This window comes from Pedobacter aquatilis, assembly GCF_032678425.1.
Lineage (GTDB): Bacteria > Bacteroidota > Bacteroidia > Sphingobacteriales > Sphingobacteriaceae > Pedobacter > Pedobacter aquatilis_B.
In genome coordinates, this window is sequence record NZ_JAVTSG010000002.1 from 461,371 (window position 1) to 519,041 (window position 57,671).

The 57,671-nt window shown below is 35.8% G+C and carries 49 protein-coding genes and 5 tRNA genes (1 of these 54 running past the window's edge); 35 read left to right on the top strand and 19 right to left on the bottom strand.

The window, feature by feature from the left end:
* Positions 1–137 precede the first annotated feature (137 nt).
* Positions 138–1,289, top strand: a complete 1,152-nt coding sequence (locus R2Q16_RS08025; RefSeq protein WP_316736317.1) for an acyl-CoA dehydrogenase family protein — start codon at positions 138–140, stop codon at positions 1,287–1,289.
* 173 nt (positions 1,290–1,462) lie between these two features.
* Here R2Q16_RS08025 and R2Q16_RS08030 read toward each other — a convergent pair whose 3' ends face one another.
* Entirely contained in the window at positions 1,463–1,849 is a 387-nt protein-coding gene (locus tag R2Q16_RS08030; protein WP_316736319.1) for a hypothetical protein, read from the bottom strand.
* Positions 1,850–2,342: 493 nt separating this feature from the next.
* On the opposite strand from R2Q16_RS08030, the gene R2Q16_RS08035 reads away from it, so the two are divergent.
* The 24 genes from R2Q16_RS08035 (at position 2,343) to R2Q16_RS08150 (ending at position 28,143) form a co-directional block, all read left to right on the top strand.
* Positions 2,343–5,516 (top strand): SusC/RagA family TonB-linked outer membrane protein, encoded by a 3,174-nt coding sequence (locus R2Q16_RS08035; RefSeq protein ID WP_316736321.1) that lies wholly within the window; start codon positions 2,343–2,345, stop codon positions 5,514–5,516.
* Between the two features lie 17 nt (positions 5,517–5,533).
* Entirely contained in the window at positions 5,534–6,982 is a 1,449-nt protein-coding gene (locus R2Q16_RS08040) for a RagB/SusD family nutrient uptake outer membrane protein (protein WP_316736323.1), read from the top strand.
* A gap of 142 nt (positions 6,983–7,124) precedes the next feature.
* Positions 7,125–7,319 (top strand): 30S ribosomal protein S21, encoded by a 195-nt coding sequence (rpsU, locus tag R2Q16_RS08045; RefSeq protein ID WP_231462547.1) that lies wholly within the window; start codon positions 7,125–7,127, stop codon positions 7,317–7,319.
* A 135-nt stretch (positions 7,320–7,454) separates the two neighbouring features.
* Positions 7,455–8,339 (top strand): tyrosine-type recombinase/integrase, encoded by an 885-nt coding sequence (locus R2Q16_RS08050; protein ID WP_316736326.1) that lies wholly within the window; start codon positions 7,455–7,457, stop codon positions 8,337–8,339.
* A gap of 14 nt (positions 8,340–8,353) precedes the next feature.
* Entirely contained in the window at positions 8,354–8,701 is a 348-nt protein-coding gene (gene hpf / locus R2Q16_RS08055) for a ribosome hibernation-promoting factor, HPF/YfiA family (protein WP_316736328.1), read from the top strand.
* A gap of 228 nt (positions 8,702–8,929) precedes the next feature.
* Positions 8,930–9,002 (top strand) — tRNA-Thr (locus R2Q16_RS08060).
* A gap of 80 nt (positions 9,003–9,082) precedes the next feature.
* A tRNA-Tyr gene (locus R2Q16_RS08065) sits at positions 9,083–9,165 on the top strand.
* 81 nt (positions 9,166–9,246) lie between these two features.
* Positions 9,247–9,319: transfer RNA gene (locus R2Q16_RS08070), tRNA-Gly, on the top strand.
* Between the two features lie 80 nt (positions 9,320–9,399).
* Positions 9,400–9,471 (top strand) — tRNA-Thr (locus tag R2Q16_RS08075).
* 121 nt (positions 9,472–9,592) lie between these two features.
* Positions 9,593–10,780 carry an elongation factor Tu gene (tuf, locus tag R2Q16_RS08080; protein WP_290240117.1) on the top strand — a complete coding sequence of 396 codons (1,188 nt, stop codon included), beginning with the start codon at positions 9,593–9,595 and terminating at the stop codon, positions 10,778–10,780.
* 56 nt (positions 10,781–10,836) lie between these two features.
* A tRNA-Trp gene (locus R2Q16_RS08085) sits at positions 10,837–10,910 on the top strand.
* Positions 10,911–11,006: 96 nt separating this feature from the next.
* A complete protein-coding gene (gene secE, locus R2Q16_RS08090) occupies positions 11,007–11,204 on the top strand; it encodes a preprotein translocase subunit SecE (RefSeq protein WP_056092816.1) in 198 nt (65 codons plus the stop codon).
* Positions 11,205–11,213: 9 nt separating this feature from the next.
* Entirely contained in the window at positions 11,214–11,753 is a 540-nt protein-coding gene (nusG, locus tag R2Q16_RS08095; RefSeq protein ID WP_316736330.1) for a transcription termination/antitermination protein NusG, read from the top strand.
* Between the two features lie 190 nt (positions 11,754–11,943).
* Positions 11,944–13,557, top strand: coding sequence for a hypothetical protein (locus tag R2Q16_RS08100; RefSeq protein ID WP_316736331.1), 1,614 nt, complete (start codon positions 11,944–11,946; stop codon positions 13,555–13,557).
* A complete protein-coding gene (locus R2Q16_RS08105) occupies positions 13,558–14,442 on the top strand; it encodes a hypothetical protein (protein WP_316736333.1) in 885 nt (294 codons plus the stop codon).
* Between the two features lie 198 nt (positions 14,443–14,640).
* Positions 14,641–15,084 (top strand): 50S ribosomal protein L11, encoded by a 444-nt coding sequence (gene rplK / locus R2Q16_RS08110; protein WP_010601094.1) that lies wholly within the window; start codon positions 14,641–14,643, stop codon positions 15,082–15,084.
* Between the two features lie 19 nt (positions 15,085–15,103).
* Positions 15,104–15,802, top strand: a complete 699-nt coding sequence (gene rplA / locus R2Q16_RS08115; RefSeq protein WP_316736350.1) for a 50S ribosomal protein L1 — start codon at positions 15,104–15,106, stop codon at positions 15,800–15,802.
* A gap of 2 nt (positions 15,803–15,804) precedes the next feature.
* Positions 15,805–16,326: a 50S ribosomal protein L10 gene (gene rplJ, locus R2Q16_RS08120; RefSeq protein ID WP_231462586.1), complete on the top strand. Its 522-nt coding sequence runs from the start codon at positions 15,805–15,807 to the stop codon at positions 16,324–16,326.
* A gap of 64 nt (positions 16,327–16,390) precedes the next feature.
* Positions 16,391–16,768, top strand: coding sequence for a 50S ribosomal protein L7/L12 (gene rplL, locus R2Q16_RS08125; RefSeq protein WP_025143257.1), 378 nt, complete (start codon positions 16,391–16,393; stop codon positions 16,766–16,768).
* Between the two features lie 155 nt (positions 16,769–16,923).
* On the top strand, positions 16,924–20,727 hold the full coding sequence (gene rpoB, locus R2Q16_RS08130; protein ID WP_316736352.1) for a DNA-directed RNA polymerase subunit beta: 3,804 nt from the start codon (positions 16,924–16,926) through the stop codon (positions 20,725–20,727).
* An 86-nt stretch (positions 20,728–20,813) separates the two neighbouring features.
* Positions 20,814–25,100 (top strand): DNA-directed RNA polymerase subunit beta', encoded by a 4,287-nt coding sequence (rpoC, locus tag R2Q16_RS08135; RefSeq protein WP_316736355.1) that lies wholly within the window; start codon positions 20,814–20,816, stop codon positions 25,098–25,100.
* A 130-nt stretch (positions 25,101–25,230) separates the two neighbouring features.
* Positions 25,231–25,542, top strand: coding sequence for a DUF3467 domain-containing protein (locus R2Q16_RS08140; protein ID WP_316736356.1), 312 nt, complete (start codon positions 25,231–25,233; stop codon positions 25,540–25,542).
* A gap of 79 nt (positions 25,543–25,621) precedes the next feature.
* Entirely contained in the window at positions 25,622–26,845 is a 1,224-nt protein-coding gene (locus R2Q16_RS08145; RefSeq protein WP_316736358.1) for an OmpP1/FadL family transporter, read from the top strand.
* Between the two features lie 11 nt (positions 26,846–26,856).
* Positions 26,857–28,143, top strand: a complete 1,287-nt coding sequence (locus R2Q16_RS08150; RefSeq protein ID WP_316736360.1) for an SGNH/GDSL hydrolase family protein — start codon at positions 26,857–26,859, stop codon at positions 28,141–28,143.
* Between the two features lie 50 nt (positions 28,144–28,193).
* On the opposite strand, the gene miaA is transcribed toward R2Q16_RS08150, so the two are convergent.
* The 4 genes from miaA to R2Q16_RS08170 form a co-directional block, all read right to left on the bottom strand.
* Positions 28,194–29,108, bottom strand: a complete 915-nt coding sequence (gene miaA / locus R2Q16_RS08155) for a tRNA (adenosine(37)-N6)-dimethylallyltransferase MiaA (protein ID WP_316736362.1) — start codon at positions 29,106–29,108, stop codon at positions 28,194–28,196.
* A gap of 69 nt (positions 29,109–29,177) precedes the next feature.
* Positions 29,178–29,825 carry an IS1096 element passenger TnpR family protein gene (locus tag R2Q16_RS08160; protein WP_316736363.1) on the bottom strand — a complete coding sequence of 216 codons (648 nt, stop codon included), beginning with the start codon at positions 29,823–29,825 and terminating at the stop codon, positions 29,178–29,180.
* 99 nt (positions 29,826–29,924) lie between these two features.
* Positions 29,925–31,331 (bottom strand): CCA tRNA nucleotidyltransferase, encoded by a 1,407-nt coding sequence (locus R2Q16_RS08165; RefSeq protein WP_316736364.1) that lies wholly within the window; start codon positions 31,329–31,331, stop codon positions 29,925–29,927.
* A gap of 100 nt (positions 31,332–31,431) precedes the next feature.
* A complete protein-coding gene (locus tag R2Q16_RS08170) occupies positions 31,432–31,998 on the bottom strand; it encodes an L-threonylcarbamoyladenylate synthase (RefSeq protein WP_316736365.1) in 567 nt (188 codons plus the stop codon).
* Between the two features lie 188 nt (positions 31,999–32,186).
* On the opposite strand from R2Q16_RS08170, the gene R2Q16_RS08175 reads away from it, so the two are divergent.
* A complete protein-coding gene (locus R2Q16_RS08175; protein WP_316736366.1) occupies positions 32,187–32,741 on the top strand; it encodes a DUF4136 domain-containing protein in 555 nt (184 codons plus the stop codon).
* A gap of 1 nt (position 32,742) precedes the next feature.
* Here the strand turns inward: R2Q16_RS08175 and R2Q16_RS08180 are convergent, their stop codons facing one another.
* Both R2Q16_RS08180 and R2Q16_RS08185 read right to left on the bottom strand, forming a co-directional pair.
* Entirely contained in the window at positions 32,743–33,948 is a 1,206-nt protein-coding gene (locus R2Q16_RS08180) for a glycosyltransferase family 1 protein (RefSeq protein WP_316736367.1), read from the bottom strand.
* Positions 33,949–33,963: 15 nt separating this feature from the next.
* Positions 33,964–34,782, bottom strand: a complete 819-nt coding sequence (locus R2Q16_RS08185; RefSeq protein ID WP_316736369.1) for a 2,3,4,5-tetrahydropyridine-2,6-dicarboxylate N-succinyltransferase — start codon at positions 34,780–34,782, stop codon at positions 33,964–33,966.
* A gap of 161 nt (positions 34,783–34,943) precedes the next feature.
* Here R2Q16_RS08185 and R2Q16_RS08190 point away from each other — a divergent pair, with 161 nt between their 5' ends.
* Positions 34,944–35,345 (top strand): RNA-binding S4 domain-containing protein, encoded by a 402-nt coding sequence (locus tag R2Q16_RS08190; protein ID WP_316736370.1) that lies wholly within the window; start codon positions 34,944–34,946, stop codon positions 35,343–35,345.
* Here the strand turns inward: R2Q16_RS08190 and R2Q16_RS08195 are convergent, their stop codons facing one another.
* Complete coding sequence (locus tag R2Q16_RS08195; RefSeq protein ID WP_316736372.1) at positions 35,346–36,119, bottom strand: EcsC family protein; 774 nt, start codon at positions 36,117–36,119, stop codon at positions 35,346–35,348.
* A gap of 109 nt (positions 36,120–36,228) precedes the next feature.
* Between R2Q16_RS08195 and R2Q16_RS08200 the strand changes: the two genes are divergently transcribed.
* Positions 36,229–38,151, top strand: coding sequence for a TlpA disulfide reductase family protein (locus R2Q16_RS08200; RefSeq protein WP_316736374.1), 1,923 nt, complete (start codon positions 36,229–36,231; stop codon positions 38,149–38,151).
* A gap of 36 nt (positions 38,152–38,187) precedes the next feature.
* Here R2Q16_RS08200 and R2Q16_RS08205 read toward each other — a convergent pair whose 3' ends face one another.
* Entirely contained in the window at positions 38,188–38,670 is a 483-nt protein-coding gene (locus R2Q16_RS08205) for a nucleoside deaminase (RefSeq protein ID WP_316736376.1), read from the bottom strand.
* A 67-nt stretch (positions 38,671–38,737) separates the two neighbouring features.
* Positions 38,738–39,337 (bottom strand): OmpH family outer membrane protein, encoded by a 600-nt coding sequence (locus R2Q16_RS08210; protein ID WP_316736377.1) that lies wholly within the window; start codon positions 39,335–39,337, stop codon positions 38,738–38,740.
* Positions 39,338–39,847: 510 nt separating this feature from the next.
* Between R2Q16_RS08210 and gyrB the strand changes: the two genes are divergently transcribed.
* Complete coding sequence (gyrB, locus tag R2Q16_RS08215; RefSeq protein WP_316736379.1) at positions 39,848–41,806, top strand: DNA topoisomerase (ATP-hydrolyzing) subunit B; 1,959 nt, start codon at positions 39,848–39,850, stop codon at positions 41,804–41,806.
* Positions 41,807–42,012: 206 nt separating this feature from the next.
* Here the strand turns inward: gyrB and R2Q16_RS08220 are convergent, their stop codons facing one another.
* From R2Q16_RS08220 to mdh, 8 genes are all read right to left on the bottom strand, one after another.
* On the bottom strand, positions 42,013–42,939 hold the full coding sequence (locus tag R2Q16_RS08220; RefSeq protein WP_316736381.1) for a bestrophin family protein: 927 nt from the start codon (positions 42,937–42,939) through the stop codon (positions 42,013–42,015).
* A 26-nt stretch (positions 42,940–42,965) separates the two neighbouring features.
* Positions 42,966–43,463, bottom strand: a complete 498-nt coding sequence (locus R2Q16_RS08225; protein ID WP_316736383.1) for a hypothetical protein — start codon at positions 43,461–43,463, stop codon at positions 42,966–42,968.
* Between the two features lie 158 nt (positions 43,464–43,621).
* Entirely contained in the window at positions 43,622–44,980 is a 1,359-nt protein-coding gene (locus R2Q16_RS08230; RefSeq protein ID WP_316736384.1) for a HAMP domain-containing sensor histidine kinase, read from the bottom strand.
* Complete coding sequence (locus R2Q16_RS08235; RefSeq protein ID WP_316736385.1) at positions 44,980–45,657, bottom strand: response regulator transcription factor; 678 nt, start codon at positions 45,655–45,657, stop codon at positions 44,980–44,982. Before R2Q16_RS08235 ends, R2Q16_RS08230 begins: the two co-directional genes overlap by 1 nt.
* Before the next feature lie 153 nt (positions 45,658–45,810).
* On the bottom strand, positions 45,811–46,350 hold the full coding sequence (locus tag R2Q16_RS08240) for an SRPBCC family protein (protein WP_316736386.1): 540 nt from the start codon (positions 46,348–46,350) through the stop codon (positions 45,811–45,813).
* 55 nt (positions 46,351–46,405) lie between these two features.
* Positions 46,406–46,804 carry a group III truncated hemoglobin gene (locus tag R2Q16_RS08245; protein ID WP_316736387.1) on the bottom strand — a complete coding sequence of 133 codons (399 nt, stop codon included), beginning with the start codon at positions 46,802–46,804 and terminating at the stop codon, positions 46,406–46,408.
* 80 nt (positions 46,805–46,884) lie between these two features.
* Positions 46,885–47,310, bottom strand: a complete 426-nt coding sequence (locus tag R2Q16_RS08250; protein ID WP_316736389.1) for an aspartyl protease family protein — start codon at positions 47,308–47,310, stop codon at positions 46,885–46,887.
* 68 nt (positions 47,311–47,378) lie between these two features.
* Positions 47,379–48,317: a malate dehydrogenase gene (gene mdh, locus R2Q16_RS08255; RefSeq protein ID WP_316736390.1), complete on the bottom strand. Its 939-nt coding sequence runs from the start codon at positions 48,315–48,317 to the stop codon at positions 47,379–47,381.
* A 151-nt stretch (positions 48,318–48,468) separates the two neighbouring features.
* Between mdh and R2Q16_RS08260 the strand changes: the two genes are divergently transcribed.
* From R2Q16_RS08260 to R2Q16_RS08275, 4 genes are all read left to right on the top strand, one after another.
* Complete coding sequence (locus R2Q16_RS08260) at positions 48,469–48,921, top strand: lipocalin family protein (RefSeq protein ID WP_316736391.1); 453 nt, start codon at positions 48,469–48,471, stop codon at positions 48,919–48,921.
* Positions 48,922–49,496: 575 nt separating this feature from the next.
* Entirely contained in the window at positions 49,497–53,930 is a 4,434-nt protein-coding gene (dnaE, locus tag R2Q16_RS08265; protein WP_316736393.1) for a DNA polymerase III subunit alpha, read from the top strand.
* 167 nt (positions 53,931–54,097) lie between these two features.
* Entirely contained in the window at positions 54,098–54,418 is a 321-nt protein-coding gene (gene trxA, locus R2Q16_RS08270; RefSeq protein ID WP_290240218.1) for a thioredoxin, read from the top strand.
* Positions 54,419–54,528: 110 nt separating this feature from the next.
* Positions 54,529–55,740, top strand: a complete 1,212-nt coding sequence (locus R2Q16_RS08275; RefSeq protein ID WP_316736394.1) for a PQQ-dependent sugar dehydrogenase — start codon at positions 54,529–54,531, stop codon at positions 55,738–55,740.
* Between the two features lie 40 nt (positions 55,741–55,780).
* On the opposite strand, the gene R2Q16_RS08280 is transcribed toward R2Q16_RS08275, so the two are convergent.
* Positions 55,781–56,464 (bottom strand): hypothetical protein, encoded by a 684-nt coding sequence (locus tag R2Q16_RS08280; protein ID WP_316736395.1) that lies wholly within the window; start codon positions 56,462–56,464, stop codon positions 55,781–55,783.
* Between the two features lie 85 nt (positions 56,465–56,549).
* Between R2Q16_RS08280 and R2Q16_RS08285 the strand changes: the two genes are divergently transcribed.
* Both R2Q16_RS08285 and R2Q16_RS08290 read left to right on the top strand, forming a co-directional pair.
* Positions 56,550–57,467: a DUF58 domain-containing protein gene (locus R2Q16_RS08285; RefSeq protein ID WP_316736396.1), complete on the top strand. Its 918-nt coding sequence runs from the start codon at positions 56,550–56,552 to the stop codon at positions 57,465–57,467.
* 86 nt (positions 57,468–57,553) lie between these two features.
* A protein-coding gene (locus tag R2Q16_RS08290; protein ID WP_316736397.1) for a redoxin domain-containing protein crosses the window boundary here: on the top strand, positions 57,554–57,671 show its beginning. The gene runs 344 nt beyond the window's last position; 118 of the gene's 462 nt are visible here — the first part of the coding sequence; it begins with the start codon at positions 57,554–57,556; the stop codon falls past the right edge of the window.

Consider the following 57,671-nt stretch of genomic DNA (forward strand, 5'->3'; position numbering starts at 1 on the left):
CAATGTTTAAAATTAACGGCTATGTTAATTGAACTAAATACCATTTCATTCTACACCTGCGCAAATATTTAGTGGTAAATAACTCAAAAATAATTGTTTATCATTGCCGCATCTAACCACGTAAAAAATATAAATTAATGAGCGTAAGCTACAATTTTTCAGAAACTGAAACGCAGTTAAACGTTAAGGCGATGGTTCGGGAATTTGCCGAAAAACACATTCGTCCGAATGTTATGCAATGGGATGAGGAGCAAATTTTTCCTTTAGAATTGTTTAAGCAATTGGGGGAAATGGGCTTAATGGGTGTTCTAGTTCCCGAAGAATACGGTGGCTCAGGTTTGGGTTATCAAGAATATGTTGATGTAATAGTTGAAGTTGCAAGAGTTTGTGGCTCAATTGGATTATCATTAGCAGCACATAATTCGCTGTGTACTGGTCATATTTTAGCCTTTGGTAATGATGAACAGAAACAAAGATGGTTGCCAAAGTTAGCCACTGCAGAATGGATTGGTGCCTGGGGCTTAACAGAAGCAAATACAGGTTCGGATGCTTTGAGAATGATGACAACAGCTGTTGAAGATGGCGATAATTATATTATTAACGGCTCAAAAAACTGGATTACGCATGGCAAAAGCGGCGACATTGCAGTTGTTATGGTTAGGACAGGGGAGCAAGGAAGTTCAAAAGGAATTTCGGCATTGGTTGTAGAGCGTGGAACACCAGGTTTTGCGGCTGGTAAAAAGGAAAATAAATTGGGTATGCGGGCATCAGAAACCACGGAGATGATTTTTGATAATTGCCGTGTACCAAAAGCCAATTTGCTTGGCAATGTTGGTGAAGGTTTTAAACAGGCGATGAAAGTTTTGGACGGTGGAAGAATATCAATTGCTGCATTGGGCTTAGGTATTGCGAAAGGTGCTTTTGATGCCGCAGTTAGTTATTCGAAACAACGCCAGCAATTTGGGCAACCAATTTCGAGCTATCAGGCAATTAGTTTTAAGCTTGCCGACATGGCAACGGAAATTGAAGCTTCAGAATTGTTAATTCGCCAGGCAGCAGATTTAAAAAACAGGCATTTGCCAATGACAAAAGAATCGGCAATGGCAAAATATTTTTCTTCGGAAGTAGCGGTAAAGGTTGCGACTGACGCGGTGCAAATTTTTGGCGGTTATGGTTATACCAAGGATTTTCCGGTTGAGAAATTTTATCGCGATAGTAAATTGTGTACAATAGGTGAGGGGACTTCTGAGATTCAGAAGATAGTGATTGCGAGGGAAATATTAAGCTAAAAGCTTGAAAACTTAAAGTATAGAAACAACAAACCAAATATATTATGAGTAAATCCGGATGGTGAAAGCCTCCGGATTTTTTTTGTAATTTTTGAAACCTTTTTTTAATCAATAATCAATTAACAATAACCAATTAATCAATTAACCAAATTCAACAGGTAACCAATGATCAACTACTGCGGTAAATCTTTGACTGATATTATGCTATCGACAACGTAAACAGAGAAGCCTCTCCAGGGTAAAGTGTTTTTGTATTCTTTATAACGCAGTTCATAAAACTTGCCACTATTTGCCATCATTTTTTCGGCGATGGCTTTGTTGCCGATTGAAAATTCAAATTCATTATTCTGTAATGTTCCAGTTGCTCTCGATTTTATTCCGCTTTGAATTAATTTTCCTTCGTAGGTTTTAAATAAATATCCTTTTTTAACAACAAAATTAAGTTCTCCGGCTTTAACACCTTCGCCGAAAACGAAAAAATATCTATAGTATGCAATTCCGGCTAATATTAATAGGACTACGATAGAGATTATTACGATAATTTTTTTTCCTGAGCTCATTTTATAGATTTTATATAGATAAATGTAATAAAACTATTTATGAATAGCATGGATTTTTAGTGATGTGATTTTTAAGGTGTTTTTTGTGGTGAAATGTTTATTTAATGTTGTGTAATTTGGTTTTTTAGATTTTAATTTGTCGTTTTTGGTGTTTTTGTTTGATTATTTTTTGTTTTTAGCATGTTTTATAAAATAAATATGTTAAAAATTTTATTTTATTTTTTGTTTTTGATTTTTTTTCTTTCTTTTATGAAATCAAAACCTAAAACAAACTAATCTTTTAACCAAATATCACTTTTTAGTGTAAATCTTTTCGATTTACGTTTAATTATGTGGTGTTTTTTTATTTATTGTGTTTTTTAATCGTATCCGAATGGATTAATGTGATGTTTTTTAAGCTTTTTAGGCTTATTGATCGATTATGTTAGGTTGATTTTGTAAAATGAATACAATTTTTCTCTAAATAATTAATCAATAACCTAAAATTACAAGTATGAAAGAAAAACTACTCGTTTTATTCCTTCTCGCCTTTATGAGCTTTTCGGTTCAGGCGCAACAAAAGAAGATTACCGGAAAGGTAACTTCTGTTTCGGATGGTTTACCGCTCCCAGGTGTTTCAGTTAGTGTTCCCGGTGTTAGGATTGCTGCCCAAACCGGTGCTGATGGTATGTACTCTATTTCAGTTCCGAATAACACCACTTCATTAATTTTTCGCTTTGTTGGATACGAAGCTAAAACCGTAAGTATTAAATCGGGCGTAGTTAATGCGGCTTTAGCTGAAGAAAGTAATTCTTTGTCTGATGTGGTTATCGCAGGTTATTCAACTGTAAGAAAAGCAGATAATATTGGCTCTATTGCCACAATTACTGGTAAATCCTTGGAAAATAAACCCGTTCAAAGTTTCGATCAGGCATTAGGTGGTCGAGCTGCCGGTGTTCAGGTTACCATTCCAAACGGTGTTTTAAATAATCCTCCGGTAATTCGTATTCGTGGTACAAGTTCTATCTCGTTAAGTTCTTACCCATTAATTATTGTGGATGGTGTGGCAACTTACACAGGCGACGTGAGTGGTTCCAGTGCGCCAGGTAATGCGCTTTCTAGTATCAATCCAAATGATATCGAACGTGTTGAGGTTTTGAAAGATGCAGCAGCCTCTGCAATTTATGGCAGTAGGGGTGCTAATGGTGTAATTGTGATCACAACTAAAAAAGGTAAGCCTGGAAAAGCAGTAGTTTCTTACGATGCTTGGGTAGGTTCTACAAAAGCAAGAGGTTTACCAGAGCTTTTAGATGCATATCAATATACTGATTTGAAAAATGAGGGCTTAAGAAATGCTGGAACTTTTGATAATACAAATACTAATGTTGCGGCGAGAAGATATTTCGCTTTGCAAAATGATGCTGCCGGAAATGTAATTAACACTAACTGGTACGATTACATATATAGAACAGGCTATTCGCATAGTAATTCATTAAGCATATCAGGTGGCTCCGAATCAACAAGCTATTATCTATCTGGAAGTTATACGAAGCAGCAAGGTATTGTAATGAATAATAACTATAATAGAAAAGCCGGTTTATTTAAGGTTGATCATAAAGAAGGAAAAATATTTGTAGTTGGCGGAAAAATCTCTTACTCGAATGAAGAAAATTTATCAGCAACTTCTACAGGTTCTTTGGCTGGTGAGGCTTTTGGTACAGGTGGTTTAGGTAGGTTGGCAATTGTTACCGCACCTAACGTATCGCCATATAATGCAGATGGTAGTTATAATGTTTTCAATGCAACAACAATAGGCAGAGGTGCCAATGTAGGTTCTGATGTTGGTTTTTATAATCCGGCAGCGGTTTTAAATTTAGATAGATCGAATAATGAAATTAACCACATACAATCAAATATTTATTTACAAGCAAATATTACGCCGTGGTTAAATGCAAAATCGGTTTATGGTATCGATTATATTTTTTCAGATAATGATTCTTTTTCGAATCCTATAAATGGTGGAGCCGCTGCTTCAGGAGGTTCGGCATCTGAAAGTCTTAATAAAAATAAACGCTGGGTTTTAACAAATACAATTCAGGCCGATAAAACTTTTGGTGAGAAACATAATTTCTCTTTATTATTAGGTAACGAGCAACAAAGAAGTACATCTTTAGGGTTTGGTGCTTCCCGCACAACCTTATCCGATCCGGCATTTAACGTTTTTGCCGCCGGTTATGCTACGCCTGCTATTAACGTGGCAAACATGGGTGAAAACTATTTAGTTTCATTTTTTAGCGCACTTACCTACAATTACGATAAGAAATATTACATAAACGCTAATATTCGTCAGGATGAATATTCTGCTTTCGGTGCTGATAACAAAAAAGGTGTTTTCTATGGTGTTGCTTTAGGTTGGGAGATTGCTAATGAAAAATTCTGGTCTAAAATCGGGCTTGATAAAACATTCTCAAGTTTTAAAATTAGAGGTTCATACGGAACTGTTGGTAATACTAGTGGTTTAGGTAACCTTGCATCTTATTCATTTTATTCTACTGGATTATACAATGGAGCTGCTACATTGGTGCCTAGCCAAACAGGAAATGATCAGATTGGTTGGGAAGAAAGTAAAAAATTAGATCTTGGTTTTAATTTTGGAATCTTAAACGATAGGGTTACTGTTGAGGCAGCATATTATAAAAATAAATTAGATGGATTAATTTATAATGTTCCGCAAGTACCTTCTGCTGGTTTGCCAAGTACGCCACAATTAAATATTGCATCAATGTATAATAAAGGCTTTGAGTTTGCGATCACGGGCGATGCTGTTCGAAATGAAAACTTCAACTGGAGCCCATCATTCAACATCTCTTACAATACAAATAAAATACTTTCCCTATCAGATGGTTTAACACAATTTATTCAAGCAACCTCATCTTTGGAATCTGCCAGCATTTCACGAGTTGGCGGTCCGCTTGGGATGATATATGCGGTTCAAACTGCCGGTGTTGATCCGGCTACAGGTAGAAGAATTTTTATTGAAAGAGCTACAGGAAGAAAAGTTTTGTATCAACAAGTTGCGCCTGCTGGTCAATTCCGTTATTCGTATGAAGATGGAACGGAAGCGAGAAATGGTATTTCTTTAAATAATGATGGTATTCCGTATAAAAATACACAACCAAAGTTTTCTGGTGGTTTCGATAATACTTTCAGGTATAAACAATTCGATTTAGGATTAACATTTACTTATCAGCTTGGTTTCTACATTTATTATGGTACAAATTCAGGTTTAAGGGATCAGCGTTTCTGGAACAATTCTACTGATATGTTAGCCAGATGGACCACTCCAGGGCAAATTACTGATATTCCAAAGATAATTAATGGTGATAATGTTTCCAATGGTTCTTCCTTTCCAATTGATGTTAACGTATTTAAAGGCGACTTTTTAAAGCTTAGAAGTGCAAGTTTAGGTTACACATTACCCAAAACAATAACATCTAAACTAAAATTAGCAAATGCCAGGCTTTATGTAAGCGGTAATAACTTATTTATATTGACAAAGTATCCTGGTTCCGATCCTGAAGTATCATCAAACGGAAATTCAATAGGAGGTAATGCATCACAAGGTGTTGAAAGAAACTCTGTAGGTAATGGTCGTGCATTTACCGCAGGTTTATCAGTTAGGTTTTAGTGTAATCATTTATAAATATGAAAAAGAAATTAATATATATAACTTTTATTGCAATTGGATTATTTGCAAGTTGTAAGAAAGAATTGCTAACGCCTGAATCGCAAACAGCAGTAGCAACTTTAGATTATGCGCAATTTTCTACAGTTGGAAGAATTCAAGGCCAGGTATTAGGTTTGTATGCTGGCTTAAGAGCGGGCGATTTTTATGGCAGTCGTTACCTTATCTATAATGAGCTGCGAGCTGATAATTTTTTAGCTCAAAGTAGCAATTCAGTAACCGCCTATCAAACCTATAATTATACACTTGGAAATGGCGCTCAAGAAGTTACCGATTTTTGGGCATCAGCTTACAGTACAATAAATAGATGTAATTTATTTATTGAAGGGATGGCGGCGAGAGGTGCTTCAATTGTTGGAGCTGATGTTGCAAGAAATTATGTGGCAGAGGCAAAGCTTGTTAGGGCAATAAGTTATTATAGTCTGTTGCAACTATACGCCAGGCCATATTATGATGGGCAGGGAAGTAAACCGGGATTGCCATTGCGTTTAACAGGAAATTCGGTTGCCGGAAATTACGATTTGGCAAGAAGTACTGTTGCTCAGGTTTATACTCAAATTTTAAAAGATTTAAATGAGGCAGAGACTGAATTGCCTTTAACTTATGGAGTAGCCGTAACAAATGTTACAAGGGCTCACCGTAATAGTGCCATCGCTTTTAAAACAAGAGTATATTTAACTATGCAGAGATATGCTGATGTAATAACTGAGGCTAATAAAATTGTAAGTACAACTGCGCCATACACTGCAACATCAGGTGTAACATTGGCTTTGCAGAGCGATATTACAAATGTTTTCAAGACTCCTTACACAACCAGCGAATCTATCTTGTCAATGCCGTTTGTAACAGGTACAGAAGTTGGAGGCGGTCAAAGTGCATTAGGTTCGTATTTTTTTGGGGTTAAGCTTTATTCATTAAATCCTACAGGTATAATTGGTGATGCTGGTTATAAAGCCACCGATAGAAGAAGAAGTTTTATTACTTTATCTGGGGGATTGCCATATATGTCTAAGTTTCCAACGCTAGCTGCAGCTGGTTATGCGGATTATGTACCAGTAATTAGGTATGCAGAAGTATTGTTGAATTTAGGTGAGGCCAGAGCAAGAAGTTCTAATACGCTTGATGCGCAAAGCATTGCTTTATTAAATTCGGTAAGGGGCAGATCTGACGCAACTACAGTTTTTACTGCAGCAAATTTTGCAAATCCTCAAGCCTTGTTTGATGCTTTCATGACAGAGCGTAACATAGAATTTTTAGGAGAAGGTTTACGTAGCCCGGATTTGTTGCGTTTAGGTTTAACGATTCCTGGTAAAGGAAACGTTGCGGCCGTTCCAGCAACATCATCACAATACATTTGGCCAATATCTGGAACAGAATTATTATATAATAAATTGATGACTGATAACTAATTAGTTTTTTGATTAATTGAAGCAGTTTAAGGCGGAGGCCTTAGCTGCTTTTATTATTTTATCGCTTTGCTAAAAAAGTTTTTTCATTTCGGATAAAATTCTTATGTTTGCAGTCCCAAATGAGAGGAGGTATTTCAGCGTTATGATCATCATTAATATTAAAGACGGCGAATCATTAGATAAAGCCCTTAAACGTTTCAAAAAGAAATTTGAGAAAACTGGAGTTTTAAGAGAACTACGTAGCCGTCAGGCATACGAGAAAAAATCTGTAGCTCGTCGTACTGAAATTAAACATGCTGTTTATATTCAAAACATGAATCAAGATACAACTATCTAGTTGTTAACGATATAAGATTAATTATGCCTTCAAGATATTTCTTGAAGGCATTTTTTTTGTAAAAAAATCCTTAATAATTTCTTAATATTAAAACAATTAGTAACTTCATTCTAGTGCAGAACTAATATCAATTGTATGTTGCTGAACAGTTTTCTTACATATCTACAACACGAAAAACGTTATTCTCAACATACGGTTACTGCCTATAAAAAAGATTTGGAAAGTTTTGAGGCCTATCTTAAAACTGAGTATGAAATTCAATTTGAAGAAGTAACCGCCATTCATGTTCGGGGTTTCATGGTTTCACTGATGGAAACTAAATCTTCAGAAACCACCATCAATCGTAAAATATCTACTTTACGCAGCTTTTATAAATTTTCACTTCGTGAAGAAAAGATAACTAAAAACCCGATGCAAGTTATCCGGGCTCCAAAAATGCCAAAGCGTTTGCCTGTCTTTATAGAAACCGAAAAGATAAATCAACTTTTAGATAAAGATGGCATTTTTGACGAAAGCTTTGCGTCTACTAGAGATAATCTGGTTATCGAATTGCTCTTCGGTGCCGGTATTCGTTTGTCAGAATTAATACAATTAAAGGAAACTGATATTGATTTTTACGGCGAAACCTTAAAAGTTTTAGGTAAAAGGAATAAAGAACGAATCATACCTATAAATAAACAGCTTATAAATCAGTTAAATAGTTATTTGCAGTTAAAAAAGTTGCAGAAATTTAATAACAATTTGTTTAACTTAATCGTTACCAATACAGGTGCGGTGGCATATCCAAAGTTAATATACCGTATTGTGAGTTCTTATTTAGCGTTGGTATCCACAAGTAATAAAAGAAGTCCGCATGTTTTGCGCCATAGTTACGCAACAAGTTTGCTTAATGCTGGTGCAGATTTGAATGCGATTAAAGAGCTTTTAGGGCATGCAAGTTTGGCTGCTACACAGGTTTACACACACAATTCAATCGAAAGATTAAAGACAATTTATAAACAAGCCCATCCAAAGGCATAAAAAAAGGAGGAAAAATGAAAATCGGAGTTCAATCAATCCACTTCAATGCAGACAGTAAGTTGTTAGATTTTATACAGAAAAAGGCAAATAAGCTGGATCAGTTTTTCGACCAGATTATTAGCGGTGAAGTGTATTTAAAATTAGAGAATGTAGAAGACGAAGCCAATAAGATAAGCGAGATAAAGCTGATTGTGCCAGGTGGAACTTTATTCGCTAAAGAACAATGTAAATCATTTGAGGAAGCCACAGATTTGGCAATTGAATCGTTAAGAAAGCAAATAACCAAGCATAAAGAAAAAACAAGGAAAAAAAATAGTGAACAAAAAAATGCTTTAATCGAAAGCGAAATATCTGATTATTAAGCAACTATTTTGCTGAAAAATGTAATATGAAATAGCAGGCATTTAAACCTGCTATTTTTTTTTAAATTTTATTTTGAAGTGAAATATAAGTGTGTATATTTGCATTCCATTTCGGAGAGGGGGTTACCTCAAAAAGAAATGGTTAGTTCTTTAAAAAGATAAAATTTTAAAAATATACGTTTTGATGTGATAAATGAAGATTTTTCGTATCATTGCACAAAATTAAAAGCCTCCTTAGCTCAGCTGGTAGAGCAACTGACTTGTAATCAGTAGGTCATTGGTTCGATTCCGATAGGAGGCTCTTTTTTATTTTAGATTGACGATTTTAGATTAACGATTGCAAGATCGGATTCATAAATCGAAGGTTGTAGATAAAAAGATGGGGAGATTCCAGAGCGGCCAAATGGGACAGACTGTAACTCTGTTATCGCAAGATTTCGAAGGTTCGAATCCTTCTCTCCCCACAAATTAATTTTAGATTTAAAGATTTTAGATTGACGATTGAAAAATCGTAATTTGTAAATCTCAGAATCGTAAATTGAAAAGCGGAAGTAGCTCAGTTGGTAGAGCGATAGCCTTCCAAGCTATAGGTCGCGAGTTCGAACCTCGTCTTCCGCTCTTGGAAGTTCATTAGCGAATTGATTCATTATTAAATAAGATGAATTAATAATAATTGAACTAATGAGCTTTTAAAATAAGCCGACTTAGCTCAGCGGTAGAGCACTTCCTTGGTAAGGAAGAGGTCGTGGGTTCAATTCCCATAGTTGGCTCAAGTAAATAGCTTTGTTAAATCTGTTTTAAAAACAGAAGAGGCAAGGTTTTTTGTGTTGCATTGCAAAAACAATAAATAAAATTAATAAAAAGTTAACCTACTAATTAGTTATAAATAAAATGGCAAAAGAAAAATTTGACCGCAGTAAACCGCACTTAAACATCGGTACAATCGGTCACGTCGATCACGGTAAAACAACTTTAACAGCAGCTATTACAAAATGTTTAGCTGATGCAGGTTTATCTGAGGCACGTTCATTCGAATCTATTGACTCTGCTCCAGAGGAAAAAGAAAGAGGTATTACAATCAATACAGCTCACGTTGAGTATTCAACAGCTAACCGTCACTATGCACACGTTGACTGTCCAGGTCACGCGGATTATGTGAAGAACATGGTAACTGGTGCTGCTCAAATGGACGGTGCAATTATCGTTGTTGCTGCTACTGATGGTCCAATGCCACAAACTAGAGAGCACATCTTATTGGCTCGTCAGGTAGGTGTACCTTCATTAGTTGTATTCATGAACAAAGTGGATATGGTTGATGACCCTGAGTTATTAGAATTAGTTGAAATGGAAGTTCGTGAATTATTATCATTCTATGAATTCCCAGGTGATGATATTCCAGTAATCCAAGGTTCTGCATTAGGTGGATTAAACGGTGATGCTAAATGGGTTGGTAAAATCATGGAATTAATGGAAGCTGTAGATAACTACATTCCAATCCCTCCACGTTTAACTGATTTACCTTTCTTAATGCCTGTTGAAGATGTATTCTCAATCACTGGTCGTGGTACTGTTGCTACAGGTCGTATTGAGCGTGGTGTAATCAACTCAGGTGATCCAGTTGAAATCTTAGGTATGGGTGCTGAGAACTTAAAATCTACAGTAACTGGTGTTGAGATGTTCCGTAAAATCTTAGATTACGGTGAAGCTGGTGATAACGTAGGTTTATTATTACGTGGTATTGAGAAAACTGATATCCGTCGTGGTATGGTAATCTGTAAACCAGGTTCAGTAACTCCTCACACAGATTTCAAAGGTGAGATTTACGTATTGTCAAAAGCAGAAGGTGGTCGTCACACTCCATTCTTCAACAAATATCGTCCTCAATTCTATTTCCGTACTACAGACGTAACTGGTGAAATTTCATTAGCTGAAGGTACTGAAATGGTAATGCCAGGTGATAACGTTACAATCACTGTTAAATTAATTAACGCGATTGCAATGGAAAAAGGTCTACGTTTCGCTATCCGTGAAGGTGGTAGAACAGTAGGTGCTGGTCAGGTAACTGAAATCTTAGCTTAATTTTAAGCTTTCATAATACAAAAAGAGCTAGTTTAGGCTAGCTCTTTTTTATACACACGGGAATAGTTCAACGGTAGAATAGAGGTCTCCAAAACCTTTGATCAGGGTTCGAATCCTTGTTCCCGTGCCAAAAATATAATGATTGAATTGGTGAATGTTTTAATGATTGGATGTTTTAATATTCTCTCACGCTCACTAACTCAATCATTTAATCATTAAAAGAAATATGGCTAAAGTAGTTCAGTTTATAAAAGAATCGTACGATGAAATGACCCAAAAGGTAACTTGGCCTACATGGGGAGAACTTCAAAACTCTGCAGTTCTTGTTTTAGTAGCCTCTTTAATTATTGCATTAATTATTTTTGCAATGGATAAAGGTTCTGTTTTTGTGTTAGATACTTTTTACAAATCACTTTCTAATTAATATACTATAATGAGCGAATTAAAGTGGTATGTTGTAAGAGCAGTAAGCGGTAAAGAGAAAAAGGTAAAACAGTATATTGATGCTGAGATTAGTCGTTTAGGATTTACTCATTTGGTTCCGCAGGTTTTAATCCCGATGGAAAAATATTACCAAATGAAAGATGGTAAGAAAATTGCCAAAGAACGTAACTTTTATCCTGGTTATGTTTTAATAGAAGCCACTTTAGATGGAGAGTTAGAGCATATCATTAAAGGCATTAACAGTGTTATTGGTTTCTTGGGTGATAAAGCTGGCAATCCAATTCCAATGCGTCAGGCCGAAGTTAACCGTATTTTAGGTGTGGTTGATGAAATGAGTGAGCAAGGCGAAACAATGAATGTTCCATATTATGTTGGTGAAAACATCAAAGTTATGGACGGACCATTCAACGGTTTCTCTGGCGTTATCGAAGAAGTTAACGAAGAGAAGAAAAAATTAAAAGTTATGGTTAAGATTTTCGGTCGTAAAACACCACTTGAACTTAACTATATGCAAGTAGAAAAAGAGTAATTAGATTTACGGTTGTAGATTTACGAATTACGATTTAAAATATTAAAAAGCTTTCCTCAAAAGGGAAAGCTTTTTTCGTTTACATGACATTGTTAATTTTATTCTTAATAGCTATATTCGTTTAACTCATCTCTCAAAAAAGCTATTAACTTCTTAAATGTAAATTAACAAAATGAGGAAAAATTACGCCTTGTTAAAGCAGTACGTCTTTGCTTTAACCCTATTATTTGCGATTACAATTATTATTTATTCTTGTAAGAAAGAAAATAACAAGAATGTAGAAACGGCCGAACTAAGCAATTGGTATAATAATCAAACTAGACAGGTAAGAAGTATATTTTCTGAAATGAAACCAAATTGGAACAAAACCTACTTGATTGAAAATGATAGTTTGCGTATATACGAGTTGGAATTGGACAACCCAAAAAATATTTTTCAGGTTAAGGGTACTTTGGAAAAGAATACTGAAGATAAAGTAAGAACATTTAATAAAATTAAATTATTGATCTTTAAAGATAAGCGGAATAACAACATCTACTCAGCGTACATGTCAATAACCAATGATGTTTCTCAACAAGAGTTTGATAATATACATTATACCCAAGTAAAGAATTTAAGTGGAGAAGTTTTATTTTTTAATTTAAAAGGCTCATTTGTTAATGGTTGGCAATATAATTCGGGCAAAATTGTGAAGAAAATATCTTCAGGTACACAAAACAAAAAAATTGATATTGCAAACCTAAAGCTTAATCAGTTAAATACTTTACCAGGCGCTAAGGGGTTAGGTAGGGAAAGACTTCAATTAGGTGGAGGGCAAAGATGCTATGAATACTTGATAGCAGTGTATGGGCAATCATGTGTTGGCGCAGGTAATTACACGCAATGCGAATACTATGTAAGGGGTTGGCTGCCAGTGGTATATTGTGACCCTGATCCTTATGCAGAATACCAAGATCCTGAAACAGGAGAATGCCACTGGAATTCTCCTCCAAGCACCACTGATATGGGTGCTTTCTATGATTGTAATGGGGATTTAAATGGTGGTGCCTATATGGCAGAGTGTGGCTGTGTTAGCGGAAATACGGGGATACAAAGTTGTGCTCAAAAAGTCGATGTTGATCCTGACGCTCGAGAATGTTTGAAAAATATTAAAGCAGCGCTCGAAAGTTTGGGTATGAAAAATACTAGTAAGAGTGCTGGATTGATTTCAAACATTTTAAATAAACTAAACTTAAGTACTGGCTCCGACTTTAATGCGATAATTACAGAAGGAAATTTAAATAGTGGAATTGCTTCAACTACATTTATAACTAATCCAAACTCATGGGGTAGCCAAGGTTATGTATCAAAAATTAATTTTAATTCATCATTCTTGAATACTGCATCCGAACTTAGTACTGTAAGAACTATGATACACGAATACTTACACTCATATTTCGATTGGAATTTATACTTGATAAGAAGCGGACAAAAGAATGCTGATCCAGACTTTGAAAAAGTTTATACACTTTTGTTTGACGAAGGTGGAACACCGATTCCAGATGCGTATGGAAATGCAGCGCAACATGAGCAAATTGCCAGAAGTTTTACATCTGAGATTTCTGGAATGCTAAAGCAATATGCAATTATTCAGAATATATCTATGCCGGCTGATCCACTTTATTTTGATAAAATGGCTTGGGGTGGCCTTCAATATACATCTTTATATAAATTTGCTCCAACAGGAACGACTTATACTAACAGTGCGGAACAAGGAAATAGTTCGGCAACCATAACTACTGCTTTAAAATGTAAAACAAATTAAATGAGACATTTCATAATATTGATTCTTTTACTATGTAAGGTACCTACCTTTGCACAAAACATTTATAATAGTATAAAAGAAGTCGTTGTAATAAATATTGATAGTAATTCGAGATCTTTTTTTAGTGCCAAAAGTAATAATGGGAAAGAAATTTATGTTTTAAATTATCGATTAAAACTAGACAAGGAGTATCATAGCCGAATTGGTGATGATGCGGATATGATGTTTACTTTCTACATTGCTCCAAAAAATAAGCTTCAACTGAAAATGATCACAAATCCAGATGAAGTGTTTAAAAACAAAATCGTTAACCCTGTAGATGCTGAAAATAAATTCACAGATGGAGATTATATCGATAATTTTGATTTCGAGCCGATTTTAAAAATTAAGACTAATTATTATGCATTCAGTAACGCAACTATTCTAGGACAGGGTTTTTTAATCGAAGAAGACCCACAATATTTTCCAAAGTTTGGCGCTAAATCATCTAAATTTAAAATAAATCTGCTTTCAAAGCCTTATTCATCTAAAGCCATCGATTCTCTACGTCAGATTATTTCAAAGGATTCTTCAGCATTCAAACCTTTTGGAACTTGGGTAGATGATTTCTATGATAAATGGTTGATTAAATCAATTAATCGTAATAACAAAGAAATTGATTTTTGGATAAGTCTAAAGCCAGTCCACGATATGGATTTCACATTCGGCCGAGTAACATCAGAAATTAAATATAAGATCGGGGTAGGAGTAACCGAGTTTTCAATTATTCCATTTGAATCTGAATTTAGTAAAGATTATTTTGGTGATGTAAAGAATCCTGTAAAGTTTTATTTTAAAGAATTTATCAACTTAAAGGAACTAATTAACGCTTATTCTAAAAATTAGCTATTTTCTGCGAAATGCTAGAATGCAATGCTCCAAATCAAATTCCTATTGGTAAATATATTTTTGCTAATGTATTGTAGGACTGCAAGATTATTCATATCTTTGCAGTCCTTTTAGTTTTATAGGAATTGAAAGGAAAATAAATGTTACATGCTTCCAATATTTAACATTGAGTTTTAAATAAACAAAAAACACAAAATGGCAAAAGAAGTCAGTGCAATGATCAAATTACAGATCAAAGGCGGAGCGGCAAATCCATCGCCACCAGTAGGACCTGCATTAGGTGCTAAAGGTGTTAACATTATGGAGTTTTGCAAACAGTACAACGCTCGTACCCAAGATAAAGCAGGTAAAGTATTGCCAGTTGTAATTACTGTTTATGCTGATAAGTCATTCGATTTCATCATCAAAACCCCTCCGGTAGCTATCCAATTAAAAGATGCTACTAAATTACAGAGTGGTTCTGCTGAGCCTAACCGTAAAAAAGTTGGGTCGGTGACCTGGGACCAGATTAAAGTTATTGCTGAGGATAAAATGCCTGATTTAAATGCATTTACAATCGAATCTGCAATGAGTATGGTTGCTGGAACAGCACGCAGTATGGGAATCACCGTTTCTGGTGACGCACCCTGGAACAATTAATTAAACAAAGTTTACAACAGTGGCGAAATTAACTAAAAATCAAAAAAAGGCACATGCTAAAATAGAAGCTGGCAAAGCTTATACTTTGAAGGATGCTGCTGCTTTGGTAAAAGAAATCACTACAACTAAATTTGATGCATCAGTAGATATTGATGTTTCATTAGGTGTAGATCCGCGTAAAGCCAATCAAATGGTACGTGGTATTGCTACTTTACCACATGGAACAGGTAAAACTGTACGTGTTTTAGCTTTAGTAACTCCTGATAAGGAAGAAGAAGCAAAAGCAGCTGGCGCAGACTTCGTTGGTTTAGACGAGTATGTTGCTAAAATTGAAGGTGGTTGGACCGATGTAGACATTATTATCACAACACCGGCTTGTATGGCTAAGGTAGGTAAGTTAGGACGTGTTTTAGGACCGCGTAACTTAATGCCAAATCCAAAATCTGGTACAGTAACCAACGAAGTTGGTAAAGCTGTAACTGATGTTAAAGGCGGTAAAATTGATTTTAAGGTAGACAAAACCGGTATCATACATGCCTCGATAGGAAAAGTATCATTCCCGGCAGAAAAAATTTATGAAAATGCTTTAGAAGTAATTCAAGTAATTTCTAAATTAAAACCATCTGCTGCAAAAGGAACTTATTTTAAAAGCATTCACGTGTCTTCTACAATGAGTCCTGGGATTGCAATTGAAACTAAATCAGTAGCGGGGATTTAATCATGAACAGAGAAGAAAAAAACGAAGTAGTTTTAGAACTACAAGGACAAATGCAAGAGTTTGGCAATTTTTATATTGCTGATACTTCTAGCCTTTCTGTTGAGCAGATTAATAATATCCGTCGCAAATGTTTTGAAGGTGATATCGTAATGAAGGTTGCTAAAAATTCTTTAATCCGCAAAGCGATTGAAGGTTTAGATGGCGATGCTTCTGAGATATACGAAGCCCTTAAAGGTTCATCATCTTTATTATTCTCAAAAACAGCTAATGCTCCGGCTAAGTTGATTAAAACTTTGAGAAAGACATCTGATAAACCAGTGCTTAAAGCGGCATACATAGATTCATCAGTATACGTTGGCGATGACCAATTGAATAACTTAGTAAGCTTAAAATCAAGAGAAGAGCTTATTGGCGATATCATTGGGTTATTACAATCACCAGCTAAAAATGTTGTTTCTGCCCTTAAATCAAGCGGTGGCAAAATTGCAGGAATTGTTAAAACTCTTCAAGAAAGAGAAGGTTAACGAACACCTTAAGTTCGCAAATTAAACAAAATTATTACACGTAAATTTTTAAAATCTTAATAAAATGGCAGATTTAAAAGCGTTTGCTGAGCAATTAGTAAACTTAACAGTAAAAGAAGTTAATGAATTAGCTCAAATCTTAAAAGATGAGTATGGTATTGAGCCTGCAGCTGCTGCTGTAGTTGCTGGTCCTGCTGCTGGTGGTGATGCACCTGCTGCTGCTGCAGAAAAAACATCTTTTGATGTAATCTTAAAAGAAGCTGGTGGTCAGAAATTAGCAGTTGTAAAACTTGTTAAAGACTTAACTGGTTTAGGTTTGAAAGAAGCTAAAGACTTAGTTGACGGTGCACCAAAAGAATTAAAAACTGGTGTTGCTAAAGACGAAGCAGAAGCTCTTAAAAAACAATTAGAAGAGGCTGGAGCAGTAGTTGAAATTAAGTAATCACTTAATTTAGCTAAGCTAAAAATGTATTAGACACCGACTGAAAATGTCGGTGTCTTTACCTGTTTATAATCATCTCATTTTGCTTGGTTGATGAGATGCTTGAACCAAAACCAAACAAATAGTTTATTCTTAAACTAAAATCTTTTAGTCCATTGGCAAAGACAGTCGAACAAAGAGTAAATTTTGCAACTAGTAAGCACATTATAGACTATCCGGATTTTCTGGATGTGCAATTGCAATCATTCAGAGAATTTTTCCAGATAGATACAACGTCAGACGATCGCTCGAGCGAAGGTTTGTTTAAGGTATTTGCTGAAAACTTTCCAATCACAGATTCAAGAAATATCTTCGTATTAGAGTTTCTTGATTATTTTGTTGATCCACCGCGTTATGATATTCATGAGTGTATCGAGCGTGGTTTAACCTACAATGTTCCATTAAAAGCAAAGCTAAAGCTTTCTTGTAACGATGTTGAACATGAAGATTTTGAAACCATTATTCAGGATGTGTATTTAGGTACAATCCCGTATATGACACCAAAAGGTACATTTGTTATCAACGGTGCAGAACGTGTTATCGTTTCGCAATTACACCGTTCTCCGGGTGTGTTCTTCGGCCAAAGCCGTCACACTAACGGAACCAAATTGTATTCTGCTCGTGTTATTCCTTTCAAAGGTTCATGGATCGAGTTTGCTACAGACGTTAATAACGTAATGTATGCTTACATCGATCGTAAGAAAAAATTCCCGGTTACCACTTTATTACGTGCTATTGGTTACGATTCTGATAAAGACATTCTTGAATTATTTGACTTAGCTGACGAAGTAAAAGTTAGTAAATCAGGTTTAAAGAAATATATCGGCCGTAAACTTGCAGCAAGAGTTTTAAAGAAATGGGTTGAAGATTTTGTAGATGAAGATACAGGTGAGGTAGTTTCTATCGACCGTAATGAAGTGATTCTTGAAAGAGAAACCGTTTTAGAAGACGAACACATTGATATGGTAATTGAAGCTGGTGTTAAAACCATTATTCTTTCTAAAGAAGATGGTGCTAGCCAAGCCGATTATACCATTATTTATAATACATTACAAAAAGATACATCAAACTCAGAAAAAGAGGCTGTTGAAAACATCTATCGTGCTTTGCGTAACGCAGAACCACCTGATGAGGAAACTGCCCGTGGTATTATTGATCGTTTATTCTTCTCAGATAAACGTTACGATTTAGGAGATGTTGGTCGTTACCGCATCAACCGTAAATTGAAAATGGATACTCCGGATGATGTAAAAGTTTTAACTAAAGCAGATATTATCGCTATTGTTAAATACTTAATTAAATTAATTAACTCTAAAGAAGAAGTTGATGATATTGACCACTTATCAAACCGTCGTGTACGTACAGTAGGTGAGCAATTATACGCACAGTTCGGTGTTGGTTTGGCACGTATGGCCAGAACAATCCGTGAGCGTATGAACATTCGCGATAACGAGGTGTTTACACCAACTGATTTGATTAACGCTCGTACGTTATCATCAGTAATTAACTCTTTCTTTGGTACAAATCAGTTGTCTCAGTTTATGGATCAAACGAATCCATTGGCAGAGATTACACACAAACGCCGTTTATCAGCTTTAGGTCCAGGTGGTTTATCACGTGAAAGAGCTGGTTTCGAGGTACGTGACGTTCACTACACTCACTACGGTCGTTTATGTACAATTGAAACACCAGAGGGACCAAATATTGGTTTGATTTCATCACTTTGTGTGCATGCAAAAATCAATAATTTAGGTTTCATTGAAACACCATACAAACGTGTTGAAGATGGTAAAGTTGTAGTTGATTCAGATGTTATCTATTTATCAGCAGAAGATGAGGATGGTAAAACTATCGCTCAAGCTAATGCAGAATACGATGATAAAGGTGTTTTCGTAACACCGCGTGTTAAAGCACGTTACGAGGGTGACTTTCCGATTATTGAGCCTGAGAAATTAGACTTAATGGACGTTGCACCTAACCAGATTACTTCAATTGCAGCTTCGTTAATTCCGTTCTTAGAACATGATGATGCGAACAGGGCTTTGATGGGTTCAAACATGCAACGCCAGGCCGTACCATTGTTACGTCCTGAAGCGCCAATTGTTGGTACAGGTTTGGAAGGTCGCGTTGCTCGTGACTCAAGAACACTTATCAATGCAGAAGGTAATGGTGTTGTAGAATATGTAGACGCTAACGAAATCACTATTAAATACGAACGTAACGAAGATGACCGTTTAGTTTCTTTTGAAGGTGATAGCAAAACTTATCGTTTAACAAAGTTCAAAAAAACCAACCAAAATACTTGTATCAACTTAAAACCTATCGTTAAGAAAGGTCAAAAAGTTACTAAAGGACAAGTGCTTTGCGAAGGTTATGCAACTCAGGACGGTGAATTAGCATTAGGTAGAAACTTGAAAGTGGCTTTCATGCCTTGGCAAGGTTTCAACTTTGAGGATGCGATTGTTATTAACGAGCGTATTGTTCGTGATGATGTTTTCACTTCATTGCATATTGAAGAATTCGAGTTAGAAGTACGTGATACAAAACGCGGTGAAGAGGAGTTAACTCCAGATATCCCTAACGTTTCTGAAGAAGCGACTAAAGACTTAGATGAGAACGGTATTATCCGTATCGGTGCTGATGTAAAAGAAGGCGATATTTTAATTGGTAAGATTACACCAAAAGGTGAGTCTGACCCATCGCCAGAAGAGAAATTACTACGTGCAATTTTCGGTGATAAGGCTGGTGATGTTAAAGATGCGTCTTTAAAAACTCCTCCTTCAATCCAAGGTGTAGTAATTGATACTAAATTATTCAGCCGTGCTAAGAAAACTACAAAAGCTGAAGAAAAATCGGCAATTGAGAAATTAGACAAAGACTATAACAAAGTAACTGAAAAATTAAAAGCAGAATTAGTTGATAAATTATTCACCATTGTAAATGGCAAAACATCTCAGGGTGTATTTAACATCTACAAAGAATTATTAGTAGCTAAAGGTGCTAAGTTTACTCAGAAAATTTTAGCAGAACTTGATTATAATCACATTAATCCAAACAAATGGACTACTGATGATGATAAAAACGAGATGATTAAAATGTTGCTTCATAACTATGGTATCCGTGTTAATGAAGAACTTGGTGCTTACAAACGCGATAAATTTGCGATTAGTGTAGGTGATGAGCTTCCATCGGGTATTGTACAAATGGCAAAAGTTTATGTTGCTAAAAAACGTAAATTAAAAGTAGGTGATAAGATGGCTGGTCGCCACGGTAACAAAGGTATTGTTGCACGTATTGTACGTGATGAAGATATGCCTTTCTTAGCTGATGGTACTCCAGTTGATATTGTGTTGAACCCACTGGGTGTACCTTCACGTATGAACCTTGGTCAGATTTACGAAACTATTTTGGCATGGGCTGGACAGGAATTGGGCGTTAAATTTGCAACTCCAATTTTCGATGGTGCTACTCATCATGAAGTAGAAGAGTGGATTGCTAAAGCCGGTGTTCCTGCTTCGGGTAAAACTTACTTATATAATGGTTTAACAGGTGAGCGTTTCGATCAGACTACAACTGTAGGTATTATCTATATGTTGAAATTAGGTCACATGGTTGATGATAAAATGCACGCCCGTTCAATCGGACCATACTCATTAATTACACAACAGCCATTGGGTGGTAAAGCTCAATTCGGTGGTCAGCGTTTTGGTGAGATGGAGGTTTGGGCATTAGAAGCATTTGGTGCTGCTAATATTCTTCAAGAGATATTAACCGTTAAATCGGATGATGTTATCGGAAGAGCTAAAACTTACGAGGCCATTGTTAAAGGTGAAAACCTACCAACTCCAGGTGTACCAGAATCGTTTAACGTATTGGTACATGAGTTACGCGGTTTAGGTTTAGATATTACGTTAGACTAAGTACCGAGTATAAAGTATCAAGTATCAAGATTGGATTATAATCTTGATACTTGATACAAAGTACTTGCTACTACAAACAAAAGCATATGTCTTACAAAAAGGATAATAAATTAAAAAGCAATTTCACATCAATCACGATTAGCTTATCGTCTCCAGAAATTATTTTGGAACGTTCGAGCGGTGAGGTGTTGAAACCGGAAACGATTAACTATCGTACTTACAAGCCTGAGCGTGATGGTTTGTTCTGCGAGCGTATTTTCGGCCCGGTAAAAGATTACGAATGTCATTGCGGTAAATACAAACGTATCCGTTATAAAGGAATCGTTTGTGATCGTTGTGGTGTTGAGGTAACTGAAAAGAAAGTACGTAGAGAGCGTATGGGACACATCGCCTTGGTGGTTCCTGTTGCGCACATCTGGTATTTCCGTTCGTTACCAAACAAAATCGGTTATTTATTAGGTTTACCTACTAAAAAATTAGATTTAATTATCTATTACGAGCGTTACGTAGTTATTCAATCAGGCTTAATGGCTGAAGAAGGTATCAACTATATGGACTTCTTAACTGAAGAAGAATATTTAGATATCTTAGATAAATTACCTAAAGAAAACCAATACTTAGACGATAAAGATCCTAATAAATTCATCGCCAAAATGGGTGCTGAAGCATTAGAAGATTTATTGAAACGTATTGATTTAGATACTTTATCTTATGATTTACGTCACCAGGCAGCTAACGAAACTTCTCAACAACGTAAAAATGAGGCTTTAAAACGCCTTCAAGTTGTAGAAGCCTTCCGTGGTGCTAATACACGTATTGAGAATCGCCCTGAGTGGATGATTGTTAAAATTGTTCCGGTTATTCCACCAGAATTACGTCCTTTAGTTCCATTAGAGGGTGGTCGTTTCGCTACTTCAGATTTAAATGATTTATACCGTCGTGTAATTATCCGTAACAACCGTTTAAAACGTTTAATCGAGATTAAAGCACCAGAGGTAATTTTACGTAACGAAAAACGTATGTTGCAGGAAGCTGTAGATTCGTTATTCGATAACTCACGTAAAGTTAATGCGGTAAAAACTGAAGGTAACCGTGCTTTAAAATCTCTTTCTGATATCCTGAAAGGTAAACAAGGTCGTTTCCGTCAAAACTTATTAGGTAAACGTGTGGATTATTCTGCTCGTTCGGTAATTGTTGTAGGGCCTAGCCTTAAATTACACGAGTGTGGTTTACCAAAAGATATGGCTGCTGAGCTTTACAAACCATTCATTATTCGTAAGATGATTGAAAGAGGTGTTGTAAAAACAGTAAAATCAGCTAAGAAAATTGTTGATAGAAAAGACCCATTAGTTTGGGATATCTTGGAAAATGTATTGAAAGGTCACCCGGTATTATTAAACCGTGCACCTACATTACACCGTTTAGGTATTCAGGCTTTCCAACCTAAATTGGTTGAAGGTAAAGCTATCCAATTACACCCATTAGTTTGTACTGCATTCAACGCCGATTTTGATGGTGACCAGATGGCTGTCCACTTACCTTTAGGTAACGCAGCAATTTTGGAAGCCCAAGTATTAATGTTGGCGGCACACAACATCTTAAACCCTGCGAACGGTACGCCGATTACAGTACCATCTCAGGATATGGTTTTGGGTCTTTATTATATTACTAAAGGCCGTAGAACTGATGAAACTAGAGTTGTAAAAGGACAGGATTCAAATTTCTATTCGCCAGAAGAAGTTATCATTGCTTATAACGAGAAAGAATTAGATTTACATGCATTCATTAAAGTAAGAGTTAATGTTAAGCAAAATGATGGTTCAATCGTTAATAAATTAACTGAAACTACTGTTGGTAGAGTATTATTTAACCAATTGGTACCAGAAGAAGTTGGATATATCAATGAATTATTAACTAAAAAATCGTTAAGAGATATTATCGGTGAGGTAGTTAAAATGACTGGTATGGCTCGTTCTTCTCAGTTCTTAGATGATATCAAAGAATTAGGTTTCAGAATGGCTTTCCAAGGAGGTTTATCGTTCAACTTACAAGACGTAAACATTCCGGTAGAAAAACATACATTATTAGAGCAAGCAGCTAACGAAGTTGAAGAAGTAAGAAACAACTATAACATGGGTTTCATTACAAACAACGAACGTTACAACCAGATTATCGATATCTGGACTCGTATCAACAACAGGTTAACTACATTCGTTATGAACCAGTTATCTAGCGATAACCAAGGTTTTAACTCGGTTTACATGATGCTTGATTCGGGTGCACGTGGTTCTAAAGAGCAGATTCGTCAGCTTTGTGGAATGCGTGGATTGATGGCTAAACCTCAAAAATCAGGTTCAGGTGGTGATATTATTGAAAACCCAATCTTATCAAACTTTAAAGAAGGTTTATCGGTATTAGAGTATTTCATTTCTACTCACGGTGCTCGTAAAGGTTTGGCAGATACGGCGTTAAAAACAGCTGATGCTGGTTATTTAACTCGTCGTTTGCATGATGTTGCTCAAGATATGATTGTTAATGATGTGGATTGTGGTACTTTAAGAGGTATGTACACAACTGCATTAAAAGATAATGAAGATATCGTTGAACCATTATATGAAAGAATTTTAGGTCGTACTTCATTACATGATGTTTACAATCCTTTGGATAACACATTATTAGTAGGTGCGGGCGAAGATATTAACGAAGACGTTGCAAAAGCAATCGAAGAATCTCCGTTAGAAGGTATCGAAATTCGTTCTGTATTAACTTGTGAAGCTAAACGTGGTGTTTGTGCATTATGTTACGGACGTAACTTAGCTTCAGGTAAACGTGTTCAAAGAGGTGAGGCTGTAGGTGTAATTGCTGCACAGTCAATCGGTGAGCCGGGTACACAGTTAACACTTCGTACATTCCACGTGGGTGGTACTGCATCAAACATTGCTGCAGAATCTAACATCGTAGCTAAGTTCGATGGTGTAATCGAATTTGAAAATATCCGTACGGTTGATACTGAGACGGAAGATGGTAAAGTACAAGTTGTATTAGGCCGTTCTGGTGAATTCAGAATTGTTGAGCCAGGAAGTGGAAGAGTTATTGTAACCAATAACATCCCTTACGGTGCATTCTTATTTGTTAAAGAAGGCGATAAAGTTGCTAAAGGCGACAAGATTTGTTCATGGGATCCGTACAATGCGGTTATCATCTCTGAGTTTGCTGGTAAAGCACAATTCGATGCAATTATCGAAGGTGTAACTTTCCGTGAAGAATCAGATGAGCAAACTGGTCACCGTGAAAAAGTAATTATCGATACACGTGATAAAACTAAAAACCCTTCTGTTCAAATCGTTGATAAGAAAGGTGAATTTATTAAAGGTTATAACATTCCGGTAGGTGCTCACGTTTCAGTTGATGAAGGTGAAACTATCCAAACTGGACAGATTATCGCTAAAATCCCACGTGCAACTGGTAAAACCCGAGATATTACAGGTGGTTTACCTCGTGTAACTGAGTTATTCGAGGCTCGTAACCCATCTAACCCGGCAGTTGTTACAGAGATTGATGGTGTGGTAACTTTAGGTGGTGTTAAACGTGGTAATCGTGAGATTACAATCGAATCTAAAGATGGTGAAGTTAAAAAATACCTGGTTCCATTGTCTAAACACATCCTTGTACAGGATAATGACTTTGTGAAAGCTGGTATGCCTTTATCAGATGGTTCAATTTCTCCTGCGGATATCTTATCAATTAAAGGCCCTGCAGCGGTTCAAGAATACTTAGTAAATGGTATTCAAGAGGTTTACCGTTTGCAAGGTGTAAAAATTAACGATAAGCACTTCGAGGTAATTGTTCACCAAATGATGCAGAAAGTTCACATCGAAGATCCGGGAGATACTATTTTCTTAGAAAATAACGCTGTTGACCGTTGGGATTTTGCTGAAGAAAACGATGCAATGTACGACAAGAAAGTTGTTGAAGATGCAGGTGATTCAAATGATTTCAAACCAGGTCAAATCGTTTCATTACGTAGATTAAGAGATGAAAATTCTCAATTGAAACGTAAAGATTTGAAACAGATTACGGTTAGAGATGCAAGACCAGCTACGGCAAGTTCTATCTTACAAGGTATTACTCGTGCATCATTAGGTACTAAATCGTTCATTTCTGCGGCTTCGTTCCAAGAAACAACGAAAGTATTAAATGAAGCAGCTATTGCAGGTAAACGCGATAACATGTTAGGCTTGAAAGAAAACGTAATTGTTGGTCACTTAATTCCTTCTGGAACAGGTGTTCGTGGTTACGAAAGAATCATCGTTGGTTCTCAAGAAGAATACGATAAATTATTAGCTTCGAAACAAGAAGAAGTAGAAGCATAGAAATATCATATCATTTTAAAAAGGGTTGTTTCCAAAAGGAACAACCCTTTTTTGTTGGCAATAATTTTAAAGCTAGCGATTAAACCTTACCTTTAATGCTTTATCATTTACCGAATATCATCATCAAGTTATGGACGAGCAACAAAACGAAAACCAACTAAATATCGAATTGTCAGAAGAAATTGCCGAAGGGATTTTTTCAAATCTGGCAATTATTACGCACTCAAATACAGAATTTGTTTTAGACTTTATCCGCGTTATGCCCGGAATTCCAAAAGCAAAAGTAAAATCAAGGATTATATTAACACCAGAGCACGCAAAGCGATTACTAACTGCGCTGGATGATAATATCCAAAAATTTGAAGCCGTTAACGGAAGAATTAAAACACAGGAAGAGCCACCATTTCCAATGGGTTTTGGCGGACCAACTGCACAGGCATAATTTTCTTAACTATTTCTTAAACAAAATATTCACTACTATGTTAGCATAGTATGCATTTGTGCTATAACCATTTATAAGTATGAAAAAAATTTTATTGAGCGTATTACTTTCTGCTCCTCTATGGGTATTGGGGCAGGGTTTTCAGGTGAATTTACAAGGGCAGAAACAAATAAGTATGGCAGGGGCAGGTTCGGCATTAGCATTAGATGAAGCCTCCGTATTTTTTAACCCTGGTGCTGTAAGTTTTTTGGAGAAAAATTCTATATCAGCTGGCGTTAATCCCTTACTTTTCAAATCCGTTTTTCAGCAAAGCGGCTCAAATATCTCTGAAAATGTAAAAAATAAGATTGCGCCACCATTTGAAGCGTATGCTGTTTGGGGGCCAAAATCAAATAAGTGGAAATTAGGTTTAGGTGTTTATACCCCGTTTGGTGGTATGGTAGATTGGGGAAATGACTGGTCTGGAAAATACACCTTAACTTCTTTAAACTTAAAAGCAATTTACATTCAACCGACTTTAAGTGTTAAAATTACCGACAGAATAGGGATTGGAGCAGGTTTCGTTTACAATCATGGAGAAGTAAACCTTCAACGTGCTTTACCCGTAAATTATCCTGATGGCCGTTCTGGCCATGCCACCTTGGAGGGGACAGGTAGTGGTTTTGGATGGAATGCAGGTATTTATATCAATACGCTCAGTAACATTACTTTCGCAGTTGTTCACCGTTCAAAAGTTGTAACTAAATTAAATGATGGTGATGCAACTTTTGATGTTCCAGCATCTTTGAAACCTTCTTTCCCGGACGGAAATAAATTTAATGCCGAACTACCATTACCATCTACAACAACTTTAGGTATTGGTATTCCAATTTCTAAAAGCACAACACTAGCTTTTGATGCAAGTTGGGTTCAATGGAGGGTATATGAAGAACTCGCATTTGATTATGCTGTAAACACTTCTGCTTTAGCAGATACGAGGTCAGCACGTAATTATCGCGATGGTTCATCATTCAAATTAGGTGTAAACCACAAAGCAAGTGAAAAATTATCTTTAAGAGCCGGTGTTGGTTATGCCTTAAGCCCGGTACAAGATGGTTATGTTACCCCAGAAGCGCCGGATGCAAATCGCTACATTCTTAGCGCAGGCGCAGGTTATTCCTTTACTTCAAAATTCGAAGTGAACGCCTCATTCTTTTTCGAAGATGTGGAATCGCGTAAGCAAAGAAATATTGAGACCGGTTTAGACGGAACATTTAAAACACTGGTTTATGCACCTGGTATTTCGTTAACTTATAAATGGTAGGAGAATTCTATATGAAAAAATTTATATTCAATAGCTTAGCAATTGCGGTAGTTCTTTTCACGGCATCTTGCAAGCCTGAAATCGAACCTACAGCTGGTACATCTGCGGGCCAGGCTAACTTTAGCAAATACATTTCGGTTGGTAATTCTTTAACCGCTGGTTTTGCAGATGGCGGACTTTATCTGGAAGGACAGAAAGTTGCTTACCCTAACCTAATAGCCGCAAAAATGGCTACAGTTGGTGGCGGAAGTTTTACTTCACCATTTTTTACAGATGCCCAAGCTAATGGTTCTGGATATTTATCTTTAACTGCTTTGGTAAATGGCACACCAACTTTAACACCTGTTACAACTAACTTAGCTTTGAGAGATGCTACGGGAAAATTAACTAAATACAGTGGTGAAGTTCAAAACCTTGGGATTCCGGGTATGCGTGTCGATTTGGCATTTGCCGCACCATTTGGAGCAGCCAATCCATACCTTGAGCGCTTATTAACAGATACTCAGGTTGGTACGGTTAGTTATTTTCAATTTATTCAAGGTAGAAACCACACTTTTTTCTCACTTTGGTTAGGCAATAACGATGCTTTGGGTTATGCTACGAATGGTGGGGTAACTACAGATGCCACAAATGTTTTAACTGATAAATCTACATTTGCTCTTCTGTATTCAAATTTGATTAATTCGTTAACTGCGAGCGGTCAGAAAGGTGTTGTAGCAACCATTCCTGATGTAACTTCGATACCTTATTTTAATACTGTTACAGTTGCTGCCTTATTAAATGCAGCTAAAGCCATCAACCCGGCGGCGGCGGCAATTTATATACAAACAGGAGCAGGAGCAGTGAGAGCTGCAACTGCTGAGGATTTGATTCGTTTACCTTTTCAATCTTCGGGATTGTTTGGTGTTCCTAACTCAGCTGGCTTGCCTTATGGTTTGCATCCTTTAAATCCAATTGCAAATAATTGGGTATTAGATAAAGATGAAGTTGCAAGAGTTAAAGATTATGTTTTAAGTTACAACAGTACGATTAAATCTTTGGCAGATAGTAAAAGTTTAGCTGTTGCTGACACTTACAGTTATTTAAATCAGGTAAAAACTGGAATTGTTATTCAAGGAGTTGGGTTAAATTCTTCGTTTATTACTGGTGGAGCTTTCTCTTTAGATGGTGTGCATTTAACGCCAAGAGGAAATGCCGTTATTGCAAATGTATTTATTGATGCGATTAACGCGAAATACGGTTCTAATATTCCTGTAGTTGATATTACGCAATATAGAGGGGTTAAATTTCCTAATTAGTAAGGATGAAATAACAAAAAAGGTTCTGATAATTTCGGAACCTTTTTTGTTTAAATGTTTTGATTAATTAAGTTGATTACTGCTTCGGTTTGATTAGGTTCAAACCAGCTGATTTCTTCATCTCTCCTAAACCAGGTTAACTGTCTTTTAGCAAAACGACGGGTATTTTGTTTGATAGAGGCGATTGCTTCCTCGAGTGATATTTTTTTATCCAAATAATCGAATACTTCGCTATAACCAACCGTATTTAGTGCATTCAGGTTTCTAAATTCAATTAAGGATTCTACCTCTTTTAAAAGTCCGGCGTCAATCATTTTATCTACTCTTTCGTTAATGCGATTGTATAAAATGGCTCTGTCTGTATTTAAACCAATTTTTATAATGTTAAATGGGCGAACTTTTTTAGTTGCTGATAACATTGAAGACAGTTTTTTTCCGGTAGATAAAAAGACTTCTAAACCTCTTATCATTCTCTGCGGATTATTTTGGTCTACTTTTTCGAAATATTCAGGGTCATATTCTTCGAGCTGTTTTTGAATTGATTCCAATCCTTCGGTTTCAAATTGATGGTTGAGTTTTGAACGGATTTCCATATCGATTTCGGGCATCTCATCTAAGCCGTTAATAACAGCGTTAATGTACAAACCTGAGCCGCCAACCATAATTGCAATGTTGTGATTCTTAAAGATTTCTTCAATTACTTCTAAAGCGCTTAATTCGAAATCGCCAGTACTGAATAACTCTTTTACAGTATGAGAATTTATAAAGTGATGTTTCGCAGCTTTTAATTCCTCTGCATCTGGTTTAGCAGTGCCAATTTCCATTTCTTTAAAGAATTGTCGGGAATCGGCAGAAATGATTTCTGTTTTAAAATACTGCGCAACTTGTATGGCTAAAGCCGTTTTTCCAATCGCTGTTGGCCCAACAATTACAACCAAAGTTTTAGATATTTCGCTTTTTGCCATTTTGTTTATATAAAAAAACTGCCGGATGATTTGTCCGACAGTTGAATATTAATTGATAATATGTTTTAACTAATAATCGTCTTTTTGGTTATCATCTTCGTAACCATCGTTGTCCGAAAATTCGTCTCCGAACTCATCATCCTCGCTTTCATCTTCTTCATCACGTTCTTCTTCATTAATGCCCATTTCGCCCATTGCTTCTAGTTCATCTGTATCTTCAGGTACAAAATTCATTTCGTTTAAGAAATCAAATTCACTTGCAGAAGCAACAGTACTTCCGGCGTCAACTACCTGGCCACTTTTTTGTTCCATAATTTTTGGTGCTTCACCTGTGCTTTTAGCTAAAAATGGATATTCAATATGCGGATCGGCATCTAAAATAATTTTAACCAGTTCTACATGGAAATCATAAGGGCGGTCAAAATTGTAAGTGTAATAAAATTTTTGGTGAGGATCTTCTATAAAACCACTGAGTTTTGACTTTTCCATCAAAACAACACGGTCTTTCTTGCGCTCGTTTGGCAAATAAGCAATTTCATCACCTTTTAACCAATTATCTGTACTCACATAGAATGATGATGGTTTTTCTGCATTGTAACCAGTTGATTTGTGTATCGCTTTGTGCAAATCTTCAAATGTCTGATTAGATTTGATATCGATTTCTCGCACAACATCATCAAAATCTTCGAAAGTAATTTTAAATTTATAAATAGCCATTATTGTTCTTTGGAGCCGTAAAAATAAAGTTAATTTGTTTCATCACAAAAAAACAAACGCAACAAAAAGGTTGTTTGTTTTATGATTCAGGCAATTAAATTATTTACTAACAGGATTTAAACCCATTTGTTTTGCTAAGTTTAGCATAAAATTGTAGGCTTCGTGGTAATCATTAGCGATTTCGCCCTCCAGAATGGCCTCTCTTATAGCACTTTTGATAATTCCAACCTCTTTACCTGCTTCTAAAGCAAAGGTTTTCATAATATCATTCCCAGTTACCGGAGGTTGCCAATTTCTTATCTGGTCGCGTTCTTCTACATCCTTAAGTTTTTGTTTTACCAACTCAAAGTTGTTCCTATACTTCGTTTTTTTATATTCATTTTTGGTAGTAACATCAGCATTGCAAAGCAGCATTAAGCTTTCAATTTCTTCTCCAGCATCAAAAAGCAATCTTCTAACTGCTGAATCGGTAACAGTATCCTGTGCTAAAACTATCGGGCGAAGGTGTAACTGAACTAATTTTTGCACAAACTTCATTTTCTCATTAAGCGGTAACTTCAGTTGTGTGAAAATTTTTGGAACCATCCGAGCGCCCTTATCTTCATGTCCGTGGAAAGTCCAGCCATGCCCTTCTTCAAATCTTTTGGTTGCAGGTTTAGCAATATCATGCAAAATTGCTGCCCAACGCAACCATAAATCATCAGTTGTTTCACATATATTATCCAAAACTTCCAATGTATGATAGAAATTATCTTTGTGCCCTTTACCTTTAATGATTTCTACACCATAAAGTTGCGCCATCTGTGGAAAAATCAAATGCAACAAGCCAGTATCAAACAGCAGTTTAAAACCTACAGATGGTTTTGCCGATAAAATAATTTTATTCATTTCATCAGTAATACGCTCTTTTGAAACAATACTTATCCTGCTTTTTTGCGATTTTATAGCTTCAATTGCTTTATCATCAATACTAAAGTTAAGTTGCGATGCGAAGCGAATGGCCCTCATCATTCTTAAGGGGTCATCAGAAAATGTTATTTCAGGATCAAGTGGTGTTCGGATAATCTTTTGTTCAATGTCCTGAATACCTCCAAATGGATCGAGTAGTTCGCCAAAGTTTTGAGCATTTAAATTAATTGCCAACGCATTGATGGTAAAATCGCGACGAAGTTGATCATCTCTTAAAGTACCATCTTCAACAATTGGTTTTCTCGAATCAGAACGGTAAGATTCCTTTCTGGCGCCAACAAACTCAATTTCTAAATCGTTATACTTAATATTAGCTGTACCAAAACTTTTAAATATTGCCACTTTGGTATTTAATTTCCGACCAACAGCTTCAGCATAGTCAATACCGCTGCCAACAACCACAACATCAATATCTTTTGAAGAACGATTTAAAAATAAATCGCGAACAAAACCACCAATTACGTAAGCTTCGGTTTGATTTTTATCTGCAATTGTAGATAATGTTTTGAAAATGGGATTTTGTAAATGTTGTTGCATAATTATGAAGTAGTCATGCTAAATTTAATTTCAGTGATTTTAAAATACTGAGATAAATTTAGAGCGACGGCAGAATCAAATTTGTACAAAAGTAATAAAATTACTTACGAATAAATTCGAACTGTCCGCCTGCAGAGAGTTTCATGATGGTTGATGGCTTTTTAATACTTCTATTTTCTTGCTCGAAATCTACTACGTAATCAACAGAATCAAGTATTTGACTATCGATATCATCAAAATATTTTGGTGAAGGATTCCCACTTAAATTTGCTGATGTAGAAACTATTGGCTTTCTAAATCTTTGAATTAATGGCGTACAGAAATCATGCTTAGCAACTCTTATACCCACACTTCCATCTGCATTAATTACATTTTGAGCTAAATTTTTAGCGCCAGAAAAAACTATTGTTAAAGGATTTTCAGCATACTCAATCAAATCGTAAGCAACATCGGCAACTTCAGTTACATAACTCTGAAGCTTATTTTCCGTATCCAATAAAATGATAAGACTTTTTTCTGCAGGTCTGTTTTTAATCGCCAAAAGCTTTTCTACAGCATCAGGATTTGTAGCATCACAACCAAGTCCCCAAATTGTATCAGTTGGATACAAAATTACTCCACCGGCTTTTAAAACTTCTAAAGCTTTATTGATTTCATCTTTAAGCATGTACAAAGATAATATGTTAAATTTCTCAATTGAATATTATTTAACATTTTAGTCAAAACAAAGGGATTTTCAGAACGTTTTAGATTAACAATCTAATGTAAAAATTAAGCGATTATGTAATCCATTTAAGTTAAATAATCGTATTTTTAAATAGGTTATAAATAAGGAAACACACAAATAATACATATATGAGAAATTCCCTAAAATTACTGATGCTTTTCGCGATTGTGATAGCATTTAGCAGTTGCTCGTCGCTTCGTACAGCTTCTGATTTCGATAAAACCGCTAACTTCGGTATTTACAAGACTTATAATTTTTACGATAAAGGTTTAACCAGATTACGAATGAATAATTTGGATAAACGTAGAATGATGGCTGCCGTTGAGGCTGATTTGAACGCAAAGGGTTTTACTAAAGCTGCAAAACCTGATTTGTTAGTTAATTTAGTTGTGGTGGCAAGAGAACGTACCGATGTTTACAACTACGGACCAGGTTTTTATGGACCAGGTTGGGGTTGGGGCTGGGGATGGGGCGGCTGGGGAGGCGGTGCCATGACCAACGTTAACCAATTTATGGAAGGTACGGTTATCATCGACTTCTTAGATCCAAAATCAAAAACTTTAGTATGGCATGGTCGCGGAAGCGGTTTTAACCTTGATAATTTGAAAAATAGAGAAGAGCGTTTGAACAAAGGAATAAGCGAAATTTTGGCTCAATATCCGCCAGCTGTTGCTTCGAAATAATTTATTTTAAAACATTTGTGTAGCAATCCATTAATTGCTGCGTTACAAGAGGGCTGCTGAATTTCTGAACAAATTCCAGCCCTTTTGCTTTCATTTCTTTTTGCAGATCAATAGATGAAATAATTTGGTTCATCCAATAAGATAAACCACTAACATCATAAGGCGAAATATATAAACTATCAGGTCCACCAGCTTCTTCTAAGCAAGAGCCTGTTGCTGCAATAACAGGAACTCCAGAATATAAGGCTTCGATAATTGGAATGCCAAAACCTTCATAAAACGATGGATAAACAAAAACCTTTGCAAGTTGATAAATGCCTGGTAAATCAGCAAATGGAATGTTTTTAAGGAACACAATTCTGTTGTTTAAACCAAGTTTATCAATTTCCGCTTTAACGGTTTCAAAATACGGGGTTGCTTTGCCAATTACGACCAATTTATAATCGCTATCTACATCTTTTAAAGCTTGAACAATTAGTTTTAAATTCTTTCTCTCCTCAATTGTACCAACATTTAAAATGTATTTCTCTGGAAGATTATAGGTCTTTTTAATTTTTGATAAGGATTCTTGAGGAAGTAAAGTTTTAAAAGTATCATCACAACTTTGATAAATCACTTCTATTTTATCAGGAGTAATGTTATAATACTCAATAATATCTTGCTTAGTTTTTTCGCTGATAGCGATGATTTTATTTGCTTTATTGCAGGCAGATTTACTCTTCCATTCGTAAAGTTTTCTATCAATAAATTTATAATAATTAGGGAAACGAAGGAAGATTAAATCGTGTATGGTAACAATTGATTTAATTTCAGCATTTGATATCCCGATAGGAATTTCATGGCTCAAACCATGAAAAATCTGGATTTTATCTTTCTTTAAATCTTTTAAAATATTAAAACTGCGCCATAAAAATTTAGCGCTCTGAGGAAGCTTCAGAAAGATATTTTTTACTTTAAAAAAAGATTGGATTTGTTTGGCTGTTTTAACTTTTGGGGTATAAACATAATAATCATTTTGAGGATACTGAATAGCAAGACTCTCAATCAGCGATCTACTATAATTTCCTAAACCCGTTAAGTTATTTGCAGCACGTTTGCCATCGAAACCAATTTTAAGCTCAAAGCTTAAAGCCGAAAGACCAAGGCTTGATTGCTCAAGTTTAGTACTTTCGGCTTTTCGTATTTTATTTTCGCTTTCAGCTTTCAACTTTTTGCCTTCAGCTTAAACTGCTACATTATTTTCTCTCAACGCATCGTTAAGCGAAGTTTTTTTATCTGTACTTTCTTTACGTTTACCAATAATTAAAGCACAAGGAACTTGATAATCTCCGGCAGGGAATTTTTTTGTGTAACTACCTGGAATAACTACCGAACGTGCAGGCACAATCCCTTTATATTCAACCGGCGTTGGTCCGGTTACGTCTATAATTTTTGTTGATGCTGTTAAAACAACATTTGCGCCAAGAACCGCTTCTTTTTCTACTTTTACACCTTCAACAACAATTACTCTCGAACCTAGAAAAGCATCATCTTCAATAATTACTGGTGCAGCTTGAACGGGTTCTAAAACACCACCAATACCAACACCACCGCTTAAATGAACACGTTTGCCAATTTGAGCACAAGAGCCAACCGTAGCCCAGGTATCAACCATTGTACCTTCATCTACATATGCGCCAATGTTTACGTAAGATGGCATCATGATTACTCCTTTAGCCAAGAATGAACCGTAACGAGCACTTGCCATAGGCACAACACGAACACCTGTAGCTTTATAGTCGGTTTTTAAATCCATTTTATCATGGTAAACAAACGGGCCGCTTTTAATTTCTTTCATCTCGCGGATTGGGAAATATAAAATAACAGCTTTCTTAACCCATTCGTTAATGCCCCAAGAGTTTAAAACTGGTTCAGCAACGCGGATTTCTCCTTTATCAAGACCCATTATTACGGCTTCAATAGCTTCGCAATAATTGCTATATTTTAAAAGGGTTCTATCTTCCCAAGCGGCTTCAATTAATTTCTTTAAATCTGAATACATGATGTTTTTAAATTTTACGCAAAATAACTTAAAATAATTGGTTTTTTAGTTTTTTAGATGTTTGGTTTTTTGCGTTTGGGTTGATTAACTTTGGTTTTTTAGATTTTAGGCTTAGGTTATAATCCAATCAACTAAAAACCCAAGCAACTAACAAGCTACACATGGCAGAAGCAGAAAAACTTAGAATTGATAAATATTTGTGGGCCATCAGGCTTTTTAAAACCAGGAGTTTAGCAACAGATGCCTGTAAGGCAGGAAGAGTAAAACTAAACGGACAAAATATCAAAGCATCAGCTGTAGTCAAAATTGGTGACGTGTATCAGGTATCTAAGGGAATTGAGAAAAAAATTATCGAAGTGGTTGAATTCTCTTACAATCGAACAGATTCTCCAACAGCCTTAACCAAGTATAAAGATTTAACACCTGTTGAGGAAACACATGCGTTTAAGTCTGCATTTCATGCACCAAATTTAAAGAGAGACAGAGGAACAGGACGACCAACTAAAAAGGACAGACGGGAAACGGACGACCTAATTAGTGGAATGTTTGAGGAGGAGGATTAGTTAGTCGTTAGTTTCAAGTCGTAAGTCTTTAGTCTGCGTTTGACTAATTACTACCGACTGAAGACTAAAATATCGCATTCTATAACTCATCATTGCAGTTTTGCCTAATCTTTCGATAAGTTTATAATTTGCCACGGCACCAACAGCAGCCCCAATAAAAGGAAGCATTTGAGCAAGTTTCGCTAAATCTATATAATCGCGGTATTGTTGCTGAAAAGTTAACCAATCAAATTCATCAATATTGGTTGGTAATTTATGCGCTAAATTATCCCAATTCTGCATTTTGTTGAAAATGTTTTGACTTTCCTCTTTGCTGGAGAACGCTAATTGAAAAATGTGGAGGATAAATAATCGTTCCCTATAATCTTTAACATCATAGCCGTAAATGGCTGCAATATCAAAAAGCATCTTCATTTTTATACCCAAAAGAATAGGGAAGTCGGCGAGGCTCATTAAAAAACCACCAGCTCCAGTAATTCCGCCCTCAGCTGCAGCCGTTTTCTTGTAGTTTTCTATCTTCTGTTTTATTAAAGCTTCGCGATGCATTAATGTTAAATCTAAAACAGGTTTAGAAGTTGTAAATGCAGAGCCAAAAAGCACGGCTTTAACCATCTGCTTTATGGCAACAGTTATGGCATTATGTACTTTATCTGGAATGTAGCTGTTGATTTTCTTCTGAACTTTATCTGTTACTTTATTAAAAAGCGATGGTTTTTGCAAAGTTTTAAACTTCCAAAATTCCAGTTCGTTAGAGATTTTCTGCTCGTAAGTCATACACAAATCTTCTACAATAATTATACCCTAAAATTTGAATAATAATTTGGATTTTAAAAACAATAACTATATATTTAGTTAATCTATTTTTAAACCTAACCTTTTCAATATGAAATCATTAAAATTATTTATTCTGCTGTGTTATATAGTAAAATTAGCAGGTGCTCAATCCGTTAAATTTTCAGAGGCACAGCCGGAAGCCGGTGCTACGGTTAAATTTACGTATGACCCGAAAGGTACAACATTGCAAAATTTGAGTGATGTTAAGTGTGTTGTATACAGTTTTTTTTCAAGTACTACTCCTAAAAGTGCAAAAATTGATTTAGTGAAAGAAGGCGAGGTTTACAAAGGAGAATTTAAAACGACAGATAGTACAACTCTTGCGGCATTAGCATTTTCCGTTGATGAACAAAAAGACGAATCACCAAATGGCTATATGTTGGCACTTAGTAAGGATGGAAAAATTCCTGCCGAATCTTATATTAATCAGGCTTTTTTATACGGTATGGCCGGTAAATACTATTTGGGTCTAACCTTAGATTATGAAAAAAGCCCTGCACTGTATAAACAAGCTTTCGCAATTAAACCTGAGTTAGAAAAGAAACATCTGGTATCATATTTATCTAATGCTTACAGAGCTAATAAAGAAACTGGTACACAATTAGTTGAAGAAAATATTAAAAAGCTTTCAAATATTAAAGAACCGACTGAAGATGAGTTGTTGAAAAATTTGAATTTATATACCATCGTAAAGAAAAAAGCACAAGCCGATTCTGTTAAAGCAATTATTTTAAAGAAATTTCCGACTGGAGATTATGCATTTGGTCAAGAGATGAATGCACTATATTCTGAAAAGGATGCCGTTGCGCTGGAGCAAAAAGCTAATCAGTTGGTTGCCAAGTTTAAATTAGATAAAAGCAAGAAGTCAGATATTGGCAAATTAAATTCTATCAATGGCTTAGTTGCAGAATCTTTCGCAAAGGCCAAGAATGATGCGAAATTTGAACTATATGCCAACAAAGTTGAAGCTAAAACTTCTCGAGCAGGTTTATATAACCAATTTGCCTGGCCTTTAGCAGAGAAAAATGAAAATGTTGTATTCGCTACCAAAATCTCTAAACAATCTCTTGAACTAATTGAATCGGCTAAGAATGATGAAAGACCGGCTTTTTATCAAACTAAAGAAGATTATATTAATGCGCTAAACCAAAGTTGGGGTATGTATGCAGATACTTATGCATTGCTTCTTTATCACGACAAGAAATTTAAAGATGCTTTAGAAACACAAGAAAAGGCAATCTCATTTTATAAAGTAATTCCACCTGATGTAAGTACGCGTTACGTAACTTATTTAATTAAGAATGGACAAAATGAAAAGGCATTTGCTGAAGCAGAAAAATTGATTAAAGATGGAAAAGCTTCTGATTCATTAAAGAATGATTTCAAAATTCTTTACACAAATCTTAAAAAGGAGGGGACATATGAAGCATTTAAGGCTGGTTTAGAGAAAGAAGCGATGGCTAAAGCTAAAGCCGAGTGGACTAAAAAAATGATTAATATTCCTGCTCCAACATTTTCGTTGGCAAATTTAAAAGGAGAGAAGGTTAACCTTGCTGATTTGAAAGGTAAGATTGTGATACTAGATTATTGGGCAACCTGGTGCGGCCCATGTGTAGCGTCTTTTCCGGGGATGCAAAAAGCTATGGCTAAATATGCAAATAACCCTAATGTTGTGTTTTTATATGTAAATACATGGCAAAATGAAGAGAACAGAGAAAAAGTTGTGACCGACTTTATCTCCGAAAAGAAACTAAACTTTAACGTTTTATACGATACTAAAAATGTAAAAGATCCATCGAAATTTGATATTGTAAGTGCGTATAAAGTTGATGGAATTCCTACCAAATTTGTAATTGATGGAGCAGGAAATATCAGGTTTAAGGCCGTAGGATTTTCCGGTTCTGATGATGGGGTTGTAAAAGAAATCGATTCCATGCTTGGCTTGCTTACCACAAAAGAAGCAAGTAAGTAAATAATAAAAATGCCCGATTTTAATCGGGCATTTTTATTAATAATCTATTCGCATTGGCGATGTTTCCCAAAGTTTAAAAGCCTCCATCGCTTCATCTCTCATCATTTGTTTAATTGGCAAACTTCTATTGTTCATATCTTTTTCTAATTCCTCATAAATAAACTTATCGCTAAAACCAATGTTCTCGGCGTCAACTTTCGTATTCGCGTAATAAATGGTATCAATTCTGGCCCAATAAATAGCAGCCAAACACATTGGGCAAGGTTCGCAGCTGGTGTAAATTACGCAACCGCTTAAATCAAAAGTATTTAGTTTTGTGCAGGCCAACCTAATTGCCGAAACTTCTGCATGTGCGGTTGGGTCGTTTGTTGAGGTAACTTTATTGCCAGAACCTGCAACAATTTCACCATTTTTAACCACAACTGCACCAAATGGCCCCCCAATGTTTTCGCTAACATTCTTTACCGAAAGCGTGATGGCCAAATGCATAAATTCGGCATGTTTTTCCAGATTTTCCATATAAAATTTGAAGCAAAAAAAATGCCCCGAATATTCAGGGCATTTAAAATTTTAATATTTCTTTTGATTATTTTTTAGAATAATCCGCATTTAAGCCTTTAATAACCTCAGCAGTTACATCTAAACTCTCATCAGCAAATAAAATAGCACTGTTACCTTTAGAGTAAGTTAAAACCATTTTATAGCCTTTATCTTTAGCATAAACTTTTAAGTAAGCCGCAACTTTATCATAAAGTTTTTCGTTTTCTACAGCTTGCTCATTCTGCAAAGCACCACCAGCATTTTGTTGGTAAGTTTGCAATTCTTGTTGTTTACGAGCTAAACGTTCTTCAGTAGATTTACGTTGGTCGGCCGATAAAGTTTGAGCAGATTGTTGGTATTGATTAACCTCTCTTTGAAAAGCCTGACCTTTAGCTTGCATATCCGCCTGAGCATTCTTGCTTTTACCTTCAAATTTAACTTTAAGGTCTTTAAAATAATCGTATTTTGTTAACAAAGAGTCAGAGTTAACGAATACAATTTTCTCATCAGCAGATGCTGCAGTAGTTGTACTATCTGTTTTTTTAGTTTCAGTTGATTTAGCGTCTTTGTTTTGGCATGCAGAAAAAGCTGTAATTAATGCTGCCGTTGCAAATAAACCAAAGGTTTTCAAGGTTCTTCTTTCCATTATTGTTTAATAAATTTTAGCAAACTTATATAAATTAGTTTTTATATGCAATTTAAGAGTTATGCACTAATAGCTTAAAACGTTAAGCATTAAAAAATATTTGAAAAGCAATAGCAGTTTTTCAATCTAAAGTTTCTTCCCGCTAAGCGCTACAATCTTTTTGTTGAGGTTTTTGACAGTATTTTCGGAGTTTGATCAAACAAAAAGTATTTCCGCTAATATCGGGTTTAGGTGGCAAATGTAGCTTTTCAATCGGCGGTTGCAAGGTGCGGAAGAAACAAAAGAGCCAGAGTTTTTGAAGATTAAACCCGATTGAAATGGAAAGCCCCCGATTTTCTCGGGGCTTGTAATAAAAAGCGGGACGAACATTAATTGAAGCTACAGCTTTTGCTTTTCAAAATCTTATTTACGCCTTTAAAATGCATTTTTTTATCCCCTCAAAACTTATCCACATATTAGTTAAAGTGCCGAAATTTCCGTATTTTTGATGATTATAGTTTTAAACAAAATATGAGCGAAGAACAAGATTTAAAGTCAAATTATTCGGCAGATAATATACAGGTTTTAGAAGGTTTAGAAGCGGTGCGTAAGCGCCCTTCGATGTATATAGGTGATACTGGTGTAAAAGGTTTGCACCACTTGGTTTACGAGGTTGTAGATAACTCAATTGATGAGGCTTTGGCCGGTCATGCGGATACAATTGACGTTAGAATTTTAGAAGGAAACTCAATCAGGGTAGAAGATAACGGTCGTGGTATTCCAACCGGTATCAACAAAAAGGAAAATAAATCGGCATTAGAAATCGTTATGACGGTTTTACACGCTGGTGGTAAATTCGATAAGGACACTTACAAGGTTTCTGGTGGTTTACACGGTGTTGGGGTAAGTTGCGTTAACGCATTATCTACCGATTTAAAAGCCGAAGTACACCGTGAAGGTAAAATCTGGATGCAGGAATATAAAATTGGTGTTCCTCAATATGATGTGAAAGAAGTTGGTACAACGGATAAACGTGGTACAATTGTAACTTTCAGTCCGGATCCAACTATTTTTACGCAAACAACGGAGTATAAGTACGATACTTTAGCTGGACGCTTACGCGAATTGGCTTTCCTAAATAAAGGAATTACGTTAACCCTAACAGATGAGCGTGAAACATTAGAAGATGGCACTTTCTTCTCGGAAGTTTTCCACTCTGAAGGTGGTTTAAAGGAATTTGTTGCCTTTTTAGATGGTACAAGAGCATCTTTCTTGCCAGAACCAATTTATATCGAAGGTATTAAAAATGGCATACCAGTTGAGTTAGCTTTTCAGTATAACGATAGCTATTCGGAGAATGTACACTCTTATGTAAACAACATTAATACCCACGAAGGTGGAACACACATTGCAGGTTTCCGTAGAGGTTTAACCAGAACATTAAAAGCTTATGCCGATAAATCTGGTTTGCTAAAAAACCTTAAAATGGAAATTACCGGTGATGACTTTAGAGAAGGTTTAACGGCAGTAGTTTCTGTAAAAGTACAAGAACCGCAATTTGAAGGTCAAACCAAAACCAAATTGGGCAACAGTGAGGTAATGGGCGCAGTTGATGTTGCGGTAGGAGAGGCTTTGGGTTATTACTTGGAAGAAAATCCTAAAGAGGCTAAAATGATCATCAATAAGGTGATTTTAGCGGCTACAGCTCGTGCTGCGGCTCGTAAAGCCCGCGAAATGGTTCAACGCAAGAGTGTAATGGGTGGTTCTGGCTTGCCAGGAAAATTGGCCGATTGCTCAGACAGTGACCCGGAAAGATGTGAAATTTTCTTAGTAGAGGGTGACTCGGCAGGTGGAACTGCTAAGCAAGGTCGTGATAGAAACATTCAGGCTATTTTACCTTTAAAGGGTAAGATTTTGAATGTTGAAAAAGCAATGGAGCACAAGATTTACGAAAACGATGAGATTAAGAATATGTTTACGGCGATTGGCGTTAGCATTGGTACTCCAGAAGACGATAAGGCTTTGAACTTAACTAAGTTGCGTTACCACAAAATTGTAATCATGACGGATGCGGATATCGACGGTTCACACATTACAACTTTGATTTTAACGTTCTTTTACCGTTACATGCGTGCTTTAATTGAGGCTGGTTACGTTTATATTGCTTCACCACCGCTTTATCAGGTTAAAAAAGGTAAAGAGTTTGAATATTGCTGGAATGATGTACAACGCGATGCCGCTGTACAACGTTTAAAAGGTGCTGGTAAAGAAGATAGTGTACATATACAACGTTACAAAGGTTTAGGAGAAATGAACGCAGAACAATTGTGGGATACTACTTTAAACCCAGCTACACGTACTTTAATGCAAGCTACAATCGAAAGTGCTGCAGAATGCGATCATACTTTTTCTATGTTAATGGGCGATGAAGTTGCGCCACGTAGAGAGTTTATTGAACGTAATGCGAAATACGCAAAGATTGATGCTTAATTAGAGCTAAAAAGAAAAAGGACTAAAGCTGAAAGGCAAAAAATTAAAACCCTCTTCGAGTTTAACTTGAAGAGGGTTTTTGCTTTTAGAATCAATAATTGTTAAGTCAATTATTAACCTCTGCCTAACCTTTTCTCCATCCGGAGAGAAAGCAACGGCCTAACTAACCATCCCAAACTATGAGATGTAACTAAAAACTATTTCTATTACAAGATATAGTACGAGCCCATTGGAGCAAGTTCGGTTTGAGGTTTATCCTCGTATATTTTATTATCATCCAACATTTGCAATAAATCTCTTTCAATGGTTCTGCAAATCGTTGTTGTAGGGGTATCTGTAGGTTTGTTCTCAAAAGGGTCTTGCAAGTGCACAGCCATTTTTTCAACCAATAAGAAAAAAGCCGCAATTGCAACAACCAATGGAACTTCCATATATCCAAAATATTCTATCAAACCAAAAGGCAATAAAACGATAAATAAATGGATAGACATACTGATGTATTTACTATAGGTTACCGGGAAAACCGTGTTCTTAATCCTTTCAGAGCCGCCCATGTGGTTACACAATGCAGTAATGGTTTTATCAATTTCTATTTGTTGATATTTATTAATCCAGCCTTCCTGCAAGGCTCTTTTCAAATCCATACCATGCAATTCTAATAAAGTAACGGTAACATTTTTACGTTTCTTAATAAAATCCATTTCTTCTGGAGATAAATACTGCTCTAAGCCTTTACGTGGATTAAAGCCCCTTAAAGATTGGCTAAGCGCATAACACCAGGCAATTTGGCGTTTAATAAAGCGATCTTTGAATTGTTCAATATCTTCTTGCTGATAAGGATTTTCTACAAACGATAAAATCTGACGGGAAATCGATCTTGAATCGTTTACAATTGCACCCCAAAGTATTCTGGCTTCCCACCATCTATCGTAAGCCTGGTTAGATCTAAAGGCGAGTAATAATGAAATTACCGTACCCAAAAGTGCTGGTACTGCTACAGGAATAGAGATGCGTGTGATGTGGAAATTTTGGTATAGAACAACGATACCTACAGAGTAACTTATTACAAAAAGTAACTCTGTTTTTATTTTTCCAAATATATAGGTGAGCGGAATATTATTACGTAACAGCATGATAACTGATTTAAATTCGTGTATAATTAGGCAGTTGCCTCTATTAATTCTTTTTCAGGTATTTTCGAATCGATTAAGTTTTCTTGAACCTGATTGTTGTTAATGTCTAATTCAAGTACGGCACATCCAGAACGTTCTGTTAAAAATTTCGGGTTAATGCTGTATTTGTTTATCGGACGGAAATCATATGCTTTCGGATAGGCGATAAAATCAACATCGAATGCTTCGATAAAGTTTTTAAATGCTGCAACTGTGCTTCCATAAAAGTATTCTACGCCAGTTGTTGCAACTTGGTTTGGAAACCTTTCGCGGTATTGATTTATGGTTTGATAAAATTCATCACTAACGTTTTCATAATCGCGGCTGCGGCGACTCAACATTAACATATCCGTTATAGAATCTGAAAGTTTAAACGCATGTAAGAAAATTATATTTAATTTCTCATTCGGTTGATTTTGAATAAGCGCATCGATAATTTTAGTGCTTTCTAAATTGAAATCTGTTGGTACTAATACTGTTTTCATGGCTTTTCTTTTTTAATTGATAATATTTTATACTACAATTTTAAGCCAATGAGATTACAGCCGAATAAGAGTAAGATTAAAATTAGATTAGAATTTTAAATACTTGAATTTAACCTGGAAATACTTAATGGAAGGGTTTGCTATTGACAATCAATAGATTATTGACTAGAGTTAGTCGGAATCATAACCTTTATTTCGGTGCCAGCACCAACCTGAGATTTGATGCCAATGCTGCCACGATGCAATCTAATAATATTTAATGATAGTGGCAAACCAATTCCATAACCTTTAAATTCGTCAGTATTGGATGCTCTGTAAAACGGTTCGAAAATGTGTTGAATATCTGATTGAGGAATGCCAATACCTCTATCAGTTACTGCGACAGAAACAATATTTTGGTTACTTTCTATTAAAACGGTAACCACATTATTGTTTGAGTATTTGCAAGCATTACTTACAATATTTGAAATGGCAAGCTTAACCAAGTTCTTAATTGCCCGTATTACCAATTGATTTTCATCTTCTGGTAATCGGCTTAAATCTACTTCAATTTTGTTTTCAGGGTGAACCAAATTTACAGCTTCAATAACTTCCCAAACAATTTCATCAACCCGAACTTGTTCCCAAGGTTGGTTTTTTCCATTGAAACCAGATTGTGCCATGCCAAGCAAGCTGGTGATGATGTGTTCCAAACGGTCTGCTTCATCCTTAATTTTAGTTAATGCTTTATGCTGCTTTTCGGCATCTTGCTTGGTATTTATGGCTAACTCAAGCTCGCCACTTATAATGGTTAAAGGTGTGCGTAACTCATGCGAAGCATTACTTATAAAATTATTTTGCGTTTCAAAAGCGGTTTCCAACCGATTTAGCATGTTGTTAAAGGTTTCGGCAAGTTGAGTCATTTCATCCTTGCCTTTTTTAACATCTAAGCGCATATGCAAATTTTCGGCTTTCATGTGCTTAACACTCCTTATAATATTACGCAATGGCTGAAGCATGTAATCGGAAAATTTCCAGCCAACAATAAATGATAAGAATACGGAAAGGAAAAATCCAATTATTAATATTTTTTGAAGGTCTTTTAGCTCTCTAAAACCAACCGGATCATTTGCCGATACAATTACAATATATCCACCAGAAGGATTTTTGAAATATTTACCCGCATAAAAGTGATTTCCAGTTCTGTACCTGGCTGTAAAGCCAGAATTGATTCTCTTATAAAAGCTTTGGGATAATTCTTTATCCAGCGTTTGCTCCGTTTTTCCAGCTTCAACAATGTATTCCTTTTCTGATGGAAGACGTTCTAAATATTGGTTGCGCATTTTAGCGTAAACGATGTTGTTATCGTCTTTGTAGAGTTTAATTTGAGCGGCAATATTTACCCTCGCTTCTAAACGCTTGTAAAAATCTTCGAAAGCAAACTCATTTGAGAAATACCAAACAAAACCACTTAACAGCGAAATAATTACCGCAGATAAGATTACAAAGAGTAATGTGATTTTTTTGGCGATAGACATTATTGTTCCCTTAAAACATAACCTAAACCAACAGCAGTGCGAATTAATTTTGGTTCGTAGTTTTTATCAATCTTTTTTCGGAGATAGTTAACGTAAACATCAACCACGTTAGTGCCAAGGTTAAAATCTATATCCCATACGCTTTCCAAAATATCAATTCTAGATAAAATTTTAGATTTATTTTTAGCCATAAATTCCAGTAGTCTATATTCTGTAGCTGTAAGTGTAATGTCTTGGTTATTACGTTGAACGGTTTTAGCGCTCAAGTTAATTTTTAAATCAGCAACCTGAATTATCTGATCATTTGTAGCTGCGCCACTATATCTCCTTAATAATGTTCTGATGCGGGCGAAAAGTTCAGCAAACTTAAATGGTTTAATCAGGTAATCATCTGCACCATTATCTAAGCCATTTACAACATTTTCGGTGGTACCCAAAGCCGTAAGCATAATTACAGGTGTATTCGGTTTTTGTTCTTTGATGATTTTGCATAATTCCAAACCATTAATTCCTGGCAACATGATGTCTAAAATAATCAAGCTGAAATCATTATTTAATGCCATTTGCTTTCCGATTAAGCCATCTGGAGCTATACTAACTTCAAAACCTTCTTCAGTTAAGCCTCTAGAAATTACTGAAACCACATTTGGCTCATCTTCAACAATTAACAAATTCATCTTTTCAGCAATTAATTTAAAGTGTAGGGATTACCAAATCTGTATAATTTGGTTTTAGTCATGTAAAATAGACATTATTGTTTATCAACAAAAAAATATTACAAAAAAAAGCCTTCCGTTTTAGCGAAAGGCTTCATAAGAAAATAGAGTGTTTTAGTTTCCTTTTTCTGATTTCTCCTTTAAGGATGCTAAACCGCTTTCAAAATCTTTTCCAATCATTTTGTCCATGCCACCCATCACAACACACATCCATTTACTAATGAAATTGTTCTCGCCACTCATGGTCCAGGTTACTTTGTTGCCGCCTGCTTCTGGTACAATATCAAATTTTGTGTCTGCATGGCTTTCAAAAGGTTCTTTAAAAAACAAATCGATATCAACTTGCTTGTTTGGTTCAACCTTTAAAATTTTCATTTCTCCGGCACCAGTTTCTTTTCCAACCCAGGCATAAACATGACCAGGTTCGCATGGAGCACCGGTGAAGGTTGTTTTAGCTGTAGGTTCCATTTTAGCCCATGGATTCCATTTGTAGAATTCGTTAAAATCAGCGATGTTTTTGTAGACTACGCTATCAGTTGCATTAATGGTTGTGCTTCTGCTTACCGAATAAGTTTTAGGCAGGAAGAAACTTCCAACCACCAAAATTATTGCCAATACAACAATAATTCCTAATAAGACTCTTAAAAATTTCATATCTAATTTGTTTGTTTACCTAAATTTAAAACAAACAATCAAATGACACAAATTTTTAAACGATATTAATTTTTGGCTTTGGCGAGTTTAGTTTAAAGTGCATTAAATCGGCGATTGATTGCGCTTTTTGCTTAATGGTTTCAGCGTTTTCACCCTCAAAAAGTTCATCAACTGTAGTGTAAAAAAGCGATTTCCATCTATCAAATTCTTCTTGAAGTAAATCGACTTTTTGTTGCAATGCAAAATGTGTTAGCATAGGGTTGCCTTTATAAGTTGCCTTCCCGAAAAGAATGCTCTCCCAAAAATCGTACATTTTAGGTAAATGATGCGACCAATCTACTTGTGCAACATCTGTAAAAATAGTTCCGATTTTATTATCCTTTTGAACCTTTTCGTAAAAGGTATTTACCAGAAGTATAATGTCTTCCCGGTTTTTAATATCGCTTTTGCTCATGTTGCTAAATATCTTTGTAATCCTGATGCAAATATGGAGCAAAGTCGGTGATTAAAATATGATTTTAATCAGCTTACAGATTATTTTTTTAGAAGGAGTAATAAATTTTCATAGTCGATAACCGCCTGATGTTTCATTAAAATATCGCCACCAATTATACAACCAATGGGCGGGTGACCAAATTGCTCGTAAGTTTCGCTAACCGATTGCAAATCAAACGCGACAGTTTCGTAGGCTGGAATTTTTAATTTGCCAATTTTTAATTCCGGAATGGTTGCCTGGATTGTTGTTGTAGTTGTAAATAATGTTGCTGCGTTTATCTCGTCAGATACCTTTAAGGTTTCTGATAGGTGTTTTTCTATCAAAGACTTATCGAAAACGGTTCTGGATGCCCCAGTATCTAATACAGCAAAATGCTTTTCTTTAAAAACAACAACTTCCACCAATAGGTGGAAGCCGTCATCTTGTAAGTTTATAAGTTTTAGTGGAATTGAAATTAATTTCATAAGCGTTTAAAAATTGAGACTAAACAGTAGACGTTAAACTTTCGTCTGTGTTGCTTCAATTTCGAATATTAAACTAATTTCATATCCGCCAGTACGGTATTCATATTTCTAACTGCATCTGCGCTTTTGTTAAATGCAGTTTGTTCTTCGTCAGTTAATTTGAAATCAATAATTTTTTCCCAACCATTGCGACCGATAATTACAGGTACACCTAGGCAAATATCATTTTGTCCATATTCTCCCTCAAGTGAAACGCAGCAAGTAAATAATTTCTTTTCATCGCGTAAAATGGCTTCAACCAAGGCAGCTCCGGCAGCTCCAGGTGCGTACCATGCCGATGTTCCAATTAAACCAGTTAAAGTTGCACCACCAACCATAGTATCAGCCGCAACTTTATCAAGCGTAGCTTTATCTAATAAATTGCTAACTGGTAAACTTTGGTAAGTTGCCAAACGGGTTAAAGGTATCATGGTTGTATCGCCATGACCGCCAATTACAAAACCTTGTAAATCGTTCGGGTTGCAATCTAATGCTTGTGATAAATAGAATTTGAAACGAGAACTATCTAAAGTACCGCCCATTCCAATAATGCGGTTTTTAGGTAATCCTAAAGATTTCAATGCCAAATAGGTCATTGTATCCATTGGATTACTAATCACAATAATAATCGCTTCTGGAGAGAATTTTAATATATTTTCGGCAACACCTTTTACAATGCCGGCGTTAATTCCAATTAATTCTTCGCGGGTCATTCCGGGTTTACGTGGTAAGCCAGAAGTGATTACAACAACATCCGAACCAGCAGTTTTACTGTAATCATTTGTTACACCCGAAATTTTTGTATCGAAACCTAAAAGGGTAGCAGTTTGCATCATGTCGATAGCTTTCCCTTCGGCGAAACCTTCTTTAATATCTAGTAATACAAGCTCGTTAGCCAGTTCTTTACGTGCAATGTTATCTGCACAAGTTGCGCCTACAGCGCCTGCTCCTACAACCGTTACTTTCATATATCTATATTTTTTATGGTTTGCTGTTAATTATCAATCGAAGGTATAAATAAATATAAGGTTAAAAAATCCTTTTCAAAACTTTATAATTTGATGAGGGTTTACTTAAAAGATAAAAGATAAAAGATAAAAGATAAAAGATATTCATTCTATGGAAAATAAACCGATTTCAAATTTAGATTATAAAACTTTCGAGGGTAAATGGTATTCATTATATTCCATCCCTACTTTAATGGATAAGCATTGGAAACAGACAACGGAAACTTACACTTTAAAAGAAGATGATCACTTTGATGTTTTAACAACTTACCATAAGGAAGGCAATCCTGAAGAAAAAACGATTACTTCGAAATTGTTTTTTTATGATGAGAAAGCCGATGGATATATGAAAGCGCAGTTTTTCTGGCCGTTTAAAGTCGGATATTGGATTATTGAATTGGCAGAAGATTACAGTTATGTAGTTGTTGGACATCCAGATGAAAAATACCTTTTTATAATGGCTCGTGAACCTAGAATGGAAGCTGAATTATTGGTTGATATTATAGAAAGATGCCGTGAGAAAGGATATGATGTAAGTGAACTGGTGAGTCAGGAGCATTTTTAGGATGTTTGTAAGTGCGCTCATCATTGCAAAACCGATTTTTCATCTGCCTTTCAATCTTCTTACAGAAGTTGACTTCGCAAGTTTGAGTGTTATTAATCTTAGCCAGACAGGCTTTTTTCTTTTGACAACAAAAGAAACAAAATTGCCGGCTGAAAATTTTTGTTTTAAGGTTAGTACTTTGGCTTTGATGGTGCTTTCCCAAAAATTTGTTAGGCCAGTTTAGAATAAAACGGAGATTTTGTGCTTAGGCTAAGCTAGGTTAAACCTGCCAAATGATATTTGATTTCCTAGTATTCCGTCATTTCAAGCGAAGTCGAGAAATCCTTAAATTTTGCTTTTAGTTGCAAAGACTTCTCCATTTCGCTGTGTTTCAGTCGAAATGAAGGCCTCGTTTTCACAACTCTAAAATTCTTCACTGTGTTCAGAATGACAGCTTCTATCGCAATTCTCTAAGTCAAAATACATTCCTGCAATTCTTATCTTTTGTTGATAATTTACTGACAACTTAAGGTGTCAAATTCCTTATTTTTGAAGAACCGTTATTATTCTGAACGGCTAATTCTTTAAAGCAGCATATGTACTTAATTTTTGATACTGAAACCACAGGTTTGCCGCGTAACTATAATGCACCAATTACCGATACCGATAATTGGCCGCGTTGTATTCAAATCGCCTGGCAATTGCACGATGAGATGGGGAGATTGGTTGAACATCAAGATTATCTGGTAAAACCAGAAGGATTTAACATTCCTTACGATGCCGAAAGAATTCATGGAATTTCTACCGATTTAGCCATTGAACAAGGTATTTCATTCGATGAAATGCTTGCTAAATTTAATGAGGTTTTAAACAAAGCTAAATTTATTGTTGGGCAAAATGTTGGCTTCGATGTTAACATTATGGGCTGCGAGTTTCACCGTTTTGGCGTTGCAAATCGTATGGCCGAAATGCCAGTTTTAGATACTTGTACAGAAATTACTGCACAACTTTTACAATTGCCAGGCGGTAGAGGTGGTAAATTTAAATTACCAACCTTAACCGAATTACACTCTTACTTATTTGGGGTTCCTTTTAGCGAAGCACACAATGCAACCGCCGATGTGGAAGCTACAACGCGTTGTTTTTTGGAATTGGTAAAACGCGAAGTTTTTAAAAAGGAAGAACTTTTAGTTGATGCTGAATATTTCCCTCGTTTTAGAGAAATAAACCCTACAACAATTGAAGGTGTTGGTTTAAAACACGTTAATTTAAAGTCGGCATCTGAAGAAATCCGCAAACGCATTCAAAAAGCTGAAGGTGGTGGAATTTCTAAACAAGAACTTGAAGGAAATAAACAAGAACTTGCTGCAGCAACTTTTGTGCATTTGCATAACCACACACAATTTTCGGTTCTTCAAAGTACCATTAGTATTCCTGCCTTGATAAAAGCTACTGCGGCACAAAAAATGCCAGCCGTTGCAATGACTGATCATGCGAATATGATGGGCGCTTTTCACTTTGTAAATGCAGTTTTAAACCATAACAAAGCTGCAGAAGCTAAAAATGCTGAAGCAATTGAAGCAGGCCAACGACCAACAGAAATGGTAATGACACCGATTGTTGGTGTAGAGTTTTTTGTTTGCGATAACCATTTAGATAGAACTGCAAAAGATAATGGTTACCAAATGGTACTATTGGCGAAGAATAAAAATGGCTACCATAATTTAGCTAAAATGTCCTCAATCGCTTATACCAAAGGCTTTTATTATGTTCCTCGTATTGATAGAAATGTAATTGAGCAGTATAAAGAAGATATCATTGTACTTTCAGGTAATTTATCTGGAGAGATTTCTAATAAGATTTTAAATCTGGGCGAAACCCAAGCAGAGGAAGCTTTGATTTGGTGGAAGCAAATGTTTGGCGATGATTTTTATGTTGAGGTAATGCGTCACAATCAGGAAGATGAAAATCGTGTAAACGAATCTTTAATTTCCTTGGCTAAGAAGCATACGGTTAAACTGGTTGCTACAAATAACACGTATTACATCAACAAAAAAGATGCTAATGCGCACGATATTTTACTTTGTGTAAAAGATGGCGAGAAGCAGGCAACGCCGATTGGTCGTGGCCGTGGTTACCGTTATGGTTTGCCCAATCAAGAATACTATTTTAAATCTGCTGATGAGATGAAATCGCTTTTTGCCGATTTGCCAGAGGCGATTTTAAACATACAGGAAATTGTAGATAAGATTGAAACCTACAAACTTGCACGTGAGGTTTTACTTCCAAAATTTGATATTCCTGAACAATTTCTAGTTGCTGAAGATGAAGAGGATGGCGGAAAACGTGGAGAAAATAAATTTTTAAGACATTTAACTTACGAAGGCGCAAAAATCCGCTACGGCGAATTAACACCTGAAGTTACCGAACGCTTAGACTTTGAATTGGCAACGATTGAGAAAACGGGTTATCCGGGTTATTTCTTAATTGTACAAGATTTTATTGCCGAAGCCAGAAGGAGGGATGTTTCTGTTGGTCCTGGTCGTGGTTCTGCGGCAGGCTCCGTAGTTGCGTATTGCCTTTGGATTACCAACATCGACCCGATAAAATATGATCTCCTTTTTGAGCGTTTCTTAAATCCGGATCGTGTGTCCATGCCCGATATTGATATCGATTTTGATGATGAGGGACGCGGACGTGTAATGGAATACGTAATTAATAAATACGGTTCTAGTCAGGTGGCGCAAATTATCACTTATGGTACAATGGCGGCGAAATCGTCCATTCGCGATACGGCGAGGGTTTTAGATTTACCATTATTTGAAGCGGATAAAATAGCGAAGCTGATTCCGAATATGAAGCTTGCAAAAATCTTCAATCTTGATGAGAAAACCTTAAAAGATTCGCTTCGACCAGATGAATATGAACGTGTTGTGGAACTGAAAAACATGGGCGGACTTAAGGATTTAAGTGCCGAAACCATTCAGCAAGCGCAAGTTTTAGAGGGCTCTTTAAGAAATACAGGTATCCACGCTTGTGGTGTAATTATTACCCCAAGTGATATTACCAATTTCGTTCCGGTTGCTACGGCGAAAGATTCAGATTTATATGTTACCCAGTTCGACAACTCCGTTGTAGAAAGTGCGGGTTTATTAAAAATGGACTTTTTGGGTTTGAAAACCCTAACCCTGATAAAAGATACTGTTAAACTCGTTAAGAAAAGACATGATATTGATCTAGATCCGGATACTTTTCCGATTGATGATGTAGCAACTTACGAGCTTTTCCAACGTGGCGAAACCATTGGTATTTTCCAATATGAGAGTCCGGGTATGCAGAAATACATGAAGGAATTAAAACCAACGGTTTTCGATGATTTAATTGCCATGAACGCATTATACCGCCCTGGACCGATGGAGTATATTCCAAGTTTCGTAAGAAGAAAAAATGGCGAGGAGGAAATAAAATACGATTTAGATGCGTGCGAAGAATACCTTAAAGAAACCTATGGAATTACCGTTTACCAAGAGCAGGTAATGCTTTTGTCGCAAAAATTGGCTGGTTTTACCAAAGGTGAGGCCGATGTTTTGCGTAAAGCAATGGGTAAAAAGCAAAAAGATGTATTGGATAAAATGAAGCCTAAATTTGTAAAGCAAGCTTCGGAAAAAGGACACGCAGCTGATACGTTAGAAAAAATCTGGAAAGATTGGGAAGCTTTTGCATCTTATGCATTCAATAAATCTCACTCAACTTGTTATGCTTGGATTGCTTATCAAACTGCGTTCTTGAAAGCACATTATCCGGCAGAATATATGGCTGCAGTACTTTCTAATAACATGAGCGATATTAAACAAGTGGCTTTCTTTATGGAAGAATGCCGCCAAATGGGCGTTGTTGTTTTAGGTCCAGATGTTAACGAATCTGATTTGAAATTCTCGGTAAACACCAACGGCGAAGTTCGCTTTGGTATGTCGGCAGTTAAAGGTGTTGGAGAAAAGGCGGTAGAAAGTATTATCGAAGAACGATTAGAAAAAGGGCCTTTCATTAGCATTTACGATTTTGCAAAACGTTCTAATACCCGTATCGTAAACAAAAAAGCTTACGAAAGTTTTGTTTACAGCGGTGCTTTTGATGCATTCGGCGGTCACAGAGCGCAGTATTTTTACATCGGTCCAAATGATAAAATGAATGGCATTGAGAAAATAATCAAATATGCCAACGATTTCCAGAATAATGAAAGTACCTCACAGGCATCGTTATTTGGTGGTTCAAAAGCCGATATGATTTTAGAGCCATCTTTGCCGGTTTCGCCTGAGTGGGCTTTAATGGATAGATTAAAATATGAGAAGGATGCGATTGGAATTTTCCTTTCAGGTCATCCGCTAGATAATTATAAACTAGAGTTAGATAGATTTTGCACACACGGTGTTAAGCAATTAAGTGTTATCAATAAAGTACGTATGGGTGATACGAATGAAGACGTGCTCGCCGTATTTGAAACTTTAAAAAACAGAGAGTTATGTGTGGGCGGATTGGTTGTTACCGCATCTCAACGTATTACAAAAACGGGTAAGCCATTCGGAACATTTGTTTTTGAAGATTATGATGATGCTTGTGAAATGGCGCTTTTTGGTGAAGATTTCCTCAAGTTTAAATCATTTTTAACCGAAGGCTATTTCTTACAAATTCGTGGTAGAGTTGGTGAACGTTTTGGAAAAGCAGGCGATTGGGAATTCAAAATCACGTCGATAAATTTAATGTCTGAGTTAAGAGATAAACTGGCAAAAACAATAACCATTCAAGTGCCAATAGAAAAGGTAAATGATGAATTAATGCGCCAAATTGAGGAAATTTTAGCAGACAATAAGGCAAACTCAGAACAGCAAAACTGTCAGCTAAATTTTGCGATTTACGATAGAGAAAAGGAGTTTATGCTAGATTTACCCTCTAAAAATTTAAAGATAAATCCGAACAATAAGTTCTTAGAACAATTAACCGGATTGAATGTTGTAAATTATAAGTTAAACTAAGATTAACAACGTCATTGCGAGGCAAGAAGCAATCCCTTGAGTAAATAGATTGCTTCGTGCCTCGCAATGACGGAAGCGTAAAACAAACCACAATATTGTCAAATTGGCATTACACTATTGGTGGCATTAGAATTGAATATATATATTTGAATATAAAAAATTAGATTATGGCATTAGAAATCACAGATGCAAACTTCGAGGAGCTTGTATTAAAATCAGATAAACCAGTATTAGTAGATTTTTGGGCAGAATGGTGTGGCCCTTGTCGCATGGTTGGTCCGGTAGTAGAAGAAATCGCTAAAGAATATGATGGCAAAGCTATCGTTGGTAAAGTTAACGTAGATAACAACCCTCAAATTTCTATGCAATTCGGTATCCGTAACATCCCGGCTTTATTATACTTTAAAGATGGTCAGGTTGTTGATAAACAAGTTGGTGCGGTACCAAAATCAGTATTAGCTGAAAAATTAAACAAGCAAATTGCTTAATTGAGTAAAGCACAACGCTTTATTAAAATATATGACCCGAATTCGTTACAGAGTTCGGGTTTTTTATTACAGATATTTTTTGTTCTTTTATCTTGACAAAATCATAACTAATGAAACTATCCAACATCAAAACATCAACATTTGTAATTTCATGCTGCCTATTAAATTTAGGCATTTCCGGAATTGCCTCGGCACAAAATCCTGTCGAAACAGAAAAACCAACGGCAGATTTTAAGCCAGCTTTTGAAGGGCAAACCAGAATAGCAGGCGTTAAAACCAGTACAGCATTAGATGTATCCATTATCAATGATAAACTTGAACGCCCTTGGGCAATTTCTGAACTTCCAAAGGGTGGTTTTTTAATTACTCAGAAAGGTGGGAATATGGTCATTCTTACTGCTGATGGGAAATTAAGCAAAACTATAGAAGGCTTACCAAAAGTAGACGATTCTGGTCAGGGTGGTTTATTAGATGTAACCTTAGATCCAGATTTTGCTAAAAACAGAATGATTTATTGGGCATATTCCGAACCGCAAACTAAAGGCGTTCTTTTGGCAATTGCAAAAGGAAAATTATCTGCAAATGAAACAGCTATCGAAAATCAAACCATAATTTATCGTGTAACCCCTGCTTACGGAGGCAAACTTCAGTATGGTTCGAGGATTGTTTTTGATAAAAACGGTAACTTATTTGTGAGCACGGGCGAGCGTTCTGGTGGCGATATCAGAATCCAGGCTCAGTATTTAAATTCTTCTTTAGGTAAAATTTTACATTTAACTAAGGATGGAAAGGCTGTTCCAAACGGTCCGTTTGCTGGCAAAGCCGATGCAAGACCAGAAATTTACGCTTATGGTTTACGCAATCCGGATGGATTGGCGATTAATCCGCTGACCGGCGATTTATGGGAAGCAGAATTTGGACCAAGAGGAGGTGATGAAGTAAACCTGATTAAGCCGGGTAAAAATTACGGCTGGCCAATCATTACTTACGGTACAGAATACAGCGGTAAGAAAGTAGGCGACGGTATTCAACAGAAAGAAGGAATGGAGCAACCAGTTTATTATTGGAATCCAAGTATTTCGCCAGGTTGTATCGCATTCTATAACGGTAGTGCTATTCCTGAGTGGAAGGGGAATTTATTTGTAGGTGCTTTAAGCGGTTCTCACATTATCAGATTAGTGATTAAAGACAATAAAATTGTTGGCGAAGAACGCTTGCTGGAAGGAAAAGGCGAACGTTTTAGAGATATGGTTGAAGGTAAAGATGGCGCAATGTACAGCGTTACCGATAACGGAAAGCTATATAAAATAGCGAAGAAATAAAATCAGAAATCCCGAAATTTAAGTTTCGGGATTTTTTTTTCTAATTATTTCCATTGAGTAAACTTATCTTACTTTCAGCATCGAATGGTGTTGAACGAAGCAAATTTTCAAGCTTTTTCATTTGTTCTTTAGACTTTTGATCAGTATAAGTTTTAAAGCTGTTTGATAAATATCTTAAAGCCTCTTCCTTGCCTCTGTAAAACATTAAGTTAAATGCAACAACCTGATCATAATACGGGTTTTGATTATTTTTACCTTTTTTATATTTCAACGCTTGTTTGTATGCTTCAAAATAGATACGCTTAGCTTCATTCGGTTTGTTAAGAAAAGATTCTAAAATAATACCTTGTCTGATAAGATCCTTTAAATTTGTAGGATCGATGCTTCTTGCCTTGCGAAGTACAACTAAAGCCTCATTGTATTTTTTAAGTTTGATTAATGGGATAACTTTAGTTCGATATGCCAAAGCATAACTAGGTTCAATACTAGTTGCACTATCTAACATCTTCAACATTCTACTGTACGTTTGTGTTTCGTTGTCTTTTATATTAAACTGATATTTAATTGCCCTTTTTTGTAAATCAACTGCTTTGGTAGAATATTTTGTCTTTGATGATGTTTGCGCTGAAGTAATTGATAAGCTGCTTAAAAGGAGTAAAAATATGGCATAAAGTAGCTTTTTATATTTATAATGTTTAGACTGTTTCTTAAGAAATGGTTTCATTTTTTCTGAGCTTTTAATTTGGAAGTCTAAAGTAAAAAAGCATTTTAAGAATAAAGAATGAAAAGATATTTTTTAGCTTTACGATATGCAGGAAGTCAACTATGAAAACGAATCGGGCTATGGAAACCTTGAATTATTGGCAAAACAAGTTGTAGAAGGATTTATAACCGGATTGCATAAAAGTCCTTTTCATGGGTTTTCTGTAGAATTTGCAGAGCACAGGCAATATAATACCGGCGATAACGTAAAAAATATCGACTGGAAATTATTTGCAAAAACAGATAAGCTTTATAGTAAAAGGTTTGAAGAAGAAACCAATCTTCGATGTCAATTTGTAATTGATGTTTCTTCATCAATGTATTTTCCTGCTCCAAAAAGTAATAAATTAAGTTTCTCCATACAGGCAAGTGCCTCATTAATGTATTTGTTGAAAAAGCAAAGAGACGCTTTCGGTTTAAGTCTTTTTGCCGATGAAATTGTGCTGAATACGCCTGCAAAATCTACAACTGTTCATCAAAAGTATTTATTTACAAAGCTTGATGAATTGCTACAGAATCCAAAGGTAAATGCACAGACTAATTTAAGCGAGGCTTTACATCAAGTTGCCGATTTGATACACAAACGTTCATTAGTGGTAATTTTTAGCGATTTATTCAACACCCAAACCAGTCCCGAAAAAACGGAGGAATTTTTCGACGCTTTACAGCATTTAAAATTCAACAAGCACGAAATTGTAGTTTTTAATGTTGTTGATAAATCGAAAGAAGTTGATTTTGAATTCGAAAATCGGCCGTATCAGTTTATAGATATGGAAACTGGAGAAACAATAAAAGTTCACGCGAACCAGGTTAAGGATAATTATACAAATGCGGTGGCAAGTTATCGTCAGCAAATTAATTTAAAGTGTGCGCAGTATAAAATTGATTTGATTGATGCGGATATTAACGAAGGATTTTACCCGATTCTACAAGCGTATTTAATCAAAAGGCAGAAATTAGGTTAGAATTTACAAAAGGCTGAAATTTTTCAACAAACAATCTGATGGTTTTTGAAGTATAACTAAAACAACAATTTCAAAACCATAATCTTATGTTAGAAAAAGGAACCAAAGCACCCGATTTCGAATTAAATGCTACACCCGATCAAAAAATAAAACTCAAAGATTTTAAGGGGAAAAATGTAATTCTGGCTTTTTACCCGGCAGATT

Bases quoted from the DNA above. Each gene is read 5' to 3' on its own strand.
- R2Q16_RS08025 (WP_316736317.1), top strand. From the start codon at position 138: ATGAGCGTAAGCTACAATTTTTCAGAAACTGAAACGCAGTTAAACGTT.
- R2Q16_RS08030 (WP_316736319.1), bottom strand. From the start codon at position 1,849: ATGAGCTCAGGAAAAAAAATTATCGTAATAATCTCTATCGTAGTCCTA.
- R2Q16_RS08035 (WP_316736321.1), top strand. From the start codon at position 2,343: ATGAAAGAAAAACTACTCGTTTTATTCCTTCTCGCCTTTATGAGCTTT.
- R2Q16_RS08040 (WP_316736323.1), top strand. From the start codon at position 5,534: ATGAAAAAGAAATTAATATATATAACTTTTATTGCAATTGGATTATTT.
- rpsU (WP_231462547.1), top strand. From the start codon at position 7,125: ATGATCATCATTAATATTAAAGACGGCGAATCATTAGATAAAGCCCTT.
- R2Q16_RS08050 (WP_316736326.1), top strand. From the start codon at position 7,455: ATGTTGCTGAACAGTTTTCTTACATATCTACAACACGAAAAACGTTAT.
- hpf (WP_316736328.1), top strand. From the start codon at position 8,354: ATGAAAATCGGAGTTCAATCAATCCACTTCAATGCAGACAGTAAGTTG.
- tuf (WP_290240117.1), top strand. From the start codon at position 9,593: ATGGCAAAAGAAAAATTTGACCGCAGTAAACCGCACTTAAACATCGGT.
- secE (WP_056092816.1), top strand. From the start codon at position 11,007: ATGGCTAAAGTAGTTCAGTTTATAAAAGAATCGTACGATGAAATGACC.
- nusG (WP_316736330.1), top strand. From the start codon at position 11,214: ATGAGCGAATTAAAGTGGTATGTTGTAAGAGCAGTAAGCGGTAAAGAG.
- R2Q16_RS08105 (WP_316736333.1), top strand. From the start codon at position 13,558: ATGAGACATTTCATAATATTGATTCTTTTACTATGTAAGGTACCTACC.
- rplK (WP_010601094.1), top strand. From the start codon at position 14,641: ATGGCAAAAGAAGTCAGTGCAATGATCAAATTACAGATCAAAGGCGGA.
- rplJ (WP_231462586.1), top strand. From the start codon at position 15,805: ATGAACAGAGAAGAAAAAAACGAAGTAGTTTTAGAACTACAAGGACAA.
- rplL (WP_025143257.1), top strand. From the start codon at position 16,391: ATGGCAGATTTAAAAGCGTTTGCTGAGCAATTAGTAAACTTAACAGTA.
- rpoC (WP_316736355.1), top strand. From the start codon at position 20,814: ATGTCTTACAAAAAGGATAATAAATTAAAAAGCAATTTCACATCAATC.
- R2Q16_RS08140 (WP_316736356.1), top strand. From the start codon at position 25,231: ATGGACGAGCAACAAAACGAAAACCAACTAAATATCGAATTGTCAGAA.
- R2Q16_RS08145 (WP_316736358.1), top strand. From the start codon at position 25,622: ATGAAAAAAATTTTATTGAGCGTATTACTTTCTGCTCCTCTATGGGTA.
- R2Q16_RS08150 (WP_316736360.1), top strand. From the start codon at position 26,857: ATGAAAAAATTTATATTCAATAGCTTAGCAATTGCGGTAGTTCTTTTC.
- miaA (WP_316736362.1), bottom strand. From the start codon at position 29,108: ATGGCAAAAAGCGAAATATCTAAAACTTTGGTTGTAATTGTTGGGCCA.
- R2Q16_RS08160 (WP_316736363.1), bottom strand. From the start codon at position 29,825: ATGGCTATTTATAAATTTAAAATTACTTTCGAAGATTTTGATGATGTT.
- R2Q16_RS08165 (WP_316736364.1), bottom strand. From the start codon at position 31,331: ATGCAACAACATTTACAAAATCCCATTTTCAAAACATTATCTACAATT.
- R2Q16_RS08170 (WP_316736365.1), bottom strand. From the start codon at position 31,998: ATGCTTAAAGATGAAATCAATAAAGCTTTAGAAGTTTTAAAAGCCGGT.
- R2Q16_RS08175 (WP_316736366.1), top strand. From the start codon at position 32,187: ATGAGAAATTCCCTAAAATTACTGATGCTTTTCGCGATTGTGATAGCA.
- R2Q16_RS08185 (WP_316736369.1), bottom strand. From the start codon at position 34,782: ATGTATTCAGATTTAAAGAAATTAATTGAAGCCGCTTGGGAAGATAGA.
- R2Q16_RS08190 (WP_316736370.1), top strand. From the start codon at position 34,944: ATGGCAGAAGCAGAAAAACTTAGAATTGATAAATATTTGTGGGCCATC.
- R2Q16_RS08195 (WP_316736372.1), bottom strand. From the start codon at position 36,119: ATGACTTACGAGCAGAAAATCTCTAACGAACTGGAATTTTGGAAGTTT.
- R2Q16_RS08200 (WP_316736374.1), top strand. From the start codon at position 36,229: ATGAAATCATTAAAATTATTTATTCTGCTGTGTTATATAGTAAAATTA.
- R2Q16_RS08205 (WP_316736376.1), bottom strand. From the start codon at position 38,670: ATGGAAAATCTGGAAAAACATGCCGAATTTATGCATTTGGCCATCACG.
- R2Q16_RS08210 (WP_316736377.1), bottom strand. From the start codon at position 39,337: ATGGAAAGAAGAACCTTGAAAACCTTTGGTTTATTTGCAACGGCAGCA.
- gyrB (WP_316736379.1), top strand. From the start codon at position 39,848: ATGAGCGAAGAACAAGATTTAAAGTCAAATTATTCGGCAGATAATATA.
- R2Q16_RS08220 (WP_316736381.1), bottom strand. From the start codon at position 42,939: ATGCTGTTACGTAATAATATTCCGCTCACCTATATATTTGGAAAAATA.
- R2Q16_RS08225 (WP_316736383.1), bottom strand. From the start codon at position 43,463: ATGAAAACAGTATTAGTACCAACAGATTTCAATTTAGAAAGCACTAAA.
- R2Q16_RS08230 (WP_316736384.1), bottom strand. From the start codon at position 44,980: ATGTCTATCGCCAAAAAAATCACATTACTCTTTGTAATCTTATCTGCG.
- R2Q16_RS08235 (WP_316736385.1), bottom strand. From the start codon at position 45,657: ATGAATTTGTTAATTGTTGAAGATGAGCCAAATGTGGTTTCAGTAATT.
- R2Q16_RS08240 (WP_316736386.1), bottom strand. From the start codon at position 46,350: ATGAAATTTTTAAGAGTCTTATTAGGAATTATTGTTGTATTGGCAATA.
- R2Q16_RS08245 (WP_316736387.1), bottom strand. From the start codon at position 46,804: ATGAGCAAAAGCGATATTAAAAACCGGGAAGACATTATACTTCTGGTA.
- R2Q16_RS08250 (WP_316736389.1), bottom strand. From the start codon at position 47,310: ATGAAATTAATTTCAATTCCACTAAAACTTATAAACTTACAAGATGAC.
- mdh (WP_316736390.1), bottom strand. From the start codon at position 48,317: ATGAAAGTAACGGTTGTAGGAGCAGGCGCTGTAGGCGCAACTTGTGCA.
- R2Q16_RS08260 (WP_316736391.1), top strand. From the start codon at position 48,469: ATGGAAAATAAACCGATTTCAAATTTAGATTATAAAACTTTCGAGGGT.
- dnaE (WP_316736393.1), top strand. From the start codon at position 49,497: ATGTACTTAATTTTTGATACTGAAACCACAGGTTTGCCGCGTAACTAT.
- trxA (WP_290240218.1), top strand. From the start codon at position 54,098: ATGGCATTAGAAATCACAGATGCAAACTTCGAGGAGCTTGTATTAAAA.
- R2Q16_RS08275 (WP_316736394.1), top strand. From the start codon at position 54,529: ATGAAACTATCCAACATCAAAACATCAACATTTGTAATTTCATGCTGC.
- R2Q16_RS08280 (WP_316736395.1), bottom strand. From the start codon at position 56,464: ATGAAACCATTTCTTAAGAAACAGTCTAAACATTATAAATATAAAAAG.
- R2Q16_RS08285 (WP_316736396.1), top strand. From the start codon at position 56,550: ATGCAGGAAGTCAACTATGAAAACGAATCGGGCTATGGAAACCTTGAA.